41 protein-coding genes, 1 tRNA gene and 1 pseudogene are annotated in these 42,774 nt (G+C 71.4%); 13 read left to right on the top strand and 30 right to left on the bottom strand.

All coding sequences use genetic code 11. The features are described 5' to 3' along the window. The coding region (locus NOD94_RS21665) for an NAD(P)/FAD-dependent oxidoreductase (protein ID WP_281207681.1) at nucleotides 1–1,537 on the bottom strand (1,537 nt) is incomplete at its 3' end. A 203-nt stretch (nucleotides 1,538–1,740) separates the two neighbouring features. Here NOD94_RS21665 and NOD94_RS21660 point away from each other — a divergent pair. Beyond that, entirely contained in the window at nucleotides 1,741–2,445 is a 705-nt protein-coding gene (locus NOD94_RS21660) for a MerR family transcriptional regulator (RefSeq protein WP_281207684.1), read from the top strand. Here NOD94_RS21660 and NOD94_RS21655 read toward each other — a convergent pair. Beyond that, on the bottom strand, nucleotides 2,427–3,230 hold the full coding sequence (locus tag NOD94_RS21655) for an exodeoxyribonuclease III (RefSeq protein ID WP_281207680.1): 804 nt from the start codon (nucleotides 3,228–3,230) through the stop codon (nucleotides 2,427–2,429). The two genes, NOD94_RS21660 and NOD94_RS21655, sit on opposite strands and share 19 nt — an antisense overlap. Before the next feature lie 38 nt (nucleotides 3,231–3,268). Here NOD94_RS21655 and NOD94_RS21650 point away from each other — a divergent pair, with 38 nt between their 5' ends. Further along, complete coding sequence (locus NOD94_RS21650) at nucleotides 3,269–3,763, top strand: GNAT family N-acetyltransferase (protein ID WP_281207678.1); 495 nt, start codon at nucleotides 3,269–3,271, stop codon at nucleotides 3,761–3,763. Nucleotides 3,764–3,772: 9 nt separating this feature from the next. Here NOD94_RS21650 and NOD94_RS21645 read toward each other — a convergent pair whose 3' ends face one another. From NOD94_RS21645 to galU, 8 genes are all read right to left on the bottom strand, one after another. After that, nucleotides 3,773–4,627 carry an alpha/beta hydrolase gene (locus NOD94_RS21645; protein ID WP_281207677.1) on the bottom strand — a complete coding sequence of 285 codons (855 nt, stop codon included), beginning with the start codon at nucleotides 4,625–4,627 and terminating at the stop codon, nucleotides 3,773–3,775. 203 nt (nucleotides 4,628–4,830) lie between these two features. Further along, nucleotides 4,831–4,904, bottom strand: a tRNA-Ala gene (locus NOD94_RS21640). Between the two features lie 85 nt (nucleotides 4,905–4,989). Continuing rightward, complete coding sequence (locus NOD94_RS21635) at nucleotides 4,990–6,087, bottom strand: hypothetical protein (RefSeq protein ID WP_281207676.1); 1,098 nt, start codon at nucleotides 6,085–6,087, stop codon at nucleotides 4,990–4,992. A gap of 155 nt (nucleotides 6,088–6,242) precedes the next feature. Then, a complete protein-coding gene (locus NOD94_RS21630; protein WP_281207675.1) occupies nucleotides 6,243–6,857 on the bottom strand; it encodes a GNAT family protein in 615 nt (204 codons plus the stop codon). A gap of 17 nt (nucleotides 6,858–6,874) precedes the next feature. After that, nucleotides 6,875–7,480: a MogA/MoaB family molybdenum cofactor biosynthesis protein gene (locus tag NOD94_RS21625; protein ID WP_281207674.1), complete on the bottom strand. Its 606-nt coding sequence runs from the start codon at nucleotides 7,478–7,480 to the stop codon at nucleotides 6,875–6,877. Then, nucleotides 7,477–7,956, bottom strand: a complete 480-nt coding sequence (gene moaC, locus NOD94_RS21620) for a cyclic pyranopterin monophosphate synthase MoaC (RefSeq protein ID WP_281207673.1) — start codon at nucleotides 7,954–7,956, stop codon at nucleotides 7,477–7,479. The genes NOD94_RS21625 and moaC overlap by 4 nt, the downstream gene beginning before the upstream one ends. A 71-nt stretch (nucleotides 7,957–8,027) precedes the next feature. Next, a complete protein-coding gene (glp, locus tag NOD94_RS21615; RefSeq protein ID WP_281207672.1) occupies nucleotides 8,028–9,368 on the bottom strand; it encodes a gephyrin-like molybdotransferase Glp in 1,341 nt (446 codons plus the stop codon). A 4-nt stretch (nucleotides 9,369–9,372) separates the two neighbouring features. Beyond that, nucleotides 9,373–10,275: a UTP--glucose-1-phosphate uridylyltransferase GalU gene (galU, locus tag NOD94_RS21610; RefSeq protein ID WP_281207671.1), complete on the bottom strand. Its 903-nt coding sequence runs from the start codon at nucleotides 10,273–10,275 to the stop codon at nucleotides 9,373–9,375. Nucleotides 10,276–10,369: 94 nt separating this feature from the next. Here galU and NOD94_RS21605 point away from each other — a divergent pair, with 94 nt between their 5' ends. After that, entirely contained in the window at nucleotides 10,370–10,993 is a 624-nt protein-coding gene (locus NOD94_RS21605) for a 5-formyltetrahydrofolate cyclo-ligase (protein ID WP_281207670.1), read from the top strand. Here the strand turns inward: NOD94_RS21605 and NOD94_RS21600 are convergent, their stop codons facing one another. Next, nucleotides 10,994–13,906 carry a penicillin acylase family protein gene (locus NOD94_RS21600; RefSeq protein ID WP_281207669.1) on the bottom strand — a complete coding sequence of 971 codons (2,913 nt, stop codon included), beginning with the start codon at nucleotides 13,904–13,906 and terminating at the stop codon, nucleotides 10,994–10,996. 296 nt (nucleotides 13,907–14,202) lie between these two features. On the opposite strand from NOD94_RS21600, the gene NOD94_RS21595 reads away from it, so the two are divergent. The 7 genes from NOD94_RS21595 to mscL all read left to right on the top strand — a co-directional run bounded on the left by NOD94_RS21595 (nucleotide 14,203) and on the right by mscL (nucleotide 20,961). Then, the gene (locus NOD94_RS21595; protein WP_281207683.1) at nucleotides 14,203–15,681 is read left to right on the top strand and encodes a potassium/proton antiporter; all 1,479 of its coding nucleotides are present in this window, start codon (nucleotides 14,203–14,205) and stop codon (nucleotides 15,679–15,681) included. Between the two features lie 415 nt (nucleotides 15,682–16,096). Next, on the top strand, nucleotides 16,097–17,440 hold the full coding sequence (locus NOD94_RS21590; RefSeq protein WP_281207668.1) for an MFS transporter: 1,344 nt from the start codon (nucleotides 16,097–16,099) through the stop codon (nucleotides 17,438–17,440). Between the two features lie 67 nt (nucleotides 17,441–17,507). Next, nucleotides 17,508–17,813, top strand: a complete 306-nt coding sequence (locus NOD94_RS21585; RefSeq protein ID WP_281207667.1) for an FmdB family zinc ribbon protein — start codon at nucleotides 17,508–17,510, stop codon at nucleotides 17,811–17,813. 76 nt (nucleotides 17,814–17,889) lie between these two features. Further along, nucleotides 17,890–18,723: an S-methyl-5'-thioadenosine phosphorylase gene (locus NOD94_RS21580; RefSeq protein WP_281207666.1), complete on the top strand. Its 834-nt coding sequence runs from the start codon at nucleotides 17,890–17,892 to the stop codon at nucleotides 18,721–18,723. A 163-nt stretch (nucleotides 18,724–18,886) separates the two neighbouring features. Beyond that, nucleotides 18,887–19,450, top strand: coding sequence for a carboxymuconolactone decarboxylase family protein (locus NOD94_RS21575; protein WP_281207665.1), 564 nt, complete (start codon nucleotides 18,887–18,889; stop codon nucleotides 19,448–19,450). Nucleotides 19,451–19,941: 491 nt separating this feature from the next. Next, nucleotides 19,942–20,304 carry a hypothetical protein gene (locus tag NOD94_RS41435; RefSeq protein WP_319195790.1) on the top strand — a complete coding sequence of 121 codons (363 nt, stop codon included), beginning with the start codon at nucleotides 19,942–19,944 and terminating at the stop codon, nucleotides 20,302–20,304. Between the two features lie 150 nt (nucleotides 20,305–20,454). Continuing rightward, the gene (mscL, locus tag NOD94_RS21565) at nucleotides 20,455–20,961 is read left to right on the top strand and encodes a large conductance mechanosensitive channel protein MscL (RefSeq protein ID WP_281207663.1); all 507 of its coding nucleotides are present in this window, start codon (nucleotides 20,455–20,457) and stop codon (nucleotides 20,959–20,961) included. 13 nt (nucleotides 20,962–20,974) lie between these two features. Here mscL and NOD94_RS21560 read toward each other — a convergent pair whose 3' ends face one another. The 13 genes and pseudogenes from NOD94_RS21560 to NOD94_RS21500 all read right to left on the bottom strand — a co-directional run. Continuing rightward, the gene (locus NOD94_RS21560) at nucleotides 20,975–21,214 is read right to left on the bottom strand and encodes a hypothetical protein (RefSeq protein ID WP_281207662.1); all 240 of its coding nucleotides are present in this window, start codon (nucleotides 21,212–21,214) and stop codon (nucleotides 20,975–20,977) included. 106 nt (nucleotides 21,215–21,320) lie between these two features. Continuing rightward, nucleotides 21,321–22,748 (bottom strand): NarK family nitrate/nitrite MFS transporter, encoded by a 1,428-nt coding sequence (locus NOD94_RS21555; RefSeq protein WP_281207661.1) that lies wholly within the window; start codon nucleotides 22,746–22,748, stop codon nucleotides 21,321–21,323. A gap of 2 nt (nucleotides 22,749–22,750) precedes the next feature. After that, nucleotides 22,751–23,119 carry a hypothetical protein gene (locus NOD94_RS21550; protein ID WP_281207660.1) on the bottom strand — a complete coding sequence of 123 codons (369 nt, stop codon included), beginning with the start codon at nucleotides 23,117–23,119 and terminating at the stop codon, nucleotides 22,751–22,753. Then, nucleotides 23,116–23,775 carry a Rieske (2Fe-2S) protein gene (locus tag NOD94_RS21545; RefSeq protein ID WP_281207659.1) on the bottom strand — a complete coding sequence of 220 codons (660 nt, stop codon included), beginning with the start codon at nucleotides 23,773–23,775 and terminating at the stop codon, nucleotides 23,116–23,118. The genes NOD94_RS21550 and NOD94_RS21545 overlap by 4 nt, the downstream gene beginning before the upstream one ends. Then, entirely contained in the window at nucleotides 23,772–24,371 is a 600-nt protein-coding gene (locus NOD94_RS21540) for a 4Fe-4S dicluster domain-containing protein (protein ID WP_281207658.1), read from the bottom strand. The genes NOD94_RS21545 and NOD94_RS21540 overlap by 4 nt, the downstream gene beginning before the upstream one ends. A 6-nt stretch (nucleotides 24,372–24,377) precedes the next feature. After that, nucleotides 24,378–26,696 (bottom strand): molybdopterin oxidoreductase family protein, encoded by a 2,319-nt coding sequence (locus NOD94_RS21535; protein WP_281207657.1) that lies wholly within the window; start codon nucleotides 26,694–26,696, stop codon nucleotides 24,378–24,380. After that, nucleotides 26,693–27,793 (bottom strand): MFS transporter, encoded by a 1,101-nt coding sequence (locus NOD94_RS21530; protein WP_281207656.1) that lies wholly within the window; start codon nucleotides 27,791–27,793, stop codon nucleotides 26,693–26,695. Before NOD94_RS21530 ends, NOD94_RS21535 begins: the two co-directional genes overlap by 4 nt. Before the next feature lie 104 nt (nucleotides 27,794–27,897). Then, nucleotides 27,898–28,758, bottom strand: a complete 861-nt coding sequence (pflA, locus tag NOD94_RS21525; RefSeq protein ID WP_281207655.1) for a pyruvate formate-lyase-activating protein — start codon at nucleotides 28,756–28,758, stop codon at nucleotides 27,898–27,900. A gap of 109 nt (nucleotides 28,759–28,867) precedes the next feature. Beyond that, nucleotides 28,868–31,138 carry a formate C-acetyltransferase gene (pflB, locus tag NOD94_RS21520; protein WP_281207654.1) on the bottom strand — a complete coding sequence of 757 codons (2,271 nt, stop codon included), beginning with the start codon at nucleotides 31,136–31,138 and terminating at the stop codon, nucleotides 28,868–28,870. A gap of 218 nt (nucleotides 31,139–31,356) precedes the next feature. Further along, nucleotides 31,357–31,500: a hypothetical protein gene (locus tag NOD94_RS21515; RefSeq protein ID WP_281207653.1), complete on the bottom strand. Its 144-nt coding sequence runs from the start codon at nucleotides 31,498–31,500 to the stop codon at nucleotides 31,357–31,359. A 216-nt stretch (nucleotides 31,501–31,716) separates the two neighbouring features. Next, nucleotides 31,717–33,123, bottom strand: coding sequence for a NarK family nitrate/nitrite MFS transporter (locus NOD94_RS21510; RefSeq protein WP_281207652.1), 1,407 nt, complete (start codon nucleotides 33,121–33,123; stop codon nucleotides 31,717–31,719). A gap of 132 nt (nucleotides 33,124–33,255) precedes the next feature. Then, a complete protein-coding gene (locus tag NOD94_RS21505) occupies nucleotides 33,256–33,438 on the bottom strand; it encodes a nitrite reductase (NAD(P)H) small subunit (protein WP_281207651.1) in 183 nt (60 codons plus the stop codon). 178 nt (nucleotides 33,439–33,616) lie between these two features. Then, nucleotides 33,617–33,856 (bottom strand): annotated as a pseudogene (locus NOD94_RS21500) (hypothetical protein); the annotation flags it as partial. A gap of 277 nt (nucleotides 33,857–34,133) precedes the next feature. On the opposite strand from NOD94_RS21500, the gene NOD94_RS21495 reads away from it, so the two are divergent. Continuing rightward, complete coding sequence (locus tag NOD94_RS21495) at nucleotides 34,134–35,300, top strand: low temperature requirement protein A (protein WP_281207650.1); 1,167 nt, start codon at nucleotides 34,134–34,136, stop codon at nucleotides 35,298–35,300. Nucleotides 35,301–35,390: 90 nt separating this feature from the next. Next, a complete protein-coding gene (locus NOD94_RS21490) occupies nucleotides 35,391–36,644 on the top strand; it encodes a cytochrome P450 (RefSeq protein ID WP_281207649.1) in 1,254 nt (417 codons plus the stop codon). Nucleotides 36,645–36,780: 136 nt separating this feature from the next. On the opposite strand, the gene NOD94_RS21485 is transcribed toward NOD94_RS21490, so the two are convergent. Both NOD94_RS21485 and NOD94_RS21480 read right to left on the bottom strand, forming a co-directional pair. After that, complete coding sequence (locus tag NOD94_RS21485; protein ID WP_281207648.1) at nucleotides 36,781–37,275, bottom strand: DUF5949 family protein; 495 nt, start codon at nucleotides 37,273–37,275, stop codon at nucleotides 36,781–36,783. Nucleotides 37,276–37,332: 57 nt separating this feature from the next. Next, a complete protein-coding gene (locus NOD94_RS21480) occupies nucleotides 37,333–37,947 on the bottom strand; it encodes a hypothetical protein (protein WP_281207647.1) in 615 nt (204 codons plus the stop codon). A 171-nt stretch (nucleotides 37,948–38,118) separates the two neighbouring features. Here NOD94_RS21480 and NOD94_RS21475 point away from each other — a divergent pair, with 171 nt between their 5' ends. Further along, nucleotides 38,119–38,568 (top strand): DUF6299 family protein, encoded by a 450-nt coding sequence (locus tag NOD94_RS21475; protein ID WP_281207646.1) that lies wholly within the window; start codon nucleotides 38,119–38,121, stop codon nucleotides 38,566–38,568. Nucleotides 38,569–38,627: 59 nt separating this feature from the next. Here NOD94_RS21475 and NOD94_RS21470 read toward each other — a convergent pair whose 3' ends face one another. From NOD94_RS21470 to NOD94_RS21455, 4 genes are all read right to left on the bottom strand, one after another. Next, the gene (locus NOD94_RS21470) at nucleotides 38,628–38,795 is read right to left on the bottom strand and encodes a hypothetical protein (RefSeq protein WP_281207645.1); all 168 of its coding nucleotides are present in this window, start codon (nucleotides 38,793–38,795) and stop codon (nucleotides 38,628–38,630) included. A 94-nt stretch (nucleotides 38,796–38,889) separates the two neighbouring features. After that, nucleotides 38,890–40,977, bottom strand: coding sequence for a SpoIIE family protein phosphatase (locus NOD94_RS21465; protein WP_281207644.1), 2,088 nt, complete (start codon nucleotides 40,975–40,977; stop codon nucleotides 38,890–38,892). 12 nt (nucleotides 40,978–40,989) lie between these two features. Next, nucleotides 40,990–41,310, bottom strand: coding sequence for a hypothetical protein (locus NOD94_RS21460; RefSeq protein WP_281207643.1), 321 nt, complete (start codon nucleotides 41,308–41,310; stop codon nucleotides 40,990–40,992). 38 nt (nucleotides 41,311–41,348) lie between these two features. After that, nucleotides 41,349–42,608 (bottom strand): NAD(P)-binding domain-containing protein, encoded by a 1,260-nt coding sequence (locus NOD94_RS21455; RefSeq protein ID WP_281207682.1) that lies wholly within the window; start codon nucleotides 42,606–42,608, stop codon nucleotides 41,349–41,351. Nucleotides 42,609–42,774 lie beyond the last annotated feature (166 nt).

Raw genomic sequence — 42,774 nt, 5'->3', positions numbered from 1 at the left:
CGCCCCGACCCGGCTCGGGCGCGGTGACGGCCGCGGCGACGGCCGGGGCCCGCTCGCGGTCCCGGACGCGGATGACCTCGTACTCGGAGAGGTCGACGCTCCGCGTCTCCTTGCGGAACTCGCCGGTCGTGCCCGGCCAGACGGTCGTGTTGCGGCCCTGTGCGTCCAGGTACCAGCTGGTGCAGCCGCCGGTGTTCCAGACGGTCCGCTCCATGCGGGCCTGCACGTTCCGGTTCCACTTGTTGACCGCGGAGGGGCGGGCGGCCAGGGCGGTGCGTCCGCCCAGGACACCGAGCTGGCGCATGTAGTCGGCCATGTAGTTCAGCTGCGACTCGATCATCAGGATCATCGAGCTGTTCCCCAGGCCCGTGTTCGGACCGATGATCGTCATCCAGTTGGGGAAGCCGGCCGCGGTCGCCCCGCGCAGCGACTGCATCCCGTCCTTCCAGGTGTCGGCGAGGGTCCGCCCCTCCACACCCACGACCCGGTCGGCGATCGGCATGTCCGTGACGTGGAAGCCGGTGCCGAAGATGATCGCGTCGACCTCGGTCTCGGTCCCGTCGGCCGCCACCAGGACCGAACCGCGGACCTCCTTCAGCCCGGAGGCCACCACGTCCACGTCGGGCCGGGCCAGCGCCGGGTAGTACTCGTTGGACAGCAGGATCCGCTTGCAGCCGATCCGGTACGAGGGCGTCAACTTGGCCCGCAGCTCCGGGTCCTTGATCGAACGCGCCATGTTGGCCTTCGCCAGCGACTCGACCAGCCCGAGCTGGTTCGGCCGTTTGGTGAACGCGCTGACCTGGAGCTCGCGGATCCCCCACAGCAGTCCGCGGCGCGCGGCGCGGGTGAAGGGCAGCTGGCGGTGCAGCCAGCGCTCGGCCGGGCTGATGGCCCGGTCGGTGCGCGGCATGACCCAGGGCGGGGTGCGCTGGAAGAGCGTGAGGCGCTCCACCTCGGGGGCGATGGCCGGGACGATCTGGATCGCGGAGGCCCCGGTCCCGATCATCGCGACGCGCTTGCCGCGCAGGTCGTAGTCGTGGTCCCAGCGGGCGGAGTGGAAGACCTTGCCCGGGAACCCGGCGAGCCCGGGGATCTCCGGCAGCTTCGGTTCCGAGAGCGGCCCGGTCGCGGACACGACCACGTCGGCGGTGAGCGCGCCCCCCGAGGTCTCGATCTCCCAGCGCAGTTCCTCGGTGTCCCAGCGCATCATCTCGACCTCGTGGTTCAGCCGGATGTGGCGGCGCAGCCCGAAGACGTCGGCGACGTGCTCCAGGTACTCCCGGATGGCGGGCTGCCCGGAGAAGGTCCGCGGCCAGTCCGGGTTGGGCGCGAAGGAGAAGGAGTACAGGTGCGAGGGGACGTCGCACGCGCACCCGGGATAGCTGTTGTCGCGCCAGGTGCCGCCGACGGAGTCGGCCCGCTCCAGGACGACGAAGTCCGTGATCCCCTCGCGCCGCAGCCGTACGGCCGCCCCCAGCCCGCCGAATCCGGATCCGATCACCGCCACTCGTACGTGCTCGCGCCCACGTTCTGCCATGCCGCCCATGCCCGCCGCCTTCCGCTTCCGCAGTCCCAGCCACCACACCGCAACACTGCCAGCAATCACTGGCACAATCGGGAGAGTAGAGCAGCCCCGTACCCATGGGTAGGGGTCACGCCCGGAAAGTTACTGCGGGTACGGCCTAGGCTGCGCGTGTGGCGCACGAAGAGACAGCAGTGACGACGGAGGACGGGCCCGCGATGGCACGCGAATACCGGACCGCGGAACTGGCCGACGCGGCCGGCATACCGGTGCGCACCCTGCGCTTCTACCGCGAGCGCAAGCTGCTCCCGCCGCCCCGCCGCGAAGGCCGGATCGCCTGGTACGACGACCACCACCTGGCCCGCCTGCGCACCATCGCCGCGCTCCTGGAACGCGGCCACACCCTGGGCGGCATCGCCGAACTGACCGCCGCCTTCGAGAACGGCCGCGACGTCGGCCAACTCGGCGAGCTCCTCGGCATGGGCTGGTCCGAGGAGACCCCGGTCCGCCTTACCCCGGAGGCCCTCGCCGACCACTTCGAGGGCGAGGTCACCCCGGAGAACCTCGCGGCCTCCCTCGACCTCGGCTACCTCGCCGTCGACGGCGAGGTCATCGTGCACGTCAGCCGCCGCCTGTTGGACGTCTCCTCGGCACTGGTCCGCGAGGGCGTGCCGCTCGCGGCGGTCCTGGAGACCGGCCGCCGGGTCCGCGAGCACGCGGACGCGATGGCCGCCCTCTTCACCGAGCTCATCTCCACGCACCTGTCCGAGGAGTCCCTGCCCCGCCTACGCCCCCTCGCGAAGAGCGTGGTGGAGGCGGAACTCACCATGGCGATGGACCGCCTGCTGGCCGCGAACCAGACCCCCGACCGGGAACCCGGTCAGGAACCCGCTCGGGAACCCGGTCAGGAACCGAGCGCGTAGGCCACCGACACCGGTGCGTGGTCCGACCAACGCTCCGGGTGCGTCTCGGCCCGCTCCACCCAGGCCTTCACGGCCTTCGCCGCCAGCCCCGGGGTCGCCACCTGGAGGTCGATCCGCCAGCCGGCGTCGTTGTCGAAGGCCCGACCCCGGTAGGACCACCAGGAGTACGGCCCCTCGGTGTCGGGGTGCAGCTCGCGCACGACGTCGACGTAGCCGGCCTCCGCGTACACCTTCCCCAGCCACTCCCGCTCCTCCGGCAGGAAGCCGGCGTTCTTGCGGTTGGTCTTCCAGTTCTTGAGGTCGGCTTCGCGGTGGCAGATGTTCCAGTCGCCGCACACCACGACCTCCCGGCCGTCGGCCGCGGCCCGCACCTTGAGCGCCGCCAGGTAGGTGAGGAACTCGTCCATGAACCGGTACTTCTCGTCCTGCTTCTCGGTCCCCGCCTCACCCGAGGGCAGGTAGAGGCTGGCGACGGTCACGCCCGGCAGGTCGATCTCCAGGTACCGGCCGGCGGCGTCGAACTCGTCGCTCCCGAAGCCGACCCGCACCCGCTCCGGTTCCCGGCGCGTGTACAGCGCGACCCCGGCCCGTCCCTTGGCGGCGGCGGGCGCGAACACCGTGTGCCATCCCTCGGGCTTCCGCACCTCCTCCGGAATCTGCCCTTCCTCGGCCCGTACCTCCTGGAGGCACACGACGTCGGCGTCGGATCCGGCGAGCCACTCCCCGAAGCCCTTCTTGGCGGCGGCGCGGATCCCATTCACATTCACGGAGGTCACAGTGAGCATCCCAGCACCATAGCCGGAGCCTTCCGTACGATGTCCTGATGTCTCACGGGATACACCTGCGCACCGCCGCCTACGACCACCCCGACGCCGTCGAGCTCGACGCCCAGGTCCAGCTCGAATACCAGCAGCGCTACCAGGGCGAGGGCGACGCCACCTTCCTCGACCCCCGCATGTTCCTCCCGCCGAACGGCCTGTACCTGCTGGCCTACGACGCCTCGGACGCCCCCGTGGCCAGCGGGGCCTGGCGCTGCCAGGACCGGAACGAGGAGGGCTACTCGGACGGCGACGCCGAGGTGAAGCGCATGTACGTGATCCCCGAGGCCCGCGGCCTGGGCCTGGCCCGCCGCATCCTGGCCGAGCTGGAGGCCGACGCCCTCGCGGCGGGCCGCCGCCGCATGGTCCTCGAAACCGGTGACCAGCAGCCCGAGGCCATCGCCCTCTACCTCTCCTCGGGCTACACCCTGTCCGAGAAGTTCGGCTACTACCGCTTCCACGAGTCCAGTCGCTGCATGACGAAGACGCTGACCCGCTGACCCGCCGGCCTATCCGGCGGTGGAGCCCTCACCGGGCCGGGTGAGGAAGCGGCCGATCTCGCGGGCCACGATCTCCGGCTCGTCGAGCACGGACAGCACGTACGCGCCCGGCACCTCGGCGTACCGCCCCGCGGGCAGCAGCTCGGCCAGCCGGTGGCCGTGCTCGGGCGGCATCACGCGGTTGTCGGGCGACCACAGGACGAGGACGTCCCCGGTGAATCCGCGCAGCGCCTCGGTGTCGCGGATCAGCTCCCGCTTGTCGAAGGTGCCGCGGCAGTACGCGAGCAGGTCCCGCCCGATGCCCGGGTCGCTCAGCAGGGGCTCGGTCCAACCGCGGACCAGCTCGTCCGGCAGCGGCCGCCTGGCCATCCACCCCAGCAGGAGCGGCAGTCGCCGCAGCGGGCCGACGCGCAGCTGCCTGGCGGCCATCCGCAGGCCGCCCGGCAGGCGGGCGGCCAGGGTCACCATCCTGCCGGGCAGCCCGGGCGGGAAGTTGTCGAACGCCTCGCACGGCAGGATCACCTGCCGTGCGACGCGCCGGTCCCAACCGTGGGCGGTGAGGAACAGCGCCCCGCCCCAGTCGGTGTGCACGAGGGTGACGCCGTCGAGTTCGAGCGCTTCGAGGAAGTCGGCGACCAGCCGGACCTGCCCGCGCAGCGTGAGGTCCGCCCCCGGATTCATCGGCCGGCGATGGGACCCCAGCGGCAGGACGGGCCTCAGGTACCTGAACCCCGTCGGGAGCAACGGCAGTACGCGGTCCCACAACGTGTGGTCCATCAGCAGCCCGTGCAACAGGACGACCGGCGGCCCCGACCCGGACTCCTCGTACTCGATGACCCCGGCCGGTACGACGACTTCCTTCACGACAGCCCCCCGACCGCTCACAACCCCCGACGCACGAGCCCCGACGAACCCGCCGCCCCCACCGCCAACCCATCCTGCCGGCCCCTTGGTCGTCCGGGCGCGGAATGAACGACCGACTGCCGCAAACGCCGAAATCCCGCCCGGTCTTTCGACCGGACGGGATCTCATGACGTTCTCGGGAGCAACCCGCGAACTGTCGTTTGTGGACCTGTGGGGATTTGAACCCCAGACCCCCTCGATGCGAACGAGGTGCGCTACCAGACTGCGCCACAGGCCCTTGCGACGTGTGAAACATTAGCATCCCCTCGCGGGTGCTCCAAAACCGATTCTCCGGAGCGTCCGCGCAGGTCACCGATCACCGATCACTCGTTCGCGGCGCGCGGGCGGTCCTCGCCCTCGTACTGGTCGAAGAGCGGGGTGCGGCCCCGCTCGCGGCCGCGGGGGCGCGGCGTGGTGGCCTGGGCAGCCGGCTCGGAGCGCGACTCGGATCGGGACGCCTGACCCGCTTCGGAAACGGCCGCGGCCTTCACCTCCGGCCTCGGCTCCGACATCGGCTTCGGCACCCCGGGCTGCGCCCGCAGTCGGGGTTCGGTCGGCTCGGCGGTGCTGGAGCGGGTCGCGCTCCAGCCGTCGGGTGCGGCCGGGCCGGTGGCGCGGGGGGCGACGGGGGCCGTCACGTACGTCGGCAACGGGACCGGGACCGGCTCCCAGCTGTCGCCGCGCGCCGGACCGCGCTCACGCTCGCGCTGCTGGTCCACCCACTCGGCGTGGTCGGTCTGCTCGACGAGCGCGCGGCGCCCGGCTTCCTGGGGGGAGACCGGTGGCGCGGGGTCCGGTTCGGCGCCCGCGGCCGCGGGGTCCTCGGCCGCTCGGCGGCGGGGCCGGTTCTCCCGCAGGTTGCGGGCGGCCGCCTCGGCGCGGCGCCGGTCCATGGTGAACTCGTAGCGCCGCCGCTCGTGGACCCGCAGGTGCACGATGTACGCGCTCAGCAGCAGGGCGGGGAGGGCCGGCGCCCACAGGTAGTGGAGCCCGCCGACCGCGGCGACGACCGCTCCGGCGCTGAAGACCAGGAAGAGCAGCGCGGTGGTGCGCCGGCGGCGTGCGAGCACTTGCAGTCGCTGCTGGCGCCGGACCCGTTCGGCCTCGGCGAACCTCGGCTCGGCCCTGGTCGGGGGCACGTCGAAGGCCCGGGCGTCGGCGTCCACGGAATCAACCGTTTCCGTCGCGGCGTCCGGGTCCCCGTGGGGCTGGGGCTCCGCCTGTTCGTCACCGCGCTCACGCAGCCCCTTGGCGTAACGGCGCTCCATTCCCGCCCGGCCGGAAAGCAGCCTGATCGCGGTGGAGAAGCGTTCCGTCGGACGCGCTTCGTTCAGCTCGTCCTGCCTCCGGAGCCACATGGGCACCAAGTAGGCGGCCCAGGCCCCGACGATGACTGCGTAGATGAGGCCGCTGCTGCTCACACCCCACACCGTAGAGGGGCGCGGGCAGGGGGATCAGCCAATTGAGTCGGTGTGTCGCACGATCAGGCTGATATCACGGACTTTTTTTGTGATTCTTCGGATCAGGTTATGGGCGACCCGGTCAAGAATTCGAACGCATTTGCGATAAACGGGTTTCAGGCGATCGTCGGCGGCCTTTCCTGCGGCCTCGTCCGGTGCCACCGGCGCAGCAGTCCCTCCGGGACCTCCTCCACCGTCAGCGCGAAGACCAGGTGGTCCCGCCAGGCGCCGTCGATGTGCAGGTACCGCGGACGAACCCCCTCCGCGCGGAAGCCGAGCTTCTCCACGACCCGGCGGCTGGGACCGTTCTCGGGGCGGATGCACACCTCGATGCGGTGCAGCCCGACCTTTCCGAAGCAGTGGTCCACGGCGAGCGCGACGGCCGTCGGCATCACCCCGCGGCCCGCGACGTCCCGGTCCACCCAGTAGCCCACGTGGGCGGCGCACATCGAGCCCCAGGTGATCCCGGCGACCGTCAACTGGCCGACGAGGCGGCCCTGGTACTCGATGACGAAGGGCAGCATGCGGCCCGCGTTCGCCTCCGCCCGCAGGTGGCGGACCATCTGCCGGTACGTCGGCCGTTGGATGACCGGGCCCCAGGGCGCGGGCGGCGGAATGGTCGCCTCCCACGGCCGCAGCCATTCGCGGTTGCGGCGGTTGACCTCGCGCCAGGCGCGCTGGTCCCGCACCTTTATCGGCCGGAGCGTGACGTCGCCGTCCGTCAGCGCCACCGGCCAGGACGGGCCGTTCAGCTCTGGCTCCCGGGGTCCGCCGGGGGTCTGGGGTGGTCGCCGCCCCGGATCTGGTCGACGGCGTGCGGCAGGATCCGGGCCAGGACGGCGAGGCCGTCCTTCACCCCGCCCGTCGAGCCGGGCAGGTTCACGATGAGGGTGTGGCCGGCGACGCCCGCCAGGCCCCGGGACAGGGCCGCGGTCGGCACCTTGGCGAGGCCCTCGGCGCGGATGGCCTGCGGGATGCCGGGGATCTCGTAGTCCAGTACGCGGGCGGTCGCGTCCGGGGTCCGGTCGGTCGGCGAGATGCCGGTGCCCCCGGTGGTGAGCACGACGTCGTACCCGGCGGCCACGGCCTCGCGCAGCGCCGCCTCGACGGGGTCCCCGTCGGGGACCACGCGCGGGCCGTGCACCTCGAAGCCGAGCTTCTCCAGCGCCTCGGCGAGCAGGGGGCCGCCCTTGTCGGCGTAGACCCCCCGCGAGGCGCGGTTGGAGGCGGTGACCACCAGGGCGCGCGGCGCGGGGGCCGCGTCCGGCGCCGGGGCCGGGGCCGGGGCCGTCCACGCCTCGCCGGTCACCGGCGGTACGTGGCTGTGGACCTCGCCGCCGCGGGGGGCGTTCATCCCCGGCTCCAGTCGCCGGACTTGCCGCCGGTCTTCTCCTCCACCCGGACATCGGTGATGACCGCGCCCTTGTCGACGGCCTTGACCATGTCGATCACGGTGAGCCCGGCGACCGCGACGGCGGTCAGGGCCTCCATCTCGACGCCCGTACGGTCGGTCGTCTTCACGGTGGCGAGGATCTCGACGGCGTCGTCGGCGACCGACAGGTCGACCTTCACCCCGGACACCGCCAGCGGATGGCACAGCGGGATCAGGTCGGGGGTCTTCTTGGCCCCCATGATCCCGGCGATCCGCGCGGTGGCGAGGGCGTCGCCCTTCGGCACGCCCTCACCGCGCAGCAGCTCGATCACCCGGGGGGAGACGAGGACGCGTCCGCTGGCGCGGGCCGTCCGGGTGGTGACGTCCTTCGCCGAGACGTCGACCATCCGGGCAGCGCCGGCCTCGTCGATGTGGGTGAGCCTGCTCTCGGTACTCATGCTGTGCCGCTCCGCTCTGGGCCCCGGGGGGCCTGTGTGGTGCGACACACGCTACCCGCACCTACGGGTGGTCAGCCGAGCAGGATCACTTCCAGCTCGGTGCCGGACTCCACCGAGGTGACGTCCTCCGGTACGACCATCAGGGAGTCGGCGTGGGCCAGCGCGGCGATCAGGTGGGAGCCCGATCCGCCGACCGGGGAGACGGTGCCGGCCTCGGCGTCGTACTTGCCGCGCAGGTACTGCCGGCGGCCGGCCGGGGAGCCGAGGGGTTTGTCGCACGTGAGCACGGCCTTCACGCTCGGCCGGCCGACCACGGACGCGGGCAGGCCCATCAGCGCCCGGATCGCGGGTCGCACGAACAGCTCGAAGGAGACGTACGAGGACACCGGATTGCCGGGCAGCGCCAGGAGCGGGGTGTGGTCGGGGCCGATGGTGCCGAAGCCCTGGGGCTTGCCGGGCTGCATGGCGAGCTTGCGGAAGTCGACGTTCCCCGCCTCGGCGGCGTCGTCGCCGGCGGAGACCGAGGTCAGGGCCTCCTTGACCACGTCGTACGCGCCGACGCTGACCCCGCCCGTGGTGACCAGGAGGTCGGCCCGGATGAGCTGGTCCTCGATGGTCGAGCGCAGGGTGTCCGCGTCGTCCGCGACGGCGCCGACCCGGTAGGCGATGGCTCCGGCGTCCCGCGCGGCCGCGGCCAGCGCGAAGCTGTTGGAGTCGTAGATCGTGCCCGCGGCCAGCGCTTCACCCGGCTGGACCAACTCGCTGCCGGTGGACATGACGACGACCCGGGGTCGCGGCCGGACCCGGACCGTGCCGCGCCCGATGGCGGCCAGCAGGGCGATCTGCGGCGGCCCGAGGACGGTGCCGGTGGCCAGCGCCAGGTCCCCGGCCTGTACGTCGCTGCCGCGGGCCCGGACGTGCGCCCGCGCCTCGGCGGCCCGGTGGACCCGCACCTCGCCGCCCGCGCCCTCGGGCGCGGTGGCGGCGGGGGTCATCCCGGAGGCCGCCCCGCCGCCGGTGCCGCCGTCGGTCCACTCGACCGGTACGACGGCTTCCGCGCCGGGGGGCAGAGGGGCGCCGGTCATGATGCGGGCGGCCTGGCCGGGGCCGACGGTGGGCAGTTCGCCGCTGCCCGCCGCCACGTCCCCGATCACCGTGAGCACCGCGGGGAACTCCTCGCTCGCACCCTGGACGTCGGCCGTGCGGACGGCGTAACCGTCCATGGAGCTGTTGTCGAAGGGCGGGAGGGCGACGGGCACGGTGACGTCCTCGACCAGGACGCAGCCCTGGGCGTCGAGCAGCTGGAGCTCGATGGGCTCCAGCGGCCGGACCGTTGCGAGGATGTCCGCGAGGTGCTCGTCCACGGACCACAGACGCTGGTGGCCGGTGTCCTGCGGTGCGGGACTGCTCAAGGTGCTACATCTCCTCCGTGACGTAACGGTGAAGCCAGGTGCGGAACTCGGGTCCCAGGTCCTCACGCTCGCAGGCGAGTCGGACGATGGCCCGCAGGTAGTCCCCCCGGTCCCCGGTGTCGTAGCGGCGGCCCCGGAAGACCACGCCGTGCACCGGGCCGCCCACGGTCTCGTCGGCGGCCAGCTTCTGCAGGGCGTCGGTGAGCTGGATCTCCCCACCGCGGCCCGGCTCGGTCTCCCGCAGTATGCCGAAGATCGCCGGGTTCAGGACGTACCGTCCGATGACCGCGTAGTTGCTGGGCGCCTCGGAGGCGTCCGGCTTCTCGACGAGGCCGGTCACGCGGACGACGTCCGCGTCGTCGGTCGCCTCGATGGCCGCGCAGCCGTAGAGGTGCACGTTGGCCGGGTCGACCTCCATGAGCGCGATGACGGTGCCGCCGGTGCGCGCGTATACGTCGACCATCTGGCGCAGCAGCGGGTCGCGGGGGTCGATGAGGTCGTCGCCGAGGAGGACGGCGAACGGCTCGTTGCCGACGTGCGGCTCGGCGCAGAGCACGGCGTGACCGAGACCGCGCGGGTCGCCCTGGCGGACGTAGTGCATGGTGGCCAGGTCGCTGGACTCCTGGACCTTCTTCAGTCGGTCGTCGTCGCCCTTGGCGATGAGGGCCGACTCCAGCTCGTAGTTCCGGTCGAAGTGGTCTTCGAGCGCCCGCTTGTTACGTCCTGTGATCATGAGGACGTCGTCCAGGCCGGCCGAGACGGCTTCCTCCACGACGTACTGGATGGCCGGTTTGTCCACGACCGGGAGCATTTCCTTGGGGGTCGCCTTGGTCGCCGGAAGGAACCGAGTGCCGAGGCCCGCAGCCGGAATGACGGCCTTTTTGATCACGGGGTGCAACTGAGTCATGGGCAGAACGATAGTGGCTCTGATCGAACACCCAGCGAGATTACGGTAAATACCTCCCGATATGCCCGAATGAACAAGGGATTGAGACACAACTGTGGTAGAAAATCCGCCCGAAAACGGACCCCGACCGCCCGAGAAGGCATCCCTGCGCCGGGAACTGCTGGCCGCCCGTCGCGCCTTGTCGGACGAAGCGCGGCAGGCCGCGGCCCGCGCGCTCGCCCGTACCGCCCTCGCGCTGCCCGAACTGGCCGACGCCCGCACGGTGGCCGCGTACGTCTCCGTCGGCGGCGAGCCCGGCACCCGTGACCTGCTCGACGCGCTGCGGGCCGCCGGGAAGCGGGTGCTGCTGCCCCTGCTGCTGCCCGACAACGACCTCGACTGGGCGGTGTACGAAGGCCCCGCCGGCCTCGCCGAGGCGGCGCATCCGGGGAGGATGCGACTGCTGGAGCCCGCCGGGCCGCCGGTCGGCCCGGACGCGGTGACCGGGGCCGACGCCGTCCTGCTGCCCGGACTGGCGGTGGACGGGCGCGGCATGCGGCTCGGGCGCGGGGGCGGTTCGTACGACCGGGTGCTGGCGCGGCTGGAGCGGGCCGGGGCACATCCGGCGCTGGTGGTGCTCCTCTACGACGAAGAGGTGGTCGCGCGGGTCCCGGAGGAACCGCACGACCACCCCGTACAGGCGGTCGCCACCCCGTCGGGGGTGGTGCGCTTCGGCTAGCTAGTTCGAGCCGGCCGGCTTCAACGTGAGGGTGTGGACCGTCGCCTTGTCGACGGCCGCCTTCCCGAAGGGCCAGTCCAGCAGCTCGCCCTTGGCCCAGAGGTTCGTCTGGTCCGTGTAGTTGTCGTGGTACGCGTGCCCCGAGGCGCCGGTCAGGTTGATCCAGCGGGACTTGTCCAGGTCGTTGAGGTTCACGACCATGCGCATCGACGGGACCCAGGTGACCCCGTACCCGCCGGAGGCGTTCCAGCCGGTCGCGTTGACGGTGGCCTCGCCGCCGCCCAGGTTCCACGGGCCGCGGTTGAGGAGCCACTGCATGAAGCCGGGGCCCTCGGTGCCGATGGTCTGGTTCTTGAGCGTCAGCTGGTGCAGGCGGCCCCAGCTCCAGGTGGACTGGTCCTTGCCGAGCTTGGCGGTGAGCTCCCAGCGGGCGTCCTCCATGGCCCGCGCGAACAGCTCGTCGCGGGTGGTGGTCGCCTTGTCCGCGCGGACCGCGGGGCTCTTCCACCACGCCGACTTCTCGTCCTTGACCAGGCGACGGACCACCTCGAACCAACGGTCACCACCGTCGGGCTGGGCCGAGTCGGGGCCTCGGGTGCCGCATTCGCGGACCAGCTCGGCGAGGTCGTCGGCGGGGCCGCTGGTCTCGTCGCGGACGTTCACGCAACTGCCCTCGATGCGCAGTTCCTTGGGCATCTTGTCGCCGAAGGACAGCTTGAGGATGTTGCGCCAGACCGCGTTGAAGTAGGCGGCGGCCGCCGAGTCGGGCTCCTGGGTGTAGTTCCAGCCCTCCAGGAGCTTCTGCGCCGAGCGCACGTCCGGGTCCGAGACCTGGATCTTGGCCAGCATCGGGGTCAGCAGTGCGGCGATCTCACTGCTGTTGTCCATCTGCATGGTGCGCATGTCGTCGGTGGAGATCTTGCCGCTGTCCTTGATCTTCGCCTCGATGAGGTCGTTGATCCGCTGACTGCGGGCGCCGTAGCCCCAGTCGGTGGTCAGCAGGTACGGGTACTTGCCCGCGCCGGTGCCGCTCTCGGTGACCGCCTGGTTGGCGGTGACGACGTAGCCGCGCGCCGGGTTGAGCTCCCACGGCATCTCGTTCTGCGGGATGTAGCCCGCGTTGCCGCTCTTCCAGGCGTACTTGGGGTCCCAGCCGGGGGCCGGCAGCCGGCCGTCGCCCTGGGTGCGGATCGGGATGCGACCCGGGGCCTGGTAGCCGATGTTGCCGGTGGCGCCCTTGTTGTCGGCGTAGATCAGGTTCTGGGACGGGACCTCGAAGTCCGCGGCGGCGGCCCGGAAGCCGGGGAAGTCCTTGGCCCGGTTCAGCTTGAAGACCGCGTCCATCGACTTGCCCGGGTCCAGTGCCGTCCAGCGCAGGGCGACGGCGTAGCCGTCGCCCCGGTCGGGCGCGGAACTGGGCACCGGCGCGCGGGAGCCGACCGTGCCGAGTTCGTCGCTGCGGTCCGAGATCAGCGGCCCGTTGTTGGTGGAGCGGACGGTGATCTTCTTGCTGGGGCCGCCGGCGACCTTGATGACCTCGTCGCGGACGGTGAAGGGGAGCGTCTTGTTGTCGTAGACGTAGCCGTCCGGACGGACCTGCTCCAGGTAGAGGTCGGTGACGTCGGCGCCGAGGTTGGTCATGCCCCAGGCGATGTCGGCGTTGTGGCCTATGACCACGCCGGGCATGCCGGAGAAGGTGTAGCCGGCGACGTCGTACTGGCACTGGGGCGAGGTGGCGCGGCAGTGCAGGCCCATCTGGTACCAGACCGAGGGCAGCTGCGGGGAGAGGTGCGGGTCGTTCGCGAGGAGCGGCTTGCCGGTGGTCGTGTGCTTGCCCGAGATGACCCAGGAGTTCGATCCGATGCCGCTGCCGTTGGGGCCGAGGATGGCCGGGATCTCGTCCAGGGTCTTGGCGAGGGAGGTCAGCTGCGTGCGCAGGCCGACGCTCGCGCCCTGGGCGGTGGCGTTGCCGGCGAGGCCGGAGGCGGTGCTGCCGCCCTGGGGCAGTGCCTGCGAGCCGGTGCCCGTGCCGGTTCCCGTGCCCGTCCCGGTTCCGGTGCCCGTGCCGCTACCAGTGCTGCTTCCCGTACCGGAGCCGGTGCCCGTGCCGGATCCCGTACCCGTGCCGGTGCCCGTTCCGGTTCCCGTGCCCTGCGGGGTGTACTTGCCGCCCGCGACCGTGCCGCCCTCGACGATCGGCTTGTTCCGGTCGAAGGGGTACGGCGGGTAGAGCTCGTCGATCTGCGCCTGCGAGAGCTTGTTGGCCATCAGCGAGCGGTCGATCTCGTCCTGCATGTTGCCGCGCAGGTCCCAGGCCATGGCCTTGAGCCAGGCCACCGAGTCCACCGGCGACCACTGCTCCGGCGCGTAGCCCTCGCTCAGCTTGAGGGTGGCGTGCTCGACGGAGAGGTCCTTGCCGGACTTCCCCTTCAGGTACGCGTTGACCCCGTCGGCGTAGGCCTGGAGGTACTTCTTGGTCTCGGGCGAAAGCTTCGTGTCGTACTCGGCCTGTGCGACCTGCCGCCAGCCCAGGGTGCGCAGGAAGGCGTCGGTCTCCACCTGACCGGAGCCGAACATCTCGGAGAGACGGCCGGAGGTCATGTGGCGGCGTACGTCCATCTCCCAGAACCGGTCCTGGGCGTGCACGAAGCCCTGGGCGCGGAAGAGGTCCTCGTCGTTGTCGGCGTAGAGCTGGGGGATCCCGTGCTCGTCGCGCTTCACGTCGACGGTTCCGGTCAGGCCGGGGACCTTCAGGGAGCCGGTCGTCTGCGGGAACGAGGCGCGTACGGTGTCCGCGCTCCAGTACGCGCCGTAGCCGAGGCCCGCCAAGAGCGCCAGGACCATGACGAGCACGAGCAGGCGTGCGCGTCGTCCCTTCTTCTTGACGGAAGGTCCGGATTCGTTGGCGGGCATCGCTGTCCTTAGAGGGGCAGGGTGGTCCTGAGTCTGGGAGCAACCATAGGCGCAGACCCGGGTTCGTTGATCCGCCAGGGGTGGCGGGGAGGCCCGGCCCGACGGGGAAGGGGGGTCGGGGGTGCTGAGGACAAGGCCGATCCGGCGTTTCACAATGTGAGGAGCGCGTCAAGAAAGCGTCAAAGATTAGGTAAGGTAACGAAGTACTTGCCGAATGCGCCCTCGGGAGGAACGATCCGCCGGGCGGCGCCTCCAGGAAGGGCCGCCCACTGACTGTCCACACGCTCAATGAGCTCCTGCTGGTCTGCTCGCTCGTACTGCTCGTCGCCGTGGCGGCGGTGCGCGTCTCGTCGCGCAGCGGACTTCCCAGCCTGCTCATCTACCTCGGCATAGGCGTCGCGATAGGCCAGGACGGCATCGGCAACGTCGTCTTCGACAACGCCGAGCTGACGCAGGTCATCGGCTACGCCGCGCTCGTCGTGATCCTCGCCGAGGGTGGTCTGGGCACCAAGTGGAAAGAGATCAAACCGGCCCTCCCGGCCGCGATCATGCTGTCGCTGGTGGGCGTCGCGATCAGCGTCGGCGTGACGGCGGCCGGGGCGCACTACCTGGTCGGGTTGGAATGGCGGCAGGCGCTGCTGATCGGCGCGGTCGTCTCCTCGACCGACGCCGCGGCCGTCTTCTCGGTCCTGCGCAAGGTCCCGCTGCCGTCCCGGATCACGGGCGTGCTGGAGGCCGAGTCGGGCTTCAACGACGCCCCCGTCGTCATCCTGGTCGTCGCCTTCGCGACGGTCGGACCGGTCGACGACTGGTACGTCCTGCTCGGCAAGATCGCGCTTGAGCTGGCGATCGGCGCCGCCATCGGTCTGACGGTCGGCTTCCTCGGTTCGTACGGGCTGCGGCACGTGGCCCTGCCCGCGTCGGGCCTCTACCCGATCGCGGTCATGGCGATCGCGATCACCGCGTACGCGGCCGGCGCGATGGCGCACGGCTCCGGCTTCCTCGCGGTGTACCTGGCCGCGATGGTGCTCGGCAACGCCAAGCTGCCGCACTGGCCGGCCACCCGGGGGTTCGCGGACGGCCTCGGCTGGATCGCCCAGATCGGCATGTTCGTGCTGCTCGGCCTGCTGGTCACCCCGCACGAGCTGGTCCACGACTTCTGGCCCGCGGTCATCATCGGGCTGGTGCTGACGATGGTGGCGCGGCCCCTGGAGGTCTTCGTCAGCCTGCTGCCCTTCCGGATCCCCTGGCAGGAGCAGGCCCTGATGTCGTGGGCCGGTCTGCGCGGCGCGGTGCCCATCATCCTGGCGACCATCCCGATGGTGTCCGGGATCGAGGGCAGCGAGCGGGTCTTCAACATCGTCTTCGTGCTGGTCGTGGTCTACACCCTGGTGCAGGGCCCGACGCTGCCGTGGCTGGCGCGGAAGCTGGAGCTCGGCGACAGCGACGAGGCCGCCTCGGACCTCGGCATCGAGTCGGCGCCGCTGGAGAAGCTGCGCGGGCACCTGCTGTCGTTCTCGATCCCGCCCGCCTCGCGGATGCACGGCGTGGAGGTCGGCGAGCTGCGGTTGCCCGCGGGGGCCTCCGTGACGCTGGTGGTCCGGGACGCGAAGAGCTTCGTACCGGCGCCGTCGACCGTGCTGCGGCGCGGGGACGACCTGCTGGTAGTGGCCACCGACCCGGTGCGGGACGCGGCGGAGGCGCGACTGCGCGCCGTGGCTCGCGGCGGCAAGCTGGCGGGGTGGCTCGGGACCGGTGGCGCGACGTCACTCTAGGTGGCGGAGGGTGTCCGGAGCCGGGGCTCATGTGAACGTTTTCCGTTAGAGCGACGTTCTAATTCGGCCGATTTCAGTGGCGTGTGACCCCCCTTGCCCCTATATCGGAGGCCAAGGAATGCGAAGTTCCGGTTAATCGCAGGTGAAGTCACGCCTTGTCACCGTAATCACAGGGCGTGCTAGCACATTCGCCTGTATGATGAAGGCACACCAGATCGAACCAACTCTGCCTGACGCAGAGCTGGCGCGACCGCAAAGCGGCCGTGGCACCCTCCCGCAGTGGGCGCCCAGGTATCACTCGGTTCTGCGCAAGAGGACAGCTCTCGGGGCTCCCACATGTACGGGTGCGGCCGCTCACAAAGCGGCGCATCGTCCGCAGACGGGGAGTTCTACCAGGCAGCGGAAAGGCCAGGCCGTGACATCCGCGGTCACGACCGACAAGTCCGCCCGCCCCGGCTACGGGCAGCTGCTGCGCACGCCCGGCGCCCTCTCCTTCGTCCTCCCCGGCTTCGCCGCCCGGCTGCCGTTCGGCATGCTGACCATCAGCATCCTGCTGCTCGTCCAGCACTCCACGGGCTCCTACGGCGACGCCGGCATCGTCGCCGCCGTCACCGGCGTCTCCATGGCCCTGTTCGCCCCGGTCATGGGCAAGCTCACCGACCGTCGCGGCCAGAGCGCCGTCCTGGTCCCGGCCGTGCTCGTGCACGCCGCCGCCGTGAGCGCGCTGACGGCGCTCGCCCTGATCGGCACCCCGCTGTGGGTGCTCGCGCTGGCCGCCGTCCCGGCCGGCGCCTCCGTCCCGCAGGTCGGACCCATGGTCCGGTCGCGCTGGGCGGCCAAGCTGGAGGGCTCCCCGCTGCTGCCGACCGCGGCCGCGTTCGAGTCCGTCACCGACGAGTTCACCTTCGTCGTCGGCCCGGTGCTCGCCACCGCGCTGTGCACGGGCGTCCACCCGGCGGCCGGTCTGGCCACCGAGGCGGCCCTGACCCTGCTCGGCGGCCTGTTCTTCGCCGCGCAGCGCTCCACCGAGCCGAAGGCGTCCCCCGCCCTCGCGAACGGCGAGAAGCACGCCTCCGCCCTGTCCTTCCCGGGTCTGCGCGTCCTGATCGTCGCGTTCATCGGCATCGGCGCCGTCTTCGGCGGCATGCAGGTCTCCCTCGCCGCCTTCTCCAACGAGATCGGCAACCCCGGCGCGAACGGCATGCTCTACGGCGTCTTCGCCGCGGGCAACATGATCGCCGGCATCGCGATGGGCGCCATCGCCTGGAAGATCGGCCCGCGCCGCCGCCTGATCCTGGGCTACGTCGGCCTGACCGCCGCCGCCTCGGTCCTGTGGGCCGCCAACTCGGTGGTCCTGCTGGGCGCGCTCGGCCTGGTCGTCGGCCTCTGCATCGCCCCGGCGCTGATCACCGGCTACACCATGATCGAGCAGCTGATCCCGGCCGCCTCGCGCACCGAGGCCTTCACCTGGCTGACCGGCGCGGTCGCGTTCGGCCAGGCCGGCGCCGTGACCCTGGCCGGCCGCCTGACGGACGCGCACGGGTCCTCGTACGGCTTCCTCGTGCCGCTCGTGGCCACCGTCGTCGCGCTCGCCACGCTGCTGGCGCTGCGCTCGAAGCTGGCGCCGACGGCCCCGAGCCGGATCGTGAACTCGTCCTCGACGGGCACCACGAGCGCCCCCGCGGCCACCGCGCCGGCCACCCGTAATCGGGTGAACGAGCGTGGGATCGGTCACCGCACGCCGGTGACGGTGGACTGATCCGCCGGAATACGTCACCATGGAGCGTCGTTAGCACTCATTGAGTCAGAGTGCCAGGAGGAAATTCGTGCCGACCTACCAGTACCAGTGCACCGAGTGCGGTGAGGGCCTTGAGGCCGTGCAGAAGTTCACCGATGACGCACTGACCGTGTGCCCGAGCTGTGACGGACGCCTGAAGAAGGTGTTCTCCGCGGTCGGCATCGTGTTCAAGGGATCCGGTTTCTACCGGAACGACAGCCGTGGCGCCTCGTCGAGCAGCACGCCTGCCTCGAAGCCGGCGACGACGACGTCGACCCCTGCCGCCACCCCCGCGGCCTCGTCCTCCTCGACGTCGACAGGCTCGGGCAGCAGCAGCTCCACGTCTGCCGCCTGACCTCGTACGTTTTCCGTAAGGCCCCGTCGCCCCTGTGGCCGGCGGGGCCTTGCGCGTACCCGGTTAGGGTGACGCCATGGCGAATGCAGAGATCGGTGTAATCGGCGGATCGGGCTTCTACTCCTTCCTTGAGGACGTCTCCGAGATCCGGGTGGAGACCCCGTACGGCCCCCCGAGCGACTCCCTCCACCTGGGCGAGCTGGGCGGCCGCCGGGTGGCGTTCCTGCCCCGGCACGGGCGCAGCCACACCGTGCCCCCGCACAAGATCAACTATCGGGCCAACCTGTGGGCGCTCCGCTCGGTCGGCGTCCGCCAGGTGCTGGGCCCCTGCGCGGTGGGCGGCCTGCGGACGGAGTACGGGCCGGGCACGCTGCTCGTCCCCGACCAGCTGGTTGACCGCACGAAGTCCCGCGCCCAGACCTTCTTCGACGGGGAACCGCTGCCCGACGGCACCGTCCCCAACGTCGTGCACACCACCTTCGCCGACCCGTACTGCCCCGTCGGGCGCTCCGTCGCGCTGGCCGCGGCGCGGGGGCGGGACTGGGAGCCGGTGGACGGCGGCACCATGGTCGTCGTCGAGGGGCCCCGCTTCTCCACCCGCGCCGAATCCCGCTGGCACGCGGCGGCGGGCTGGTCGGTGGTCGGCATGACCGGGCACCCCGAGGCGGTCCTCGCGCGCGAGCTGGGGCTCTGCTACACCTCGATGGCGCTGGTCACGGACCTGGACGCGGGCGCCGAGACGGGCGAGGGCGTGTCCCACACCGAGGTCCTGCGGGTGTTCGGCGAGAACGTCGGCCGCCTGCGCGAGGTCCTCTTCGACGCGGTGGCGGCGCTGCCGGAGACGAAGTCCCGGGACTGCCTGTGCACCCACGCCCACGACGGCTGGGACCTGGGCATCGAACTGCCGTAGCCGGTCGGGGAGGGAGCGCGGGTCGGGTGCGGGCCGGCTCCGGTGGGGGCTCCGCGGCCTGCGGCGAAGGAATTTCGCGGGAGGTGTCACGTTCCGCGCGGGCCGTTTGTCTCCATGGTGAACGGGCGGGCGACAACCCGCCCCCGACCGGAAGAGGCCGATCATGCCGCGCATCTCGCTCACCCCGCCGCGCACCCTCCTCATGCGGATCGCCACCTGGTACTCGCGCCGTACCTACGGCAAGGTGCTGGAGCCCGGTCTGGCGTACGGGCACAACCCTCGGGTGATGCTCACGTACGTCCGGCTCGAACAGCGGGCGGCGAAGTGGAACAAGCTCGACGCCGGCTTGAAGCACCTCGCGGTGATGGCCGCCGCCTCGCGGGTCAACTGCTCGTGGTGCATGGACTTCGGCTACTGGGAGGGCAACAAGCTGGGCCTGGCGGCGGCGAAGATCGAGCGGGTGCCGCGGTGGCGGGAGGCCCGCGAGGTGTTCACGGCGACCGAGCTGCTCGTCATGGAGTACGCCGAGGCCATGACCGACACCGAGCCGACGGTGACCGACGAGCTGGCGGCGCGGCTGATCGCCCTGCTGGGCGAGGAGGCGTTCGTCGAACTCACCGCCATGGTCGCCCTGGAGAACTTCCGCTCGCGCGTGAACAGCGCTTTCGGCCTGACCGGCCAGGGGTTCGCCGAGGCCTGCGCGGTGAAGCCGGCGGCCACGGCGTGAAGGTGGCCCGGAGCACCCACCCGTGCGGGTGACGGAGTTGTCCACACCCTGGGGACCGTCCACAGGGCGGAGCGGGATCGGGTGGCGGGGCGGATCGTGAGGGGTGTTCGGGCGTCCGCCCGGACACCGGACCGATCAGTTCGGCGGTGCTCACCATGTCCAGGAACACTCCCCCGGCCCTTCGCGGCTCGCTCCCGACCTCCTTCTCGCCCTCCCCGTCGGCGGGTTCGCCCGCCTCTGCGGGATCCGCTGCTCCTTCGTCGCCTGCTTCCGCGTGTCCCAGCGCTTCCGCTTGTCCGCCTGCTTGCGCGTGTCCCACCGCTTCCGCGTGGCCTCCCGCTTCCGCGTGTCCCAGCGCTTCCGCGTGGCCTCCCGCTTCCGCGTGTCCTCCCGCGCGCCCCGTTCCGCTCTTTCCCCCGCTGCGCGTGGGGCGGGGCGGGGGCCGGCTGCGCCGCGCGGTGCGGCGTCGGAGGCGTGCGGCGTCTGCCGGGTTGGCCGTCACGGCTGCCGCGCTGGTCGTCGGCGGTACGGAGGCCCGGGCCGCGCGGAGTTCGCCGCCGCCCGAGGTGAAACCGCCGCCGGCGGTGGTGCGCATGGTGTCGGCTCCGGTGCGCATCGCGGACGCCGCGACGGTGGGACTGCTGCGTCCCGGGGACCGGGTGGACGTGGTGGCGGCGGAGCGCACGGGGCCGCCCCGGGTGGTGGCCGCCGGGGCGCGGGTGGCCGAAGTCCCGCATGCGGACCGGGAGGTCGGGGAAGGCGGGGCGCTGGTGGTCCTGTCGGTACCCCGGGACACCGCGCGGGCCCTCGTCGGTGCGGGCTCGGTGGCGAGGCTGGCGGTGACGCTGTGCTGATCCGCTCCGCCCCGGCTCGTTCGGCGCGGATTCGCACGGGCGAGCAGTCAAGTCACCTCAAGGAGGGCAGCGATTGGACACGCCGGGCCTTGACTGCCGTAGCTTTCGGAACCGTTGGCTCCAAGTTCCGTAGATGCGAAGAAAGGCTCAGTGGTGAGCGAGAAGAAGAAGGAGAGCGTCCTGGCGGGCTTCAAGGCCTTCCTGATGCGCGGCAACGTCGTCGACCTGGCGGTGGCCGTCGTCATCGGCGCCGCGTTCACGAACATCGTGAACTCGCTCGTGAAGGGCATCATCAGCCCGGTCATCGGCGCCATCGGCACGAAGAACCTGGATGTCTACAAGTCCTGCATCAAGAACCCTTGCGGCATCGGCAAGGACGGCCAGCCGACGGGGGTGGAGATCCTCTGGGGTTCGGTCCTGAACGCCACGCTGACCTTCCTGATCACCGCGGCCGTCGTCTACTTCCTGATGGTGCTGCCGATGGCGAAGTACCTCGCCAAGCAGGAAGCGCGCCGCAAGGCCAAGGAAGGCGTGCAGGAGACCATGGAGATCACCGAACTGGAGGTCCTCAAGGAGATCCGGGACGCGCTCGTCGCGCAGCGCGCCGGGAACGGCGGTGGCGCCCCCGGGGCGCCGGGGTCGCGCGACGCCTTCTGACCGCCCGGGCGGATCAGATGTGGTGCGGGGGCTTCTCGTCGAGGAAGCGGGCCAGGTCGGCCGTGCCTCCACCGGCGGGGGCCCGTTCGCCCCAGCCTCGGTCCGTGTCGTCGGAGGACTGCTGGTCCAGCGGGTCGTCGAAGACCAGCCGGGGCTTGGGCTTCGCCGGCGTGGGCTTCGCTTCGGGCTTCGCCGGTCGCGCCTCGGTCTCGGGCTGCGGGGACTGCGGTTCGGAGGCGGGGGCGGTGCTCATGCCTCAAGGGTACGGCCGCCCGGGCGGCGGCCCCGGCTCCTGCGGCAGGCCCCGCCCCCGTCCCCCTCTTCGATGCCGCCCGTGCCCGTACCCGTACGGCCACGGGTCAGCTGGGGGCTTCGGCGCCCTTGCGGGCGTAGAACCACCAGCACACGGCGAGGCAGGTCGCGTAGAACCCGATGAACAGCCACAGGGCGGGCGTGACCGCCATGGCCGCGAACATCGCCGGGATGAAGAAGAAGCCGTACGCGGCGATGGCGGAGGAGAAGCCGGTGACGGCGCCCGCCTCCATCTCGGACTGCCGCATGGCGGCCGCCCGCGCCTCGGGGCCCCGTCCTTCGGCCTGGCGCATGTGCTGGTCCCGGAAGATGACCGGGATCTGCCGGAAGGTGGAGCCGTTGCCCAGCCCGGAGAAGGCGAATGCCACCAGGAAGCCGATGAAGAAGGCCCAGAAGCTGCCCTGGTCGCCGCCGTGCGGAAGCGCGAAGATCACCACGACGAGGGCCGCGGCCATGCCGACGAAGGACAGCATGGTCACCCTGGCGCCGCCCATCCTGTCGGAGAGCCAGCCGCCGGCCCAGCGCATGAGGGCGCCGACGAAGGGGCCGATCCAGGCATAGGTGGTGGCCTGGTAGCCCTGGGACTCGAAATTGTTCTTGATCAGCAGGGGCAGGCCGGCCGCGAACCCGATGAACGAGCCGAAGGTGCCGACGTAGAGCCAGGTCATCAGCCAGTTGTGCTTGCGCTTGAAGATGATCTTCTGCTGGCTGAAGGGGGCCGAGGCCACCCTGAGGTCGTTCATGAGGAACCAGGCGAGCACCGCCATGATCACCAGGAGGGGCACCCAGAGGAAGGCGCCGTTCTGGAGCCAGATGTCGGTGTCGTTCTTCGCGTCGCGCTGCGGGCCACCGGCGGGGGCGCCCAGCACGGCGGCGGTGACCACCAGCGGCGCGACCAGCTGGACCACGCTCACGCCGAGGTTTCCGAGACCTCCGTTGAGGCCGTTGGCACTGCCCTTCTCCCGCTTGGGGAAGAAGAATCCGATGTTCGCCATCGAGGAGGCGAAGTTCGCGCCGCCGATCCCGCAGACGGCCGCGATGAGCGCCAGCTCCCAGTAGGGCGTGCCCGTGTCCTGGAGCGCGAAGCCCAGCCACAGCATCGGGGCGACCAGGATTATCGTGCTGAAGGCGGTGAACTTGCGCTCGCCGAAGATCGGCCCGATGAAGGTGTACAGGATCCGGAAGGTGCCGCCGGTCAGGCCGGGAATGGCGGTCAGCCAGAACAGTTGCGACTTGGAGAAGGCGAAGCCGACGTCGTTCAGCTTGACCACGGTCACCGACCAGACCTGCCAGACCACGAAGCCGAGCATCAGCGCGGGGATCGACACCCACAGGTTCCGCTGGGCGACCTTGCGGCCGGTGGACTGCCAGAATCCGTCGTCCTCGGGCCTCCAGTCCCCGATGGTGGCGCCGGGCTTGTAGGTCTCCGCGCGGTGCGAACGCACCCCGGTCGGAGTGGGCGTGGGTATGGACATGGTCATCGGTCCTTCGGGTCGAGGAGCCACAGACCGATCACGACGAGGAAGGACAGGACCAGGAATCCCGCCCCCCACCACGCCGTGCCGGTGTTCCCCTTCATCCACTCGTTGACGGTGACGGTCAGCGCCCAGAGCTGCCCGATGACGACGGTGAGGGCCAGGGCGAGCCGTGCGTTGAGCTTCGAGGAGCGCTCCGGCTCCTGTTCGGTGCCGGCTCCGGGGCCGGGGCCGGTGTGCCGGATCCGCGGGTCGCCGTAACCGCTGGTGGGGCGGATCTGCGGATACCGCTCGCGCACCGGGCGGTTCAGCCGGGGCTCGGCGCTCCCGGGCCGGTGGGCGGGGCGCGGAGGCAGGGGTTCGTCGCTCACGTCCGTCTGCTCTCGGTCGTGGTGGCACGGTCCGCCGCGGGGCAGCCCAGGCGCTGGGCCATCTCCGGTCGGGACTCGCCGAACTGCCGGCACAGGGCTTCCTGGGACGGCTCTCCCGACCGGGCGGTGGCGACGGCCCAGACACTGCCGTCGGCCTGCTCGGTCATGATGATCCTGGGGAGGGGTCGGGGCGGTGGCCCGGCCGTCACCTCACCGGTGCGGGCGTCGAAGACACCTTCGTGGCAAGGGCAGTACAACTCCCCGTCGGCTCCACGGTCCTCGCGCCAGAGCACACCGCAGGCCAGGTGGGTGCAGACGGCGGAGTAGCCGACGAGGCTGCCGTCGGACAGCCGGACGGCCAGGGCCCGGTCCTCCTCGCCGGGGAAGCGGAAGGCCACGGACTGCCCCGGGGGCAGGTCGTCGGTGACCATCTTGGCCTCGGGCAGGGACTCGCTGTCGCCGTGCCGGTGCAGGATGCCGGCGGCGACACCGACCCCGCCGATGGCCAGGCCGCCGGAGACGGTGGCGACGATCCTCAGGTAGTCGCGGCGGGTGGTGAGGGAGTCGGCGCTGATCCGGTCGCGCAGCAGGTCGGCGGCCGTGTCGCCGTCGGACTCGGGTCCCGGTCCGGGTGAGGGCTGTTGGGTCACGCTCATCGGACATCCACTCCGTTGACCTCGACGACGGGGAGGCCGCCGGGAACGGGCCACTGGACCTTGTCCGCGGGTACGACCATCGCCACGCCGGTGCTGACCACGACGTCTCCGAAGACGAAGGAGTCGGCGACCTGTACGCCGGGGCGTTCGGCCTGGAGTTCTTCGAGGGTTCCGTAGAAGAGCGCCCCGGTCGGGCAGACGGTGGCGCACATGGGGGCCAGGCCGTAGGCGGTGCGGTCGTAGCAGAGGTTGCACTTCATCTGGAGCTTCGCCTGGAGGTCGATCTTGGGAACGCCGAACGGGCAGGCGTTGACGCAGTTGGCGCAGCCGATGCAGCGGGAGGTGTCGGCCTGTTGGACCACTCCGTCGGCGGTGACGAGGATCGCGTCGGCGGGGCAGACCTCGGCGCAGGGCGCGACCGGGTCCTCGCAGTGCATGCAGACGGTCGGGAGGGAGGCCACCGACATGCCGGGGTCGGTGTAGTCCAGGTGGATCATCGACTTGCCGCGGTGCGAATCGCATTCGCGGCAGGCGGAGACGCAGGCCTGGCAGCCGATGCAACGGCCCGGGTCGATGAAGATCGTGCGGCCCATCATGGCGCGTCAGCTCCTCTCGGCCGTGCCACGGCCCTGCGGGGACGTGGGCGGCAAGGGATCGGTGCGGGAGACCTGGGTCTCCGGATACGCCTCGTGGCCGGGGGCCGTGGGCGGTGCCGGGACCTCGTCGATCCGCTCGGCGGACTCGATGCGGGCGGCGCACACCTTGTACTCGGGGATCTTGGAGCGGGGGTCGAGGGCGTCGATGGTCAGGGCGTTCGCGGCCGTCGGGACGGGCCAGTGGTAGGGGATGAAGACCGTGTCGGGGCGGATGGCCTCCGTGACCAGCGCCGGGAAGACCTCGCTGCCGCGCCGGGTGACCACCCGAACCGGCTCGCCGTTGCGGAAGCCGTGCGAGGGGTGGACCTCCACCCAGGGCCGCGGGGTCTGTTCCACGAGCGCGCCCAGACGGCGCGTCTGGTTCCCGGACAGGAAGTGCGCGACGGTGCGTCCGGTGGTCAGGGAGAGCGGGTACTCCTCGGTGTACGGGTCCATCGGCGCGTGCCACTCGACGACCTGGAGGTGGACCTTCCCGTCGGGGTGGTAGGTCCTGCCGCCCTCGAACAGCCGGGGGGTGCCCGGGTGGTCGGTGGACGGGCACGGCCACATGATGCCGCCGGTCTCCTCCAGCCGCTCGTAGGTGATGCCGTAGTAGTCGTTGACGGTGCCGGCGGAGGCGACGCGCAGTTCCTCGAACACCTCGCGCGAGCCGGCGAAGTCGAACTTGTCGCCGACGCCCAGGCGGCGGGCCAGTTCGCACATCACCCAGGTGTCGGTGCGCACCCCCGCGGGCGGTTCCTGCGCCTTGTTGTGCTTGACGACGCGGGCCTCGGTGTTGGCCATGACGCCCTCGTCCTCGGCCCACACCGTGACGGGGAAGACGACGTGGGCGTTTGTGGCGGTCTCGGAGAGGAAGAAGTCGAACTGGGCGTGGAATTCGAGGGTGTCGTACCCGTCCTTGACCGCGCCGTAGTTGGGAAGGGAAACGAACGGGTTGTTGCAGATGCCGATGAGGCCGCGGATCTCCTGGCGCTGCATCTGCCAGACCATTTCCATCATGGAGGTTCCGGCGAGCGGCAGATCGGCCTCCTCGATGCCCCAGATCCGGCAGATCTGGCGGCGGTGCTCCTCGTTCATGATGGAGCGCCCGCCGGGCAGCAGGTCCGACTTCTGGCCGTGCTCGCGGCCGCCCTGCCCGTTGCCCTGCCCGGTGATGGTTCCGTAGCCCGCCCCGGGCTTGCCGAGGTTCCCGGTGGCGACGCACAGGTTGATGATGGACAGGCAGTTCTCGACGCCCTGCGAGTGGTGCTCGACGCCCCGGGCGTGGAAGGCCATGGCGTTGCCGGCCCGGCCGAACGTCCGGGCCACCTGGACGATCTGCTCCTCGGGGATCCCGCAGATCGCGGCCGCCCGGGCGGGCGGGTAGTCCTGGACGTTCTCGCGGACCTCCTCCCAGCCGGTGGTGTGGGCGGCGAGGTAGCCCTCGTCGGTCAGTCCCTCGGCGACGATCACGTGCAGGACGGCGTTGAAGAAGGCCGAGTCCGTGCCGGGCTTGAGGGCGACGTGGATGTCCGCGGTGCGGGCGACGGCGGTCTCGCGGGGATCGACGACGATCAGCGAGGCGCCCCGGTCGCGCGCTCCCCACACGTACTGGGTCATCACGGGGAAGCACTCGCCCACGTTGGACCCGGCGATCAGGAGGCAGTCGGTGAGGAGGATGTCCGAGAAGGGGTTCCCGGCCCGGTCGATGCCGAACGCGAGCTTGTTGGCGCCGGCCGCGCTGACCATGCAGAGGCGGCCGTTGTAGTCCACGTGCCGGGTCTTGAGGGCGACCCGGCCGAACTTGCCGACGAGGTAGGTCTTCTCGGAGTAGAGGCTGGCTCCGCCGAGCAGCCCGAAGGCGTCGTTGCCGTGCTCGCCCTGGATGCGCCGGACCTCGGAGACGGTGAAGTCGAGCGCCTCGTCCCAGGAGCACTCGCGGAACTCCTCGTCCCGGGATCGGCGCATGAGCGGGGCGGTCAGCCGGTCGGGGTGGTTGACCTGCTGGTAGGCGTTGATGCCCTTGGGGCACAGCCGCATCCGGTTGATGTCGTGGTTGCGGGGCTCGACGCCGAAGACCTTGCCGCCCTTGTCGACGCGCAGGTACATCCCGCACTGGACTCCGCAGAAGCAGCAGTGGGTGGGGACGAGCGTCTCGCCGTTCTGGTCGGCGTGCCACTGGTCGGCGGGGATGCCTCCGGCGTCGCGGAAGTTGCGGGTGCCGGGCGGGGCGATGGACGGGTCGAGGGGCAGCGGGGCCGTCCTGGCGGGGTCCGTCGCGGTCACTTGAAGCCCTTCTTGACGTGGGTGAGGTAGGCGTTGCCGCGCAGCACCCGCTTGCAGCGCGGGCAGTACTCGGCCCAGGCGTCGAAGTCGAGCTTCAGGTCCTTCATCGTGCCGCGCAGGTTCTCCACGTACGGGGCGGTGTCGACGGGCTCCCCGCAGCGCTTGCAGGCGAAGACCTGCTCGTCCTGGCGGGCCGTGTACTTGAAGAGCTGCATGCCGACAGCGGCCGGCCGCTGGACGATGTGGAAGAACTTCCCGAAGGGGATGTAGATGAGGGTGAAGACCACCGACACCATGTGCAGGATCGCGAGGAACTCGTAGCCGCCGCCGTGCAGGAAGATCGACGAGAAGGTCAGCAGCAGCCCGGTCACCGAGATGACGATCAGGCAGATGAGCGGCAGCAGGTCGTAGGCGAAGCGTTGGCCGGTGATGGCGCCGCGGTCCTTCATCCGGCGCCACAGGAAGTACGAGGCTCCGGGGATGACGAGGACGGCGGCGATGTCCAGGCCGTGGAACATCAGCCAGCCCAGGACGCTCAGCGAGTCGAAGCCGAGGACCTTGAACCCCCAGACCCGCATCGCGTAGCCGGGGCCCGCGCCGCTGTCCGAGGTGAAGGTGAACCAGCCCCAGGTGAGCGGGAAGGTGATCGCGGCGGCCAACAGGCAGCCCCAGAAGATCAGCTGGTGGGCGGCCCAGCGGCCGCGCGAGCGGGCGCCCAGGAACTTCTGGAAGCCGAGGTAGGTGGCGATCATCCGCGGCAGCGCGGTGGGCGCCTTCTTGAAGTTGGCCGCCGAGAAGAAGCTTCCGAAGCCCCGTTTGAAGAGGCGGCGCGCGCCGGGCGCCGAGACCCACACCGTGTAGCGGTAGGCCACGCCGAAGGCCAGGAAGACGGTCGCGACGGCGTACGGCAGCAGGGCGGAGTCGAAGTCCCTCAGGAGCCTGCTGCCGAGCACGATCGCGGCGATGAGCAGCAGGGACACGACGACGCCCGCCAGGGTGGCCCGTGCGGTGACGGACCGGCCGGCGGGCGGCGGGGTGCCGGGCACCCCGGGCGGCGGTGGCGGGGCTTCGGCGATGACTTCTGTGGGCTCGGACACAGCCACCACGCTAGGTGGTTCATACCGATTCAGCCTCTTGTGTCCGGAGTTCGGTTGGTCCGAACGGGTCAGACGGGTGGGCCGGGTGAGCCGGGTCGGACAGGTCAGACGGCCGTCAGGCCGCGGGCGGCGAACGCAGCCTTCGCCGCGGCGACCTGCTCCGCGCCGGGCGAGGGGGTGTCGCGCAGGGTGAACGGCATGCCCAGGGCCTCCCACTTGCTCTCGCCGAGCTTGTGGAAGGGCAGGACGTCGACCCGCGAGACGTTGCCGAGCGCGGCGGCGAAGTCGGCGACGCCCTCCACGTTCTCCCGCCCGTCGGTGAGACCGGGGACGAGGACGAACCGCAGGTGCACCTCCTTGCCGAGGTCGGCGAGGCGCCGGGCGAAGTCCAGGGTGGGCTCCAGCGGGCGGCCGGTGACCTTGCGGTAGGTGGCCCGGTCCCAGGACTTGATGTCGAGCAGGACGAGGTCCACGTCGCGCAGCAGGGCGTCGGTGGCGCGCGCGCCGAGGAAGCCGGATGTGTCGAGGGCGGTGTGCAGGCCGAGGTCGTTCTTCATGCGGTGGAGCAGCTCGCCCGCGAAGACGGGCTGGAGGAGGGGTTCGCCGCCGGAGATGGTGGCGCCGCCGCCCGAGGCGGCGATGAACCGGGTGTACTTGCCGGCCTCGGCGATGACCTCGTCGGCCGAGGTGCGCTTGCCGTTGCGCATCCGCATGGTGTCGGGGTTGTGGCAGTACAGGCAGCTCAGCGGACAGCCCGCGAGGAACGTGACGAAGCGCGTCCCGGGTCCGTCGACGCCGGTGGACAGGTCCCAGGAGTGCACCGAGCCCTCGCTCGGCCGCCGCGTCGCGGCGGCGGCCGGCGTCCGGCCGGCGCCGGCGGCCGGGGCGGTGGCGACTCCGACCGCGGCATGGACCTGGGCCTGGGCCTGGCCGACGGGGATGCTCGTACCGAAGAGGACGGTCATGGCGGGCGCTCCAGACTGAGCCGGTGTCCGTGGGGATCGGATGGGACGCGCGGTCCCGGGGCCGGGTGAGGGGTGAGGGACCTGCCCCGGGCCGCGCGGTACGGGGGCTCTACAACGAGCCGTGGAAGGTGCGGTTCAGCACGTCGAGCTGCTGGTCCCGCGTGAGCCGGACGAAGTTCACCGCGTATCCGCTGACGCGGATGGTCAGCTGCGGGTGGTTCTCCGGGTGCTCCATGGCGTCCATGAGCGTGTCGCGGTTGAGCACGTTCACGTTCATGTGGAAGCCGTCGGCGGCCATGTAGCCGTCGAGGACGCCCGCCAGGTTCTTGATCCGCTCCTCGGGGGTGCGGCCGAGGGCGTCGGGGGTGACGGTGTTGGTCAGCGAGATGCCGTCCTCGGCGTCCTCGTAGGGGAGCTTGGCGACGGACAGCGCCGACGTGACGTAGCCGTGGGTGTCGCGGCCGTTCATCGGGTTGGCGCCCGGGGAGAAGGGCTCGCCGGCGCGGCGGCCGTCCGGGGTGTTGCCGGTCTTCTTGCCGTAGACGACGTTGGAGGTGATCGTCAGCACGGACTGGGTGTGCTCGGCGCCCCGGTAGGTCTCGTGCTTGCGGACCTTCTTCATGAAGTCCTCGACGAGCCGGACGGCGATGTCGTCGACGCGGTCGTCGTTGTTGCCGTAGGCCGGGTAGTCACCGTCGATGACGTAGTCGGTGGCGAGGCCGGTCTCGTCGCGCACGGCCGTGACCTTGGCGTGCTTGATGGCCGAGAGGGAGTCCGCGGCGACGGACAGGCCGGCGATGCCACAGGCCATGGTGCGGCGCACGTCGCGGTCGTGGAGGGCCATCTCGATGCGCTCGTAGGCGTACCGGTCGTGCATGTAGTGGATGACGTTCAGGGCGTGGACGTAGGTCGCGGCGAGCCATTCCATCTGCTCGTCGAACTTCGCCATGACCTGGCCGTGGTCCAGCACCTCGGAGGTGAGCGCACCGGTCTCCGGGCCGACCTGGGCGCCGGACTTCTCGTCGCGGCCGCCGTTGATCGCGTACAGCAGGGTCTTGGCGAGGTTCACGCGGGCGCCGAAGAACTGCATCTGCTTGCCGACCGGCATCGCCGAGACGCAGCAGGCGATGGCGGTGTCGTCGCCGAAGCGCGGGAGCATCAGCTCGTCGGACTCGTACTGCACCGAGGAGGTGTCGATCGAGACGCGGGCGCAGAACTCCTTGAAGCCCCGGGGCAGCCGGGGGGACCAGAAGACGGTCATGTTCGGCTCGGGGGCCGGACCCAGGTTGTAGAGGGTCTGGAGGTAGCGGAAGGAGGTCTTCGTGACCAGCGGGCGGCCGTCCTCGCCCATGCCGGCGATCGATTCGGTGACCCAGGTGGGGTCGCCGCTGAAGAGCTCGTCGTACTCCGGGGTGCGCAGGAAGCGGACGATGCGGAGCTTGATGATGAAGTCGTCGACCAGCTCCTGGGCCCGCTCCTCGGTGAGGAGGCCCGCCGCGATGTCGCGCTGGAGGTACACGTCGACGAAGGTCGAGGTGCGGCCCAGCGACATGGCGGCGCCGTTCTGCTCCTTCACCGCGGCCAGGTAGGCGAAGTACAGCCACTGGATGGCCTCGCGGCCGGTGGAGGCGGGCCCGGAGATGTCGTACCCGTAGGAGGCGGCCATCGCCTTGAGTTCGGCGAGCGCGCGGATCTGCTCGGCGAGCTCCTCGCGCAGGCGGATCGTCTCCTCCAGCGAACGGGGGCCGGCGGGCAGGGCGTTGAGTTCCTCCTTCTCCTCCTTCTTGAAGGCGATGAGGCGGTCGACGCCGTAGAGGGCCACGCGGCGGTAGTCGCCGATGATGCGGCCGCGACCGTAGGCGTCGGGGAGGCCCGTGACGATGCCGGCCTTGCGGGCGGCGCGGATCTCGGGGGTGTAGGCGTCGAAGACACCGGCGTTGTGCGTCTTGCGGTAGTCGGTGAAGACCTTCTCCAGGTCGTCGGAGACCGGGTAGCCGTAGGTCTCCAGGGCGCCCGCGACCATGCGCCAGCCGCCGTAGGGCATGATCGCGCGCTTGAGCGGGGCGTCCGTCTGAAGGCCGACGATCAGGTCCTTGTCGCGGTCGATCCAGCCGGGGGCGTGCGCGGTGATCGTCGAGGGGATGTCGTGCGCGACGTCGTAGACGCCCTTCTCGCGCTCCTCGGGGAACTTGTCCGTGATGGCCTTCCACACGGCGGTGGTCCGCTCGGTGGGGCCGGCCAGGAAGGCGTCGTCGCCTTCGTACGGCGTGTAGTTCTGCTGGATGAAGTCGCGGACGTCCATGGAGTCGCGCCACAGACCGCCCTTGAAGCCGTCCCAGGCTTCCGCGCTCTTCGTGGTTTCCGCAGGGGTGGCAGTCATGGCCGGCACCTTCTTCAGTCGCCTCGTTGCTTGCTTCCATTGCACGCCTTTTGATCGATCATTTGGCGCCGCGTTGGTCCCGAGCTGGGGCCCGAAGGTCCTGTCACTCCTGGCGCCTGATCGCCCACACCTGCCCTGAGCTGCCGTTTCGGCCGGGCCGAAGGTCCATCGTGCGCTTGTGAATCCATTCACAAGAATCTGGACTTCGGGCTGAAAAGTCAGATGATCCGAACCATGGCGAAGCCTGTGGATACCGCGACGCACGTCGTCACCGGCCCCGGCAGCATGAAGGAGTGGTCGATGGCGGCGATGAAGGGCCCGTGGGCCCGCAGCGGGAACCAGCCGTTGGCCGCGGGCCACACGGCGATCAGGAGGGGGCCGGAATGCCGAACACAAACCCCAGCGGCATCAGGGGTCGGGCGGGGGCGAAGCGGGCGCCGGGAGTCGCCGGAGCGGCAGGGCCGCGAGGAGCGGCAGGAGCCCCGACGCCGACCGGCCCGCGGTCGCGCCGGGCAGTGCCGGCCGGCCGCAGGCCGGAAGTGGGGGCCGACCCGGAAGGCCGGGACGGCCGGGACGGCCTAGCTGGGGGCTTCCGCGCCCTTGCGGGCGTAGAACCACCAGGCGACGACCACGCAGCTGGCGTAGAAGGCCACGAAGCCCCACATGGCGCTGGTGACCGCGAAGTTCGCGAACATCGCCGGGATGAAGAAGAAGCCGTAGGCCGCGATTGCGGCGGTGAAGCCGGTCACCGCACCCGACTCGATCTCCGCCTGCTTGAGCGCCGCCGCGTACTGCGGGGTGCCCTCCGTCAGGCCCTTCAGGTGCTGGCCGCGGAAGATGACCGGGATCTGGCGGAAGGTCGAGCCGTTGCCGATGCCCGAGAAGAAGAACGCGGCCAGGAAGCAGAAGAAGAAGCCGTAGAAGGAGCCGTGGTCGGAGCCGGCGGGCAGGAAGGTGATCACGCCGATGATCGAGACGGCCATGCCGACGAAGGACAGGATCGTGACCCGGGCACCGCCCAGCTTGTCGGCGATCCAGCCACCCGCCCAGCGCGCCAGGGCGCCGAGGGCCGGGCCCATCCAGGCGTACGTGGCAACGGAGTAGTCGGGGAAAGTGGTCTTGATGAGCAGCGGCAGGGCGGCGGCGAAGCCGATGAAGGAGCCGAAGGTGCCGACGTAGAGCCAGGTCATCAGCCAGTTGTGCTTGCGCTTGAAGATGACCTTCTGCTGGCTGAAGGGGGTGGAGGCGACCTTCAGGTCGTTCTGTCCGAACCAGGCGATCGCGGCGAGGACGATCAGGACCGGGACCCACACGAAGGCGGCGTTCTGGAGGTAGATCTCCGAGCCGTCGGCCTTCTTCTGGCCCGCGCCGATCGCCAGCACCGAGGTGGTGATCAGGATGGGTGTCAGCAGTTGGACCACCGAGACGCCCAGGTTGCCGAGACCGCCGTTGATGCCGGTCGCGTTGCCCTTCTCCTGCTTCGGGTAGAAGAAGCCGATGTTGGCCAGCGAGGAGGAGAAGTTCGCGCCGCCGATGCCGCAGAGCGCGGCGATCGCGACCATCGTGGTGTAGGAGGTGTTGGGGTCCTGCACCGCGAAGCCGAGCCACAGCAGCGGCGCGATCAGCACCACCGTCGAGAGCGCCGTGAAGCGGCGCTGCCCGATCATGGGGCCGAGGAAGGTGTAGAAGACGCGGGCGGTACCGCCGGTGATGCCGGGTACGGCGGTCAGCCAGAACAGCTGCGACTGGGAGAAGCCGAAGCCGACGTCCTTCAGGTTCGTCGCGGTGATGCTCCAGACCTGCCACACCACGAAAGCGACCAGCAGCGCCGGCACGGCGATCCACAGGTTGCGGGTCGCGACCTTCTTGCCGGTGGTGCGCCAGAAGGTCGGATCCTCCGGCGTCCATTCGGTGATGGTGCGGCCGGGGCGGTACTGCGCCGGATCGGCCAGCACCTCTGGCACTTGCTGCGTGGCGGTACTCATCGCGTGATCCTGAACGTCGAGAAGGGTCCTGACCTATCCAGGTTCCGCTCGCACCACCGTCCCGCATCAGGGGCGAACGTCGTGTGGGCGGCAGGACAAGGTCCTGTCGCCCACACGACGTTCGGCGGCGGATCAGCGCAGGGCGACCACCGGCAGGGACACCCGCGGGTCGTCCAGGCAGATGCCGGCGCGCAGGTCGAAGACCTGTTTGCGCATCGGCGACGTCACCACCGGCACCCCGTCCCGCGAGCCCACGATGCCGTCCGAGATCACGTCGGCGCCGGAGAAGGGGTCCCGGTTCCCGACCGCGTACACCGCCCCGGCCCGGTCCCTTGAAGACGGCCGCCCCGGCGCCGTCCGCGAGCCGCACCGAACGCCCCCGGCCCGGCTCCAGACCGCCCTCGGCCGCCTTGCCCGGGGCCACCGCCCCCGGAGCCACCGGGCCGAAGCGTTCCAGCGCCTCCGGGTCCTCCAGGACGGCCTGCCACTCGTCCTTGAACTTGTGCGGAGTGCGCAGGCCCCGGTAGCGCAGCTCCAGGTCGATGGCGAGTTTGATCGAGTCGCCCTGTCCGAAGCGGCAGAAGCGGGCGCCGACACAGGACTTCACGGCGCGCAGGGACTTCCCGTAGGCCTGACCGGCCACCTCGCCCAGCGCGATGACCTGCTCGGCGGTGATCTCGCCGCCCGCGACGCGCGGGACGACGGAGTGGCTGCCGTCCTTCTGGAGGTCGGCCTCGGCCGGGCCCACCGTCCCCGAGGGGCTCGCCGCCCTCCGGGAGGCCGGGCACCGCCGGATCGCTGTCGCCGCGCACCTGCCGGCTCCGGGCCGGTTCACCCGGGCCCTGGCCGGCGTCGGGGCCCGGGCGGTCACAGAGCCGCCGGCGGACCACCGCGGATCGCCCGGCTGGTACTGGACCGGTACGAGTCGCAGGAGTCCGCCCGGGGTACCCGCGCACCGCGGGCCGCGCGCCTCGCCTGCCGGGAAGCCCGGCTTTGCTGTCCTGGGCGGTATGACGTACGTACCGATGACCGCCCGCAGCCGCCACGAGGACCATCGGGCGGCGACCCCGCTGGAGCTGTTCTTCGACCTCTGCTTCGTCGTCGCGATCGCTCAGGCCGGGGCGCGGCTGGTGCACTCCCTCGCGGAGGGGCATCCGGGGGCCGGTGTGATCGGCTACTTCTTCGTCTTCTTCGGCGTGTGGTGGGCGTGGATGAACTTCACGTGGTTCGCCTCCGCCTACGACTGCGACGACGTGCCGTACCGGGTCGCGACGCTCGTCCAGATCGCGGGTGTCCTCGTCTACGCGGCGGGCGTGAGCCGTGCCTTCGACGACAACGACTGGGTCGTGGCCGTCATCGGCTACCTCATCATGCGCGTGGCGCTCACCGCGCAGTGGTTGCGCGCGGCGGCCGGGGAGAGCGGTCCGGCCCGCAAGGCCGCGCTCACCTACGCGGCGGGGCTGGTGGTGTGCCAGGCGGGCTGGGTGGCCCTGCTGTTCGCCCCGGAGGACTCCAAGCGCTGGCTGTTCCTCGTGCTGGTGGTGGCCGAACTGTTCGTTCCGGTGGTGGCCGAGCGGGGCCACCAGACTCCCTGGCACGCCCACCACATCGCGGAGCGGTACGGCCTGTTCACGATCATCGTGCTCGGCGAGACGATCGCCGCCAGCACCGTGGCCGTGAAGTCGGCGCTCGACGAGCACGAGGCCCTGGGTGAGCTGCTGCCCATCGCCGCGGGCGGGCTGCTGATCGTCTTCGCCGCGTGGTGGATCTACTTCGCGGTTCCGGTGCACACCCGGCTCAACTCCAACCGCGACGCCATCCCGTGGGGCTACGGGCACCTGCTGGTCTTCCTGTCGGGGGCGGCGATCGGCGCGGGCATCGAGGTCGCCGTGGAGCACGCGGTCGGCAAGGCGCACATCTCCCAGGTGGCCGCCAACGCCGCCGTCACCGTCCCCTCGGCACTGTTCCTGCTGATGGTGTGGCTGCTGCACTCCCGCTACTTCAAGCGCGGCGCCGCCCAACAGTCGGTACTGCCGTTGTCCGCCGCGGCGCTCCTCGCCTGCACCTGGTCGGGCCCGTACGCGGTCCTCTGGGCGGGCCTGGTCGCGACGCTCACGGTGGTGGTCGGCCAGACCCTGGCCGACCACGGTCCGGGTGCCCGCACCGCGGCCGGGTGAACGGCGCGGCACCCGTCACCCCCGCGCCCCCGGACCCGTTCAGCAGCTCAGGCAGCTCAGCAGAGCGGCAACACAGGAAGGGACGGGCCCATGACACTGCCCCCACAACGGCACCCAGGCGCGGCCGACCCCGGCGGGGAGCTCGCCGACCCGGGGTTCTGGCAGCTCCCCCCGGACCGGCGGCTGTCGGCCTTCGCCCGCCTGCGCGCCCTGGACACGCCGGTGTTCGTCCCCGAGGGGGCGGGCCACTGGGCCCTGGTGCGGCACGCGGACGTGCAGGAGGCGAGCCGGCTGCCGAAGGTGTTCGCCAGCGCGCCCGGCGTCACGACGCCCGAGCCGGCCCGCTGGGTGCGCGCCCTGTTCGGGGACTCGATGGTCAACCTGGACGGCCCGGACCACGCACAGTTGCGCAAGATCGTCCAGCGGGCGTTCACACCCCGGCTGCTCGCGGCCGCGGAGGAGGACATCCACGCGGTGGCGGCCCGCATCGTGGACGACGTACTGGCCGAGGAGCCGGACGAGTTCGTCTCGGCGGTGGCCTCCCGGCTCCCGCTGGAGGTCATCTGCAACATGATGGGGATCCCGGAGCGCTACCGGGCGGAGATCGCCGACCGGGTCAACCACGCCTCGGAGAACATCGGCGTCGAGCGGGGCCTGGCGGCCCGACTGCGGATGCCCGGGCGCGGGCTGCGGGCGCTGGCGCGGATGCAGCGCATGGTCGCCGGCATCGGCCGGGAGCGGCGCAGGCACCCCACGGACGACCTGATCTCCGCACTGGTCACGGCGAACGTCGACGGACAGGCCCTCGGCGCCCGCCAACTGGGTGCTTTCTTTTCCCTGTTGATGGTCGCCGGGGTGGAGACCACCCGCAACGCCATCACCCACGGGCTGACCCTGCTGACCGACTTCCCCGAGCAACGGGAACTGCTGCTCTCGGACTTCGAGAAGTACGCGGACGGCGCCGTGGACGAGATGATCCGGCACTCGACGCCCATCATCCAGTTCCGCCGGACGGTCGTCACCGAACACACCCTGGGCGGCAGGCCGTTCAGGCCCGGCGACAAGGTGGTGCTGTACTACGCCTCCGCCAACCGCGACGAGGCCGTCTTCCCGGACCCGGACGCCTTCGACATCACCCGCTCCCCCAACCCCCACCTGGGCTTCGGTGGCGGCGGACCGCACTTCTGCCTGGGCGCGCACCTCGCCCGGGTGGAGATGAAGGCCCTGTTCCGCGAGCTGCTCACGCGCCCGGTGGGCCTGCGGGCGGTGGGCCTGCCGGATCTGGCCGGGTCCAGCTTCGACAACCGGGTGCGTTCGCTGCGGTTCGCCTTCGAACGCCCCTGACACACCGGGCCGGCCGGGCGGAACCGGCCACCGGGCAGGCTGGGAGCCCGGCGGCCGGAGCGGGTGGGCGGCGCGCGTCGAGCACCGACGCCGCTACCGCGGGCCGCGCAGCATCACTTCCGCGGGCCGCGCCCCGTCACTTCTGCAGGCTCTGCACGGTCACGACGCAGTGCGCGCTGCTCGTCAGCACTTCCTCGTCACCGGCGAACGCCTGCAGCACCTCCGCGGAGACGGGCTTGCCGGGGACCGCCTCGGGCCAGGCGCGGGTGGCGAACAGGAAGTACGCCTGCCCGCTCTCCTTGGCGGCGTCCACCCACTCCGGCGGCGCGGTGCAGGTCGCGTTGAGCCCCGGCATGGTCAGCGCGATCTGGTTGTCCGCGAGGAGGACCTTCACGTCGAACTTGTGCGGGTTGCGGGTGCCGTCCATGACCACGTCGCCGATGGGCAGGCCGATCTCCTCCAGCAGTCCGCGGGCGGCCGTCTCGCCGGCCTCCCGGCCCTGGGGGCCGTCGCCCAGGGTGTAGGCGAGGAGGTACGGGATGTCGTGCCCCTCGGAGGGGTCGCCGATCCAGGCGAGCACCGAAAGGGTGCCGAGGTGGGACCGGTCGATATCGGCTTGCGTTGAAGTCATGCGCCGCACCTTAGTGGGCCGTCACCCGACCCTTTCACGGCCTTTCACCCGCCCGGGCTAGACCTCCCAGAAACCCCCTCCGGAATTCGCCTGCATGTTCGCGTCCTGGTACTGGACCCGTGCGATCCGCGCGTTTTCCGGAATTTCGAACACGACCCAGCCCTCGGCCCGCTCACCGACCTCCAGGGAATCGAAGACGAGCGGTTTGCCGGTCGTCAGTTCACCGGTGCGCACGACGGGGTGGCGCTTGCCCGCGGTGTCGTGCGCCCACATGTGCCCGAGAGCCCCGTACGAGGCTCCGCCGACGTTGACGAACGACATCGAGGCGGCCACCCAGCGCTTCCCGGCGGGCGGTACGAAGTTCGGCTCCACGCTCACCGCCGGGTCCACGTACGCGGCGAGTACCACCTGGAGGTGACGGCCCACCTCACGCCCCCGCACCCGTACGGGGTCACCCACATGGGCTTCCTTCACGGCGGCCGACCTCACCTCCCGCGCGGGCGCGGCCGGGTCTTCATCGGCGCCGGGCGCTCCGTCGTCCACGGGGACGGCGGGCGCCGCGGCGGGGGCGACCGCGGCGCCCTCGCCGTCGCCCGAGCAGGCGGTGGCGCCGAGCAGGAGGAGCGGGAGCAGGGCGGCGGTGGCGAGTGCGGGGGCGGAAAGGCTGCGCATACGGGATCCCTTCGGGGATCTTCGATCTTCGGGAATTTATCGCGGCCAGTCTCACGCGCCCGAGCGGGCATTTGCACACACCGACACGGGCGGAGGGAGCGAGTTGCCCGCCAACTGCCAGCACAATGCGTTCCGACGGAATACCGCCGCCCTCGTCCACCTGGAGGAAGAATGCGTACGACCGCCATCCGACTGGCCCTCACGGCCTGCTCCGCACTGGCCGCGACCGCCGCACTGGCCGTTCCCGCGGAAGCGACCGTTTTCCATCAGGAGATTTCCGTACGGTCGGATGCCCACATCACCCCGGACGGCAGGATCACCCTTTCCGGGACCTACAGCTGCGAGGCCGCGTCACCCGTCGGGACGGTTCAGGTCAAGGCGACCGTGATCCAGGAAGGCGTCCGGCTGACGATGGGCGCCGGCGACGCCGTCTGCGACGGTCACGAGCACCCCTGGCGGGCCGAGAGCAAGCCGGGCCGCACCTGGGGCGTGCACGAGGGCGCCGCCCGGGCCGTCGCCCAGCTCCAGGAGATCCACTTCGGCGGCGGGATGCTGCCGCGGGCCGTCGACACGGTCGCCGAGGACGCCCGGGACATCACGGTGCACGACCGCCACCGTTAGGGGCTGCCGTCCGCACGCCCGTCGGTCCGGTGGCCGCCGGTAGCCGCCGGTGGCCGCCGCTACCGGCACTCGGGCGCGACGCCCGTCATCGACATGAACGCCACCGTCTGGCACCCGGGGTCCGCGTGCGGACGCCCCGTCGTCCAGTCCACGACCGTGGGGACCCCGGCCACCAGCAGCAGGGCCGCCAACAGCGCGGTGACCGCGCCCCGGTTCAGGCGGCGCACGGCGCGTTCCGTCGCGAAGCCTTCAAAACCTTCCGTTCCATGGCCGCATCATCACCCCGCACGCGACACCCCACAACCCGACGTAGGCGCCCGGTCACCCTCCGACGTGACGGATGCGGTCGACGTCGAACTCGCACCAGACGGCCTTGCCGTCCCCGCGGGACTCCACGCCCCAATGGCTGGCCAGCGCGTCCACCAGCAGCAGTCCGCGCCCGGTGGTGGCCGCCTCGCCCGGGGTGCGCCGCCGCGGCCACACGCTGGAGCGGTCCTTGACCCACAGTCGGATCCGCCGCACCGGCTCCGGCAGCACCTCCATGGTCAGCACCGCCCCGCCGTCCGTGTGCAGGAGGGCGTTGACGAGCAGTTCCCCGGCCGCCAGCTCCACGTCGTCGGCCAGCTCGGGCATGCCCCAGTCGCGCAGGGCCTGCCGCAGGGCGTAGCGGGCCTCGGAGAGCCCTTCCGGGTCGGCCTGGTGGACGTACTGGTGGATCCGGGGCGCCCGGTGGGTGCCCGGGTCCGGGGCCCGGCGCAGGACGAGCAGGGCCACGTCGTCGCCGGAGCCCCAGCGCTCCCACAGCCGGTCCGAGAGGTGGTCGGCGAGCGCCCCCGCCCCCTGCGGGCCGCTGCGCACCGCTTGCGCGAGGGCGTCCATGCCCTGACTGATGTCCGTTCCGGGCTCCTCCACGAGCCCGTCCGTGCACAGCACGAGGGTTTCGCCGGGCACCAGGTCGAGACGGGTCTCGGGAAACTCCTCCCGTTCGAAGAGGGAGGCCAGTCCGAGCGGCAGCCCGCCGCGCACGTTGGGCCAGCCGGTACGCCCGTCCGTGTGGCGGATCAGCGGGCCGATGTGGCCCGCGCGCACGGCCCGTACGCCACCGGTCTCCAGGTCCACCTGCGCGTACATGCAGGTGGCGAAGCGTTCGGTGTCCAGCTCGGCGAGGAAGCGCGAGGCGCGCGCCAGCACGGTGGACGGTGAGTGCCCCTCGCCCGCGTAGGCGCGCAGCGCGATGCGCAGCTGCCCCATGATGGCCGCCGCGTGCGTGTCGTGGCCCTGCACGTCGCCGACGACGATCCCGACGCGGTCGCGGGGCAGCGCGATCACGTCGTACCAGTCGCCGCCGACCTCCCGCCCGCTCCACGCGGAGTGGTAGCGGACCGCGATCTCCCCGCCGGTGATCTCCGGGATCCGGCGGGGCAGCATTGCGGCCTGGAGTCCCGTCGCGAACTCCCGTTCCTGGTCGAAGAGCAGCGCCCGTTGGAGGGACTGGGCGACGATGCCCGCCAGGCCGAGGCACAGGTTGCGTTCCTCGGGGCTGAACTCGGTGCGCCGCCGGTAGAACAGCACGAGGCCGCCGATGGCCTGGGCCTGGGCGATCAGGGGGAGGTAGGCGGCGGCGTCGTAGCGGATCCGGCTCAGGTAGTCGGCCAGCAGGGGGAACTCGTCGGCGAGGTCGGCGAGGGAGGTGACGAAGCGCGCCGTGCGGGTGAGGACCGCCCGGGACAGCGGCAGGGATCCGTCCAGCCGGGTGAACTGCCGTTCGCTGAGGATCTCCAGCGTCTCACCGCTCAACGCGATGATCTTGATGGCGCCGTTCTCGACGAGGCCCAGCGCCAGACCGTCGGCGCCGAGCCGCTCCAGGGCGCCCGCGCCGGTCAGGGCGGCCGTCACGTCGTCGACCGTCACCGCCCGCGACAGGGCCTCCGTGGTGCGCTGCACGATGGTGGCCTGCTGGGCGCGGGCCGTCTCCAGCCTCCGCAGCACGGTGGCGTGGGCCAGCTCGGCCGTCGCGTCCCGGACGATCCCCACGATCCGCAGGGGGCGGCCGTCCGCGTCGCGCAGCACCCGGCCCTGGGTGTGCGTCCACTGGTCGCGGCCGTCGCGCCGCTGCACGGTGAAGTAGGAGCCGTACGTCTCCCCGCCGCCGTCCAGGACCTCGATCACGGTGTCCGCCAGGCGGGCCGAGTCGTCGGCCGGGATCCGCAGCCCGAGGCCCTCCGGGGTGTCGTCGAACTCCTCCGGCTCCAGGTCGAAGACGGCCAGGCCGGCCGCGTCCAGCAGGAGCGTCCCGGTGCCCAGGTTCCACTCGAAGCTGCCCATGCCGTTCAGCGCGAGCCGTTCGCCCGGGCCTGTCAGGGGAATCTCCCGGCCCTGCTCGGATCCGTCGCGCTCCGCCGCTGCCAAGAGACACACCACCTAACGGCCGGGCCAGCACGGCTGGGAGATCAGCCGCTCCCATTCCTCGTCAGGATGCCCCGGGAGGGTGCGTCCGGCCTCCCGCCAACGCTTGACGAGGGAGAGGTAGATCGCGCACGGATCGCCGGACGGATACGCCCCGGACCTGAGGCCCTGGGACGCGGCGGCCGGCGCCCCGTACGCCGGGGCCCCGTAGGCGGGAGCCCCGTACGCGGGAGCCCCGTACGGAGCGGCCGCGGCCGGTCTCGCCGGGGGCTGTTCGCCGCGGCTGGCGGGAATGCGCACCCAGCCACGGCCGCCCTGTGCTCGCTCCGCTCCCATCGCGGACCCCTCTCAGGTGGATCTCGGCGCAGTTACGTCTACGGATGCCCGGCGGCGGCCCGGTCGGCCCGGGCGCCGCCCGTGGAGCCGGGCAGCGGACCCCGGGCGCCGAGGCGCTTGCGGACTCCTCTCACCAGTCTCCCCGCCGTGAACCCCGCGCCGTGCACGAATCGCATGGAAGGGCCGAATGAGGGAGCGGTCAGCAGCCCCGCGAAGAAGAGGCCGGGCCAGGACGACTCGAAGCCGGCGCTCAGCTCCGGGGTCCCGCCGTCCCCCACGGTCTCCAGCGCGGCCCGCAGCCGGGCGTCGAGGAGTTCCAGCCGCCGTAGGTCGGGGGCGAAGCCGGTCGCCGCGACGACGTGGGCCGTCTCCAGTACGACGGACTCGCCGGCGGTCGTGATCAGCCCGAGCCTGGTCCGCCCGCCCACCGCGGTCGCCCGCTCCAACCGGTGTCCCAGCAGCGCCGGCACCCGCCGCTCGAAGCGCTCCCGCAGCCACCAGGCCCCGGCGGGCCCCAGCGCCGTGGCCGCGATCCGCTCCCGGGTCGGCGCGGGCAGCCGCCGTACCGCCCAGGGCAGCTCCGACCACACCCAGCTGCGCCAGCCCGTGCCGAGGCCGCTGTGGGGCTCGCGCAGGGACCGCTTCAGCGGCCGCTCCAGGGGCTGCGGGACGGTGTTCCAGTTCAGCCGGGCGCGCCGGGCCACCAGGGACGGCCGGGCCCCCGCCTCCGCGAGCAGCGCGGCGGTCTCCAGGGCGGCCTGCCCGGCCCCGAGGACGGCCACGTCGAGACCGGCGAACCGGGCCAGGTCACGGTGGTCGCTGCTGTGCGAGACGTGCCCGGGCGGCAGTTCCCGCAGGATTTCGGGGTACCGGGTGAAGGGCATCACCCCGACCGCCAGGGCCACGGTCCGGGCGAGGAGCGGGGGTCCCTCGGCGGTACGGATCAGGAACCCCTCGCCCTGCGGGGTGACCTCGGTGACGGTCACCTCCTCCACCTCGGGCGCGGCCCGCCGGGCGAACCACAGCCCGTACGCGCTGAACGTGCCGATCGGCAGCGGGCTGCCGTGTTCGGCGGCCACCCCGAGGCCCGCGCAGTACTCGCCCAGGGTGTGGCGTCCGCCGGGCGCGGAGAGGTTCGAGGACCAGGGCTCCGACTTGAGGAACATGCCCTCGGGCATGTGGTCCCGCCAGGAGGCCATGGGCCGCCCCAGCACCCGCACGCCGAGCCCGGCCGCCGCGGCGTGCGCGGCGATCGACAGCCCGTACGGTCCCGCGCCGACCACCACGAGGTCGTCCATCCGCGTCACGGCAGTTCCTCCGACTCGCTCATCACCAACCCGGCCGTCACCGGGTCACCAGCTCGTCCGGCTCCGTCGAGGCCTCGGGAGGGGCCGGCCGGGACGCCGCCGGGGGCTGCGCCCGCTGGCGGGGGGCCCGGACGACCGCGCGGGCCGTGCGCCGGCC

This window comes from Streptomyces sp. Isolate_45, assembly GCF_024721315.2.
Classification (GTDB): Bacteria; Actinomycetota; Actinomycetes; order Streptomycetales; family Streptomycetaceae; genus Streptomyces.
The sequence above is the reverse complement of the archived record's forward strand: the minus strand, read 5'-3'. Positions and strand labels throughout refer to the sequence as shown.

What these genes read in the sequence shown, in the direction of transcription:
- NOD94_RS21660 (WP_281207684.1), top strand. Translation starts at nt 1,741, where the DNA reads ATGGCACGCGAATACCGGACCGCGGAACTGGCCGACGCGGCCGGCATA.
- NOD94_RS21655 (WP_281207680.1), bottom strand. Translation starts at nt 3,230, where the DNA reads ATGCTCACTGTGACCTCCGTGAATGTGAATGGGATCCGCGCCGCCGCC.
- NOD94_RS21650 (WP_281207678.1), top strand. Translation starts at nt 3,269, where the DNA reads ATGTCTCACGGGATACACCTGCGCACCGCCGCCTACGACCACCCCGAC.
- NOD94_RS21625 (WP_281207674.1), bottom strand. Translation starts at nt 7,480, where the DNA reads ATGAACGCCCCCCGCGGCGGCGAGGTCCACAGCCACGTACCGCCGGTG.
- moaC (WP_281207673.1), bottom strand. Translation starts at nt 7,956, where the DNA reads ATGAGTACCGAGAGCAGGCTCACCCACATCGACGAGGCCGGCGCTGCC.
- galU (WP_281207671.1), bottom strand. Translation starts at nt 10,275, where the DNA reads ATGACTCAGTTGCACCCCGTGATCAAAAAGGCCGTCATTCCGGCTGCG.
- NOD94_RS21600 (WP_281207669.1), bottom strand. Translation starts at nt 13,906, where the DNA reads ATGCCCGCCAACGAATCCGGACCTTCCGTCAAGAAGAAGGGACGACGC.
- NOD94_RS21580 (WP_281207666.1), top strand. Translation starts at nt 17,890, where the DNA reads ATGGCGAATGCAGAGATCGGTGTAATCGGCGGATCGGGCTTCTACTCC.
- NOD94_RS21575 (WP_281207665.1), top strand. Translation starts at nt 18,887, where the DNA reads ATGCCGCGCATCTCGCTCACCCCGCCGCGCACCCTCCTCATGCGGATC.
- NOD94_RS21560 (WP_281207662.1), bottom strand. Translation starts at nt 21,214, where the DNA reads ATGAGCACCGCCCCCGCCTCCGAACCGCAGTCCCCGCAGCCCGAGACC.
- NOD94_RS21555 (WP_281207661.1), bottom strand. Translation starts at nt 22,748, where the DNA reads ATGTCCATACCCACGCCCACTCCGACCGGGGTGCGTTCGCACCGCGCG.
- NOD94_RS21545 (WP_281207659.1), bottom strand. Translation starts at nt 23,775, where the DNA reads ATGAGCGTGACCCAACAGCCCTCACCCGGACCGGGACCCGAGTCCGAC.
- NOD94_RS21540 (WP_281207658.1), bottom strand. Translation starts at nt 24,371, where the DNA reads ATGATGGGCCGCACGATCTTCATCGACCCGGGCCGTTGCATCGGCTGC.
- pflA (WP_281207655.1), bottom strand. Translation starts at nt 28,758, where the DNA reads ATGACCGTCCTCTTCGGTACGAGCATCCCCGTCGGCCAGGCCCAGGCC.
- pflB (WP_281207654.1), bottom strand. Translation starts at nt 31,138, where the DNA reads ATGACTGCCACCCCTGCGGAAACCACGAAGAGCGCGGAAGCCTGGGAC.
- NOD94_RS21510 (WP_281207652.1), bottom strand. Translation starts at nt 33,123, where the DNA reads ATGAGTACCGCCACGCAGCAAGTGCCAGAGGTGCTGGCCGATCCGGCG.
- NOD94_RS21495 (WP_281207650.1), top strand. Translation starts at nt 34,134, where the DNA reads ATGACGTACGTACCGATGACCGCCCGCAGCCGCCACGAGGACCATCGG.
- NOD94_RS21490 (WP_281207649.1), top strand. Translation starts at nt 35,391, where the DNA reads ATGACACTGCCCCCACAACGGCACCCAGGCGCGGCCGACCCCGGCGGG.
- NOD94_RS21485 (WP_281207648.1), bottom strand. Translation starts at nt 37,275, where the DNA reads ATGACTTCAACGCAAGCCGATATCGACCGGTCCCACCTCGGCACCCTT.
- NOD94_RS21480 (WP_281207647.1), bottom strand. Translation starts at nt 37,947, where the DNA reads ATGCGCAGCCTTTCCGCCCCCGCACTCGCCACCGCCGCCCTGCTCCCG.
- NOD94_RS21475 (WP_281207646.1), top strand. Translation starts at nt 38,119, where the DNA reads ATGCGTACGACCGCCATCCGACTGGCCCTCACGGCCTGCTCCGCACTG.
- NOD94_RS21460 (WP_281207643.1), bottom strand. Translation starts at nt 41,310, where the DNA reads ATGGGAGCGGAGCGAGCACAGGGCGGCCGTGGCTGGGTGCGCATTCCC.
- NOD94_RS21455 (WP_281207682.1), bottom strand. Translation starts at nt 42,608, where the DNA reads ATGGACGACCTCGTGGTGGTCGGCGCGGGACCGTACGGGCTGTCGATC.